The organism is Deminuibacter soli (assembly GCF_003412455.1).
GTDB classification, from domain to species: Bacteria; Bacteroidota; Bacteroidia; order Chitinophagales; family Chitinophagaceae; genus Deminuibacter; species Deminuibacter soli.
In genome coordinates, this window is record NZ_QTJU01000009.1 from 1 (window position 1) to 57,671 (window position 57,671).

The 57,671-nt window shown below is 47.9% G+C and carries 45 protein-coding genes (1 of these 45 running past the window's edge); 19 read left to right on the forward strand and 26 right to left on the reverse strand.

What is annotated here, in order from left to right; translation table 11 throughout:
* Positions 1 to 481: 481 nt before the first annotated feature.
* The gene (locus DXN05_RS19385) at positions 482 to 1,855 is read right to left on the reverse strand and encodes a sigma-54-dependent transcriptional regulator (protein ID WP_116848951.1); all 1,374 of its coding nucleotides are present in this window, start codon (positions 1,853 to 1,855) and stop codon (positions 482 to 484) included.
* 235 nt (positions 1,856 to 2,090) lie between these two features.
* On the reverse strand, positions 2,091 to 3,524 hold the full coding sequence (locus DXN05_RS19390) for an arylsulfatase (RefSeq protein ID WP_211330103.1): 1,434 nt from the start codon (positions 3,522 to 3,524) through the stop codon (positions 2,091 to 2,093).
* Between the two features lie 293 nt (positions 3,525 to 3,817).
* Here DXN05_RS19390 and DXN05_RS19395 point away from each other — a divergent pair, with 293 nt between their 5' ends.
* Positions 3,818 to 4,741 (forward strand): peptidoglycan-binding domain-containing protein, encoded by a 924-nt coding sequence (locus DXN05_RS19395; protein ID WP_116848953.1) that lies wholly within the window; start codon positions 3,818 to 3,820, stop codon positions 4,739 to 4,741.
* Between the two features lie 341 nt (positions 4,742 to 5,082).
* Here the strand turns inward: DXN05_RS19395 and DXN05_RS19400 are convergent, their stop codons facing one another.
* The 3 genes from DXN05_RS19400 to DXN05_RS19410 form a co-directional block, all read right to left on the reverse strand.
* Positions 5,083 to 6,084 carry an alpha/beta fold hydrolase gene (locus tag DXN05_RS19400; protein WP_116849094.1) on the reverse strand — a complete coding sequence of 334 codons (1,002 nt, stop codon included), beginning with the start codon at positions 6,082 to 6,084 and terminating at the stop codon, positions 5,083 to 5,085.
* A gap of 109 nt (positions 6,085 to 6,193) precedes the next feature.
* On the reverse strand, positions 6,194 to 6,613 hold the full coding sequence (locus DXN05_RS19405; RefSeq protein ID WP_116848954.1) for an organic hydroperoxide resistance protein: 420 nt from the start codon (positions 6,611 to 6,613) through the stop codon (positions 6,194 to 6,196).
* A gap of 471 nt (positions 6,614 to 7,084) precedes the next feature.
* On the reverse strand, positions 7,085 to 7,447 hold the full coding sequence (locus DXN05_RS19410) for a winged helix-turn-helix transcriptional regulator (RefSeq protein ID WP_116848955.1): 363 nt from the start codon (positions 7,445 to 7,447) through the stop codon (positions 7,085 to 7,087).
* 106 nt (positions 7,448 to 7,553) lie between these two features.
* On the opposite strand from DXN05_RS19410, the gene DXN05_RS19415 reads away from it, so the two are divergent.
* The 3 genes from DXN05_RS19415 to DXN05_RS19425 all read left to right on the forward strand — a co-directional run bounded on the left by DXN05_RS19415 (position 7,554) and on the right by DXN05_RS19425 (position 13,426).
* Positions 7,554 to 8,306 carry an SDR family NAD(P)-dependent oxidoreductase gene (locus tag DXN05_RS19415; protein ID WP_116848956.1) on the forward strand — a complete coding sequence of 251 codons (753 nt, stop codon included), beginning with the start codon at positions 7,554 to 7,556 and terminating at the stop codon, positions 8,304 to 8,306.
* 399 nt (positions 8,307 to 8,705) lie between these two features.
* Positions 8,706 to 11,678 (forward strand): SusC/RagA family TonB-linked outer membrane protein, encoded by a 2,973-nt coding sequence (locus tag DXN05_RS19420; protein WP_116848957.1) that lies wholly within the window; start codon positions 8,706 to 8,708, stop codon positions 11,676 to 11,678.
* A gap of 17 nt (positions 11,679 to 11,695) precedes the next feature.
* On the forward strand, positions 11,696 to 13,426 hold the full coding sequence (locus DXN05_RS19425) for a RagB/SusD family nutrient uptake outer membrane protein (RefSeq protein WP_116848958.1): 1,731 nt from the start codon (positions 11,696 to 11,698) through the stop codon (positions 13,424 to 13,426).
* A 54-nt stretch (positions 13,427 to 13,480) separates the two neighbouring features.
* Here DXN05_RS19425 and DXN05_RS19430 read toward each other — a convergent pair whose 3' ends face one another.
* Positions 13,481 to 14,800, reverse strand: a complete 1,320-nt coding sequence (locus DXN05_RS19430; protein WP_116848959.1) for a glycoside hydrolase — start codon at positions 14,798 to 14,800, stop codon at positions 13,481 to 13,483.
* Positions 14,801 to 14,867: 67 nt separating this feature from the next.
* On the opposite strand from DXN05_RS19430, the gene DXN05_RS19435 reads away from it, so the two are divergent.
* Both DXN05_RS19435 and DXN05_RS19440 read left to right on the forward strand, forming a co-directional pair.
* Entirely contained in the window at positions 14,868 to 15,221 is a 354-nt protein-coding gene (locus DXN05_RS19435; RefSeq protein WP_116848960.1) for a c-type cytochrome, read from the forward strand.
* Between the two features lie 137 nt (positions 15,222 to 15,358).
* On the forward strand, positions 15,359 to 16,375 hold the full coding sequence (locus DXN05_RS19440) for an LLM class flavin-dependent oxidoreductase (protein WP_116848961.1): 1,017 nt from the start codon (positions 15,359 to 15,361) through the stop codon (positions 16,373 to 16,375).
* 241 nt (positions 16,376 to 16,616) lie between these two features.
* On the opposite strand, the gene DXN05_RS19445 is transcribed toward DXN05_RS19440, so the two are convergent.
* The 12 genes from DXN05_RS19445 to DXN05_RS19500 form a co-directional block, all read right to left on the reverse strand.
* Positions 16,617 to 17,990 carry a glycoside hydrolase family 140 protein gene (locus tag DXN05_RS19445; RefSeq protein WP_116848962.1) on the reverse strand — a complete coding sequence of 458 codons (1,374 nt, stop codon included), beginning with the start codon at positions 17,988 to 17,990 and terminating at the stop codon, positions 16,617 to 16,619.
* Between the two features lie 35 nt (positions 17,991 to 18,025).
* Entirely contained in the window at positions 18,026 to 19,990 is a 1,965-nt protein-coding gene (locus DXN05_RS19450) for a glycoside hydrolase family 97 protein (protein ID WP_116848963.1), read from the reverse strand.
* 130 nt (positions 19,991 to 20,120) lie between these two features.
* Positions 20,121 to 22,091 carry a sialate O-acetylesterase gene (locus tag DXN05_RS19455; RefSeq protein WP_116848964.1) on the reverse strand — a complete coding sequence of 657 codons (1,971 nt, stop codon included), beginning with the start codon at positions 22,089 to 22,091 and terminating at the stop codon, positions 20,121 to 20,123.
* 16 nt (positions 22,092 to 22,107) lie between these two features.
* Positions 22,108 to 24,663, reverse strand: coding sequence for a T9SS type A sorting domain-containing protein (locus DXN05_RS19460; RefSeq protein WP_116848965.1), 2,556 nt, complete (start codon positions 24,661 to 24,663; stop codon positions 22,108 to 22,110).
* A gap of 133 nt (positions 24,664 to 24,796) precedes the next feature.
* Positions 24,797 to 25,381 carry an RNA polymerase sigma-70 factor gene (locus tag DXN05_RS19465; protein ID WP_116848966.1) on the reverse strand — a complete coding sequence of 195 codons (585 nt, stop codon included), beginning with the start codon at positions 25,379 to 25,381 and terminating at the stop codon, positions 24,797 to 24,799.
* Between the two features lie 148 nt (positions 25,382 to 25,529).
* A complete protein-coding gene (locus tag DXN05_RS19470; protein ID WP_245975250.1) occupies positions 25,530 to 29,036 on the reverse strand; it encodes a VCBS repeat-containing protein in 3,507 nt (1,168 codons plus the stop codon).
* Positions 29,037 to 29,119: 83 nt separating this feature from the next.
* Positions 29,120 to 30,226: an endo-1,4-beta-xylanase gene (locus tag DXN05_RS19475; protein WP_158559349.1), complete on the reverse strand. Its 1,107-nt coding sequence runs from the start codon at positions 30,224 to 30,226 to the stop codon at positions 29,120 to 29,122.
* Positions 30,227 to 30,295: 69 nt separating this feature from the next.
* Complete coding sequence (locus DXN05_RS19480; RefSeq protein WP_116848969.1) at positions 30,296 to 31,807, reverse strand: RagB/SusD family nutrient uptake outer membrane protein; 1,512 nt, start codon at positions 31,805 to 31,807, stop codon at positions 30,296 to 30,298.
* 39 nt (positions 31,808 to 31,846) lie between these two features.
* The gene (locus DXN05_RS19485; protein ID WP_158559351.1) at positions 31,847 to 35,407 is read right to left on the reverse strand and encodes a TonB-dependent receptor; all 3,561 of its coding nucleotides are present in this window, start codon (positions 35,405 to 35,407) and stop codon (positions 31,847 to 31,849) included.
* A 201-nt stretch (positions 35,408 to 35,608) separates the two neighbouring features.
* Positions 35,609 to 36,673 (reverse strand): FecR family protein, encoded by a 1,065-nt coding sequence (locus tag DXN05_RS19490; RefSeq protein WP_116848971.1) that lies wholly within the window; start codon positions 36,671 to 36,673, stop codon positions 35,609 to 35,611.
* Between the two features lie 131 nt (positions 36,674 to 36,804).
* Entirely contained in the window at positions 36,805 to 37,776 is a 972-nt protein-coding gene (locus DXN05_RS19495) for a quinone oxidoreductase family protein (protein ID WP_116848972.1), read from the reverse strand.
* Between the two features lie 60 nt (positions 37,777 to 37,836).
* Complete coding sequence (locus tag DXN05_RS19500) at positions 37,837 to 38,427, reverse strand: Crp/Fnr family transcriptional regulator (RefSeq protein WP_116848973.1); 591 nt, start codon at positions 38,425 to 38,427, stop codon at positions 37,837 to 37,839.
* Positions 38,428 to 38,708: 281 nt separating this feature from the next.
* Here DXN05_RS19500 and DXN05_RS19505 point away from each other — a divergent pair, with 281 nt between their 5' ends.
* The gene (locus tag DXN05_RS19505; protein ID WP_116848974.1) at positions 38,709 to 39,161 is read left to right on the forward strand and encodes an SRPBCC family protein; all 453 of its coding nucleotides are present in this window, start codon (positions 38,709 to 38,711) and stop codon (positions 39,159 to 39,161) included.
* Complete coding sequence (locus DXN05_RS19510) at positions 39,142 to 39,471, forward strand: ArsR/SmtB family transcription factor (protein ID WP_116848975.1); 330 nt, start codon at positions 39,142 to 39,144, stop codon at positions 39,469 to 39,471. Before DXN05_RS19505 ends, DXN05_RS19510 begins: the two co-directional genes overlap by 20 nt.
* Positions 39,472 to 39,591: 120 nt before the next feature.
* On the opposite strand, the gene DXN05_RS19515 is transcribed toward DXN05_RS19510, so the two are convergent.
* The 6 genes from DXN05_RS19515 to DXN05_RS19540 all read right to left on the reverse strand — a co-directional run bounded on the left by DXN05_RS19515 (position 39,592) and on the right by DXN05_RS19540 (position 46,150).
* Complete coding sequence (locus DXN05_RS19515; RefSeq protein WP_116848976.1) at positions 39,592 to 40,143, reverse strand: hypothetical protein; 552 nt, start codon at positions 40,141 to 40,143, stop codon at positions 39,592 to 39,594.
* Between the two features lie 10 nt (positions 40,144 to 40,153).
* The gene (locus DXN05_RS19520; protein ID WP_147313999.1) at positions 40,154 to 41,344 is read right to left on the reverse strand and encodes a DUF6443 domain-containing protein; all 1,191 of its coding nucleotides are present in this window, start codon (positions 41,342 to 41,344) and stop codon (positions 40,154 to 40,156) included.
* An 11-nt stretch (positions 41,345 to 41,355) separates the two neighbouring features.
* Positions 41,356 to 41,778 carry a PepSY-like domain-containing protein gene (locus DXN05_RS19525; protein ID WP_116848978.1) on the reverse strand — a complete coding sequence of 141 codons (423 nt, stop codon included), beginning with the start codon at positions 41,776 to 41,778 and terminating at the stop codon, positions 41,356 to 41,358.
* 142 nt (positions 41,779 to 41,920) lie between these two features.
* Positions 41,921 to 42,742, reverse strand: coding sequence for an alpha/beta fold hydrolase (locus DXN05_RS19530; RefSeq protein ID WP_116848979.1), 822 nt, complete (start codon positions 42,740 to 42,742; stop codon positions 41,921 to 41,923).
* Positions 42,743 to 43,051: 309 nt separating this feature from the next.
* Positions 43,052 to 43,531: a hypothetical protein gene (locus tag DXN05_RS19535; RefSeq protein WP_116848980.1), complete on the reverse strand. Its 480-nt coding sequence runs from the start codon at positions 43,529 to 43,531 to the stop codon at positions 43,052 to 43,054.
* Positions 43,532 to 43,768: 237 nt separating this feature from the next.
* Positions 43,769 to 46,150, reverse strand: coding sequence for a hypothetical protein (locus DXN05_RS19540; RefSeq protein ID WP_116848981.1), 2,382 nt, complete (start codon positions 46,148 to 46,150; stop codon positions 43,769 to 43,771).
* A 413-nt stretch (positions 46,151 to 46,563) separates the two neighbouring features.
* Here DXN05_RS19540 and DXN05_RS19545 point away from each other — a divergent pair, with 413 nt between their 5' ends.
* The 9 genes from DXN05_RS19545 to DXN05_RS19585 all read left to right on the forward strand — a co-directional run bounded on the left by DXN05_RS19545 (position 46,564) and on the right by DXN05_RS19585 (position 53,335).
* Positions 46,564 to 47,379, forward strand: coding sequence for a hypothetical protein (locus tag DXN05_RS19545; RefSeq protein WP_116848982.1), 816 nt, complete (start codon positions 46,564 to 46,566; stop codon positions 47,377 to 47,379).
* A 151-nt stretch (positions 47,380 to 47,530) separates the two neighbouring features.
* A complete protein-coding gene (locus DXN05_RS19550; protein ID WP_116848983.1) occupies positions 47,531 to 48,358 on the forward strand; it encodes a hypothetical protein in 828 nt (275 codons plus the stop codon).
* 8 nt (positions 48,359 to 48,366) lie between these two features.
* The gene (locus tag DXN05_RS19555; protein WP_158559353.1) at positions 48,367 to 49,899 is read left to right on the forward strand and encodes a serine hydrolase domain-containing protein; all 1,533 of its coding nucleotides are present in this window, start codon (positions 48,367 to 48,369) and stop codon (positions 49,897 to 49,899) included.
* A gap of 2 nt (positions 49,900 to 49,901) precedes the next feature.
* Positions 49,902 to 50,429 (forward strand): hypothetical protein, encoded by a 528-nt coding sequence (locus DXN05_RS19560; protein WP_116848985.1) that lies wholly within the window; start codon positions 49,902 to 49,904, stop codon positions 50,427 to 50,429.
* Between the two features lie 3 nt (positions 50,430 to 50,432).
* Positions 50,433 to 51,335 (forward strand): HTTM domain-containing protein, encoded by a 903-nt coding sequence (locus DXN05_RS19565; RefSeq protein WP_116848986.1) that lies wholly within the window; start codon positions 50,433 to 50,435, stop codon positions 51,333 to 51,335.
* Positions 51,336 to 51,562: 227 nt separating this feature from the next.
* Positions 51,563 to 51,880, forward strand: a complete 318-nt coding sequence (locus tag DXN05_RS19570) for an ArsR/SmtB family transcription factor (RefSeq protein ID WP_116848987.1) — start codon at positions 51,563 to 51,565, stop codon at positions 51,878 to 51,880.
* A gap of 1 nt (position 51,881) precedes the next feature.
* The gene (locus DXN05_RS19575; RefSeq protein ID WP_116848988.1) at positions 51,882 to 52,346 is read left to right on the forward strand and encodes an SRPBCC domain-containing protein; all 465 of its coding nucleotides are present in this window, start codon (positions 51,882 to 51,884) and stop codon (positions 52,344 to 52,346) included.
* Positions 52,347 to 52,352: 6 nt separating this feature from the next.
* A complete protein-coding gene (locus DXN05_RS19580; RefSeq protein WP_116848989.1) occupies positions 52,353 to 52,745 on the forward strand; it encodes a DoxX family protein in 393 nt (130 codons plus the stop codon).
* Between the two features lie 11 nt (positions 52,746 to 52,756).
* Entirely contained in the window at positions 52,757 to 53,335 is a 579-nt protein-coding gene (locus tag DXN05_RS19585) for a YdeI/OmpD-associated family protein (RefSeq protein WP_116848990.1), read from the forward strand.
* Between the two features lie 90 nt (positions 53,336 to 53,425).
* Here DXN05_RS19585 and DXN05_RS19590 read toward each other — a convergent pair whose 3' ends face one another.
* Entirely contained in the window at positions 53,426 to 53,896 is a 471-nt protein-coding gene (locus tag DXN05_RS19590) for an HAD domain-containing protein (RefSeq protein ID WP_116848991.1), read from the reverse strand.
* A gap of 18 nt (positions 53,897 to 53,914) precedes the next feature.
* Positions 53,915 to 54,292, reverse strand: coding sequence for a hypothetical protein (locus DXN05_RS19595; RefSeq protein WP_147314001.1), 378 nt, complete (start codon positions 54,290 to 54,292; stop codon positions 53,915 to 53,917).
* Positions 54,293 to 54,506: 214 nt separating this feature from the next.
* Between DXN05_RS19595 and DXN05_RS19600 the strand changes: the two genes are divergently transcribed.
* Positions 54,507 to 56,957 (forward strand): TonB-dependent receptor, encoded by a 2,451-nt coding sequence (locus DXN05_RS19600; RefSeq protein WP_116848993.1) that lies wholly within the window; start codon positions 54,507 to 54,509, stop codon positions 56,955 to 56,957.
* A 3-nt stretch (positions 56,958 to 56,960) separates the two neighbouring features.
* On the forward strand, positions 56,961 to 57,671 hold the 5' portion of the coding sequence (locus DXN05_RS19605; RefSeq protein WP_211330104.1) for a PepSY-associated TM helix domain-containing protein. It continues 537 nt past the right edge of the window; the window shows 711 of its 1,248 coding nt (coding positions 1-711); its start codon is at positions 56,961 to 56,963; the stop codon falls past the right edge of the window.

A 57,671-nucleotide genomic window follows, 5' to 3' on the forward strand; every position in this document is an offset into this window, starting at 1 on the left:
GGGCTTATCCGGTTACATCTGGCTACCTATATAGATTTACTTCACTTCTTAATCAACCCGGACAAGGCATTGTTAAACTATAAAAATCCGCACCCCCAAATACAGCTTAGTTTTTTCCCTTCACAATAAAGGGGGCTTGCCTTTTTATACGACCACTCACACGCCTGATTTTGTTGCATTACAGCAAAAAAAAGCACTGCTTTCCGTTTTTACCGGACAACAGTGAATAGGCAATAGTGAATAAAATACAAACGCCGTTGCCTGTGGGGACACCGGCAACGGCATGTGACTGAGCGCAGCCGAAACCCCGTCGCTTGCGACGTTCAGCGTATTAAACTTCGCTACGATCTCCGCAAAAAAAATTCCGTGTATTTCGCGTATTCCGCGAGAAACCTCCTTCGCTAAAATCATCTCGACTGTCGACTGTCGATTCTCGAAATTGGTACTCGCTAAGATCGCTCATCACTGTCGATTCCCGGTCTCACACATACCCTTGCTTTATGCCCAGCCGTTTCATTTTTGAATAGAGCGTAGTGGCAGGCACATCGAGCAATTCGGCTGCGCCGCCGGGGCCGTATACCCTTCCCTGGCAGGCTTTCAGGGCGCTGAGAATATGGGCGCGTTCCACTTCAACCAATGTTTGAATGCCCGCCGGTTTTGCTTCGGGATCGGTTACAGGTGAAGCAGCGGATTGCGGCAGTTCAACCTTTGTTATTTCAATGCCCGTGGCAGTGAGCACGCTGCGTTCTATTAAATGTTCCAGTTCCCTGATATTGCCGGGCCAGTCGTAGGCTGCCAGTTGTGCCAGTACGGCGGGTGTTATGCCGGTAATCATTTTTTTACAGGCAACTGAATACTTCCTGGTGAAATGCATGGCCAGCGCTGGAATATCCTCCTTCCTGTTGCGCAATGGCGGCAGTACCAGCGGGAATACATTCAAACGGTAATACAGATCGAGCCGGAAACTGCCGTCTGCCACTTCCCTTTCAAGGTTACGGTTGGTAGCAGCGATAATGCGAACATTTACTTTAATGGTTTGACTGCTGCCAAGCCGTTCGATTTCTTTCTCCTGCAATACACGCAGCAGCTTTACCTGTGCATCCTGCGGCAGCTCTCCTATTTCATCGAGAAAAATGGTACCGCCATTCGCTTGTTCAAATTTGCCAATGCGCCGGTTGTTGGCACCGGTGAAAGCACCACGTTCATGACCGAATAATTCAGATTCAATTAAATTGACAGGAAGCGCTGCGCAGTTAACTACCACGAAAGGCATTTTGCTGCGGTCAGAAAATTCGTGAATGGCATGCGCAATACGTTCCTTACCTGTGCCGCTTTCACCGAGTATCAGCACGGAAGTTTCTGCAGGTGCAACTACAGCAATACGCTGCATAACGGCAGCCAGTCCGCCGGCTGTACCAATCACCCCTTCAATATGCGGCGTGCTTGCGGGCCTGGTGTGTGCATTGGCATTTGCCAGTCCCTGTTCTACATTGCGCCTGTATTTCGCGATTTCCAGCATTACCAGCAAATCCGTATCCCTGAAGGGTTTCACCATAAAACCGTAGGGTTGTGTGGCTTTCACAGCTTCCAGTGTGCGTTGGTTGGTATTGGCTGATATGTATAGAAACGGCAGCTGCTGGCCGATGAGTTCCCACGCGAGGTCAATGCCTGTTAAACTGCCCCGGAGTATAATATCGAGCAGTATCCAATCCGGTTGCTGCGCCAAAATCAAGGCCCGCGCCTTTTCTACAGACGATGCAATACCTACCACCTGGTAACCCGCATCGGTAAGCATTATACGCAGGTCGTTGGCAACAATAAACTCATCTTCTACTATCAGTATCTTGTCTTTCATTGATCGTATATCCTGTTTATAAAAGTAATGATTACCATTAAACCGCTAACAACAGGTTAAACATTGTTTCAGACAAGGCATCATACAACAGGCTTCCGGCTATTACAGCCAAGCACGATGCCAGCATGCTAATGCACTACAAACCAATACCTAAGCAGCACAATCACAGCAACGCCATTTGCGTTATTTCGTTAATTTACGCCGCATTTACGAGGGGTGGACAGAAGCTCATTTCTTATTGACTATTCCCCGATTTTGGTGGTGTATAGGGATCAGGAGTGCCCATGGGAATAAGCGGGTAGCGTTTGGTGCTGGCTTCAAATGCGCCGATCATCTTCATCATCGGGCCGATTAGCCAGGATGAGAAGAGGAGCTTTGTTTCGTCTTCCCGCGGGTTGGTATACAGGTCAAACAAATGTGGTAATGCCCATTTCTCCGGCTCTGATATCATGGTTTCCTGGTGGTAAAAATGTGCTTTGAAGTGTTTCCATTTCACGGCTTGTAAACGGTCGCCAACCCAAATGGGAAAACCATCGCGCCCGGATTTTGTGGTCTGTCCCAAAAAGAAAGCTTTCATATTTATACCGTCTATGGGCCTGTCATTGGGAACAACAGCCCCGGTAATGCCAGCCAGCGTTGGAAACAGGTCAACATTGTGTACAATTTCATCGGTTACTTTATTGGAAGGAATATTTCCGGGCCAGCGTATCATAAACGGCACGCGAATGCCACCCTCCCATGCTGTAAAATACTGGCCTTTCCATGGACCGGCCCAGCCATCCCAGGGTTGCACATATTCCGGCCCGTTATCGCTTAGAAAAATTACAATCGTTTCTTTCCTGATATTAAGCCGGTCAATCGCGTCTAACATACGACCTACATTATAGTCCATTTCCGTTAACATATCAGCCCAATCGCCGTTACCGGTTTTACCTGCAAAAGCCGGATTGGGTAAAGCAGGTATATGGCATTGGGTAAGTGCTGCAAACACGAAAAAAGGGTGATTGGCTTTTACGTTTTTTTCCATTGCGGCAATGGACCGGTTTGTGATCTCCGCATCAATTATTCTGCGCTGATCAAGATCGTATGTTTGCAACGCCTTGCTCTGCTCGCCTTTGCGGCCCTCCATTATCTTTTCAACAGGCATGTAGCTGGTGGAAAAATTGGGATCTGAGGGCCACATGGCTTCATCGGTGGTACGCGGAATACCATACCATTCATCAAAGCCCTGGTCGTTCGGCAAACGGCCATTGTTACTACCCAGATGCCACTTGCCGAAATAAGCAGTTTTATACCCGCTTGCAGACAAAGATTCTGCAATAGTAACTTCCCATTGGGTAAGCCCATCGGCCACGCCGCCAAAGGGCACTGCATAGGTGCCGGACCGTATGGCGAAGCGCCCCGTCATAATAGCAGAGCGACTGGGTGTACATTGCGGTTCGGAGTTCATGTTGGTAAAGCGCATTCCTTCGCTGGCTAACTGATCAATTCTTGGCGTAGCTGCACCGCGTGTAATGCCGCCACCGTAGCAACCCAGTTCGCCGTAACCCAAATTATCAACGAGCACAAACAGGATATTCGGCTTCGCTTGCGCTGCCACCGAAAGAGGTATGTTGGCCGCAATGCCTATTAAAACAACCAGCATCAGTAAACTGGTATAGAATTTCATATCAACTGTTTTCATGACTTTTCGAATCAACCCAAGGTAGCGAAAACAAAACCCGGGAGAAAGGTGTAACGGTTACGAAGTGGAGGGAACAATCCACCACTCCCATTGCATTTCAACAAACAATTGCCTATTTTGAAGCAGCAAAGCATTGTGCTATTGTTCATCTTTCCGGCAGCTTCAGCTACATACAGCATATACCATTCAATACCGTTTAGTTTAACAGGCTCTTTTAATCCTTTGCCTTTGGTGAAACATTTGAACGTTTGAACATGTAAACAATTGAACCTACAGTTATGTCTACCTTTACTATTCAACAAAGTACCCTGCAACAACTGTTGCGCATTAACCAGTTCCAGTTAAGCAACCCGCCGCAGCTGGTGTTTGTGGGTATCAGGGGTTGTATTATGACCAACCCGAACGACCAGGATTTTCACGCCACCCAAACACTCACGCTGATGGATGTGAACTACATTAACCCGCGCTGCACCATACTGCAATGGCGGGCAACAGACGGGCAGCTGGCGGCGTTTCCGGCGAGTACGGTGCCGAATATCAGCCTGATTAAATCTGCCAAGGCGCAGGGCGGTGTGGGCACTAATTGTTTGATTACGGGTTACTACAAAGATTACCGCAAGGGCTTTCACAAGAGCGGCGCACCCACAGGTCACGAGGCCTTCAGGCAAACAGAAATTCAACCGATCCGGCGCAGCGGTGATGATCTTGACTTTGACCTCGATGACCGTATAGAATATGATAACCCGCAGGACAATATTCACTGCGGCTGGTTCGATGGTATTAATGCAGACAGTTTTTCCAGTGCAGGCTGCCAGGTGGTGATGGGCTTTCCCAAATGCGAGCGGCCGGGCAGAGACCGGAATGTTGGCCCCTGGCGTGTGTTTCACGACAACGCGTATGGCATTACACAGTCTTCTTTCCCCTATATCCTGTTAACCGGTACCGAGCTGTTCAATATTGTTACCGGCACACCAGCCACCAGGGCCAAACTGCGCTATGGCTCATCCGGACCATTGGTAGAAAAGTTGCAGACGGTTCTTAAAAGCAAGCAATTCTACGAAGGTGAAATTGATGGTGATTTTGGTCCGCGTACAATGAAAGCGGTGATCACTTTCCAGAAGAATGCATTTGGCAACCCGGGAGCAGATGGCGTTGTGGGGGCCGTTACTGCGGAGCAGCTGCAGCTGGATTTGACGATGTGAACGAAGTGAGTAGTAAGTAGTGAGTGATTCCGTGTTGTGTTGGGGATCACTGGTGAACAGTGTCCATAGGACGCCTTTGTCCAAGGGACTTCTTCGGAGGAGAATAGGCAATAGTGAATGACCGAAACGAGATTTTACCGGAGCGAAGGTGTCGCGGTAGGGACACCGGCGACGGCATATGTGCATAACGTTAAACTTTAAACCATGAAACCTTTAAACAATTAAACCATCTACAACAAGAAAGCCCCCGTAAAAACGGGAGCCTCTTCGTTCTGATTAACCTGTAAATTGTATGACTGTTATTTTTTGCCCCCGGGCAATACATCGCTATTGCATTATCTTCAAAAGCCATCCACTTCAATAATCGCATCAGCAAAGGCTTTGGGAGCTTCCTGCGGCACGTTGTGACCGATACCGGGGAATATTTTGTGTGCGTATTTGCCGGTGAATTTTTTGGCATAAGCCGCACCGTCGGCAGCAGGTCCGTCGAAGTCACTGGAGATGGTAATAGTGGGTACCGTAATTACAGGTGCAGTGGCCAGCTGTTGTTCGTATTTGTCGTATTTCGCTTCTCCGGCAGCCAGGCTTAAGCGCCAGCGGTAATTGTGTATTACAATGGCTACGTGATCGGGGTTGTTGAAAGAGGCTGCTGTTTGTTCGTAAGTAGCATCATCAAAATTCCATTTGGGTGAAGCGGTTTGCCAGATCAGTTTGTTGAAATCGTGCGTGTTTTGCGTGTAACCGATTTTGCCGCGTTCTGTAGAAAAATAGTACTGGTACCACCAGCCTGATTCTGCTTTGGGAGGCAGCGGGCGCAGGTTGGCAGGCAGGTTGGTAATCAGGTAACCGCTTACAGACACGAGCGCTTTGCAACGTTCGGGCCACAGTGCAGCCATAATATCGGCGGTACGTGCACCCCAGTCAAACCCTGCAATAATGGCCTTGGGTATATGCAGAGCATCCATCAGCGCGATAATGTCTAATGCAATGGCAGATTGCTGTGCATTGCGAACGGTTTCGGCAGAACGGAAGCGCGTAGTACCATAACCACGCAGGTAAGGAACGATAACATGGTAACCTTTTGCTGTTAGCAGCGGCACCACGTCTACATAACTGTGAATATCGTAAGGCCAGCCATGCAGCAGTATTACTGCCGGGCCGTTTGCAGGGCCATCTTCCACATAACCGATATTGAGCACGCCGGCATCAATTTGTTTTACATGATTGAAAGCATTGTCTTTACTGCCTTGAGCAAATACGGCGCTGAACGCACCTGAAACAGCTATCACAACGCACAGCAGTGCAATACGCAACGAACGACGGCTAAATTGATGATAAGACATATAAAATGATTTGGGTGTTGATTCAACAGAAATTTTTAACGTGCAGCCGGAAGCGGCAATCATAAAAAGCGGCCTGTGCGGTTTGTACACACAGGCCACTCGTCCCGTGTTATAAAACGCTGATGGCCACTTCTACATTATCGCGTATTGCTTTAGAATACGGACAGGTTTGGTGTGCTGTTGCTACTACCTGTTCTGCAACCTCACGTGGTACACCCGGCAAGCTGATGTTCAAACGCGCCTGCAGTGAATAACCGTCATCACCCAGGCAAAGATCTACAGCCGCATCGATCGCGCGATCGGCAGGCAGTTCAATCTTCATTTGTTTTGCTGCAAGACCCATGGCGCCTTCAAAACAGGCAGACCAGCCTGCAGCGAAAAGCTGTTCGGGGTTGGTGCCGGTTCCGGGTGTGCCGGGCAGGCTGTGTTTAATATCCAAACGACCATCACTGCTTTTTGAAGTACCGCCATCGCGGCCACCTGTTGTATGTACCTGTGCTGTGTATAACACTTTCTTATTCGTGCTCATAGTATTTGTTTTTTCGTTGATCAAAAGTATTCCGCATGCGGGCCCCGGCAATCTTCCATGTTCCTTAACCGGGCAAAATGCACCCCTGAACGGACATTTCGCGACCCGAAGTTTTCCTGCGCCTGCTGCTGTTTGAAGTTTAACGTTGGAGGTTTAACGTTGGAGGCTCCAAAACATGCGGGCATATTCTCAATATGTGGAGGAATTGTTTCACGCAATGTGCGCAAAGGAGCAATGCCGCAATGAAGAATCAGTTGCGCTGATCAGAGACTTGCTGAGATAGTCTCGACTGTCGATTCCCGGTGTTTTCCCACTCACCACTCACAGAACAGCCGATGTCCCTGTGATGAGCAACTGCATGAGCGATCGAAACGAAGGTTGTTGCCGGTGAGGATACGGGCAACGGCATCAGGTGATTAGTCGCTACGATCATCTCGACTGTCGATTCTGGATTCCCGACGGCTTTTATACTCACAACTCACGGTGACTGCTGCGTTGTTTGCTGCCCCATTGGCTTAGCTGGTTTAAAATAGGCCATAGTTCCATCGCAGTGTTGGTTAGTTCATATTCTACCCTGGGCGGCACTTCAGCATATACAGTTCGTTTTACCAGGCCGTCCTGTTCCAGTGCGCGCAACTGCAAAGTAAGCATGCGTTCAGACATAAACGCAAACTCCTTTTTCAGCGCTGTGAAGCGGAGCGTTCTGTTTTCGAGCATACTCAGTATCTGCAGTTTCCACCTGCCGCCGATTTTATTGATTGCATAAGACAAGTCGCATTCAAAGAGACTTTGCTCATTGCGCGTATACGTGGAGTTTACCTTTCTCGTTGCCATTACTTACAAATTTGTATGTATCCCACAATTAACTGTACACACTATAAAATTAGCGGCAGCCTGCAACTTTGCAAAGAAATTCTCAATACACAATCAAGCAAGTATTATGGAACTGTATTTAAAAGGAAAAACAGCAGTAGTCAGCGGCGCCAGCCAGGGGCTGGGCAGGGCAATCACCAAAGAACTGGCAATGGAAGGTGTAACCGTACTGGCCACCGCAAGAAACGAAGCACTATTACATGCACTCAGGGATGAAATTATTGCAGCAGGCGGCACGGCACCTGTGTTGCTTGTACAGGATTTTGTGGCCCCTGAAGCACCGCAACGCATCGCTGCAGCTGCATTAACCAACCTGGGCCATGTTGACATTCTCATAAACAATGCAGGCCGCAGCCGACCGCTGGATGTTGTGGCACCTGAAGACGAATGGGCCGCTTCCATGACACTGGATTTTGACCGGCACCGGCAGCTTACACAGGAGCTGCTGCCACACATGATAGAGCGCAGGCAAGGCAGTATCCTGAATATCACCAGCACCTACGAACTACGCAGCATCAATGCCTCGGCAGTGGCAAAGGCAAGCGTAGTGGTATGGGCCAAGCAGCTCGCCGGTCAGCTGGGTAAATACGGTATTACTGTAAACAGCCTGCAACCCGGCTTAATAGACACAGCCAATATCCGCCGCTTTTTTAATGCAGCAGAACGCAGGCAGTTTGCCTCGCAGGAAATAGCACTCGGCGATTTTGGCGACCCGCAGGATGTTGCCAATATGGCCACGTTCCTGGTATCACCCCGCGCAAAATACATCACCGGCACAGTAGCCGTAGTAGACGGCGGCATGCGGCAGTATCCGTTTTAGTGAGAGATTACTGGTGAGTGATCAAAGCGAATCCGTTGTGTTGTGGATCACTGTCCAAGGGACTTCTTCGGAGGTGAATAGTGAATAGTCAATAGTGAATGCAGCGAAGCTAGTTGCCGGTGAGGACACCGGCAACGGCATCTGGATGTGAACGATTATTCGCTACGATCATCTCGACTGTCGTTTCTCGATTCTCGAAGGCTTTTTATACTCACGACTGACAACTCAAGATGCTTTAAGTGTTTAGCAAACAATTAGCAGTCCCCATAAAGCATACATGCATTAGTGAAGATTTGTTTTGCCGATTTTTTTTTCGTGGCATACAGGATATTGATTATTTTTTCGGCTGCTAACAATTTGGCAAGCAAACATTTATTTCTTCACTAAAACAGTTGCTTTATGAAAAAGACCACGCGCAGCTTTGCGTTTGCCTGTGTATTTCTTTTCTGCTTCTTTACGCTACAGGCACAACAAACAATTATTTCCGGCAAAGTATCCAGCACTACCAACCAGGCGCTTGAGGGCGTTTCGGTACGCGTGAAAAACACCAGGACTACCACCAGTACAAAAACAGACGGCAGTTTCCAGATTAAGGCACAGCCTGCAGATTCACTGGTATTCTCCAGCATCGGTTACCAGACTTACGTAGCCATTGCAGGCAGTGGCAATTTAACCATCCAGCTAACGCCGGCAGTAACCAACCTCGATGAGGTTACCGTGATTAGCGTGGGTTATGGTACACTCAACAAAAAAGAAGTGACCAGCGCCATCACCCACTTGTCATCGAAAGAACTGCTGAGCGTTGGCGGCAATGGCGCATTGATGTCGCTACAGGGCAAAGTGGCCGGGCTATCGGTCACCAATACTGCAACAGCCGATCCCAATTCCACACCCAGTATCCAGCTGCGCGGCGTATCGTCACGCGATGCAGGTCTGGGGCCATTGTATGTGATCAATGGTGTGCCCGGTGGTAATATTGACAACCTGAACCAGAACGACATCGAATCCATCGATGTATTGAAAGGCGGCGCTGCATCTGCCATCTACGGTACCCGAGGCAGCAATGGCGTAATTGTGATCACCACCAAAAAGGGAAGCTCTGAATCGCGCGCCTTCTATGATGGGTATGCCGGTTTTGACTATGCCACCAACAAACTGACTGTATTAAACAAAGATGAGTTTCTTGCACACAAACGGGGTGTAGACTTTGGCGGTAATACCGATTGGCTGAAAACAGTAAGCCGCAACCCCGCCTTCTCGCAGAAACATACGCTGCAGTTCTCCGGTGGCAATGGTAAAACCAATTACATGGCATCCCTTGACTACCGTAAAGCCGAGGGTATTGACCTGCGTTCTTCCAAAGAAGAGTATGGCGCACGCGTCAGTATTAACCACACCGCAGCCAATAACCTGTATGCCGTGTCGTTAAACATCGCGCCACGCTATGCCCACACCAATCTTGCCGACTACAGTGGGTTTAACTATGCGCTTACGCTGAACCCTACGCTTTCGCCCTACGACAGCAATGGCAGGTACGCGTACATCAACACCGGCTTCTTCTCCAACAACCCGGTTGAGAATGCCAAAGTAAACCTGAGCCAGCAAGACATCAAGTACCTTGACATCAATGGTTCTTTTAAATTAAACATTGCACCCAACCTCAACACCATTGTAACACTCGGTGAAGTTACCTCATCGTTCAGGGGGTATGGTTTCTCTCCTTCCACGTATACCTATATACAGCCTGCGCACGGCGGTACCGGGCGTAGTACTGCGTCGCAGAAACTGGATGAGAATGACCAGAAGAGTTTTGAATGGACCGGCAACTACTCTCTCAACCTGCGCAGGCATGGATTTAAATTGCTGGGTGGTTATTCGTACCAGTATTTTACCTCCTCCGGCTTCAACGCATCCAACGAAGACTTCCCTTCCGATGTGTTAACATATAACAACCTTGGCACCGGCCTGTGGAACCTGGAAGAAGGACAGAATGGTGTAGGATCGTACAAAAACAGTTCAAAGCTGATCGCCTTTTTCGGCAGGCTCAATTACGACTTTGACCAGAAGTATTACCTCTCCGCCAGTTTGCGTCATGAAGGATCATCCAAGTTCGGGGCAAGCAACAAGTGGGGTAACTTCCCGGCTGCATCGGTAGCCTGGCGTATATCGCAGGAGAAATTCATGCGCAACATCAGCTGGATCAACGACCTGAAGCTGCGCGCCGATTATGGCGTTACCGGCAACCAGGACTTCGGCAACTATTTATCGCTCGATACCTACAGCGGTTATGGTTACTATGTATTTAACGGTGTTACGTACCAGGTATGGGGGCCCAGCCAGAATGCCAACTACGATCTGCGCTGGGAGAAGGCCGAGAACTTTAACATCGGCGCAGACTTTGATTTGTTCAAAGGTATACTGAGCGGTAGCCTTAACTATTATATCCGCACCAACAAAGACCTGCTGGGATATTACTCTGTGCCAACGCCGCCCAACATAAAGGAACAAACCTATGCCAACGTAGGCACCATGAAAAACACGGGCCTGGAGATACAGTTAAGCGCCAACGCCATTCGGCATAAAGATTTCAGCTACACCGTATCGTTTGCAGGCGCCACCAACAGCAATAAATTTGTGTCTTTTTCCAATGAGTTATTCAAGGGGCAAAGTTATGTAGACGTTGTAGGCATGCCCGCACCCGGCAGCCCCGGCAACATACAACGCCTGCAGGAAAACAAACGCATCGGCAGCTTTTACGCATTGAAGTCAGCCGGTGTAGACAGTACCGGCGCCTTACTTGTATACAACCAGAAAGGCCAGCTCATCACCGCCAATAAAGCCAGCAACGACGATAAACAATTTGTTGGTAATGGTTTGCCCAAATTCACCGCCAGCCTGGGTAATACCTTCCGTTATAAAAACTGGGACCTTGGTATCTTCCTGCGCGGCGCATTCGGCTACCAAGTATTTAATACCACGGCATTCTACCTCGGCACACCGGCTACACAACAGGGCGCCAATGTGCTTACATCCGCTTATGACAGCAAAAGCAAGTATTCGAAGTTAACCAACCCGTCTACCTATTCCGCTTTGTCAGATTACTTCCTGGAATCAGGCAACTTTGTAAAAATCGACAACATCTCGCTTGGTTATACGTATCCGTTTAACTTTAAATACCTGCGCTCCATACGCCTGTATGCAACGGGCAGAAACCTGCACACCTTTACCAAATTCACCGGCGGCGACCCTGACCAGATACCGGTAAACGGCTTGTACCCTGGTCTTACACAAACCATCGATACACATGCCGGTACGCTGAACTACTACCCTTCCACCATCCAGTTACTGCTGGGCCTGCAACTTAATTTCTAACACACAATCGCCAACTAATGACACACCATACATCATTTAAATACAACAGCATTGTACTTTGTATAACAGCCCTATTGTTCTTCAACAGCTGCACCAAGCTGGATGAACAATTGTACGACCGCATTACCTCCGCCAACTTCCTGCAAACAAAGGCAGATGTAACAAGAGATTTCCTGAGACCATTTGAACACTCGTACTGGAGCATACAGGGCGGCTCTACCTTTATGCTGCAGGAAAACAGTACCGATGAACTCATGACACCCAGCAGGCAGGGCGACTGGTACGATGGCGCACAATACCAACGCGTGCATTACCATACCTGGACACCCAATGACGGTTATACCAACGATGCGTGGAATGCTTTTTACCAGGGCATAGACCTTGCCACCAACTCACTGCAAGACCTGCAGGGCATTACCGACCCGGGCAAATTCAGTATGACGCAGGCAGAGCTGGACGACCTGATTGCAGAACTCAGAACACTGCGCGCCTGGTTACTGCTGCGTGCTTTTGATTTCTACCGCAACGTGGTGATTGTAGAAAAAGTAAAGGGCGAATCACAGGGCATCGCACAATCAACCCCGCAGCAAACCTTTGACTATATTGAAAAGGAACTGAAGGAATCCATACCCAAACTGCCCACCCGCCAGGATCTCGGCGTAAACGTACCCGGCCGCTGGACACAAGGTGGTGCAGCCGCATTGCTGGTTCGCCTGTACCTGAATGCGAAAGTGTACATTGGCACAGATAAGTTTACCGATTGTGCTACCGTATGCCAGGATATCATCGGCGGCAAGTACGGCGGCTATGCACTGGAAACCCGCTGGGATGCGCCGTTTGATTACAACAACGGCCTATCGGGCGAAACCATCTTCGGCTTCCCCGGCAGCTTTGGTTTAACACACTGGCAATACTCCAGCGACATGTATTTCTGGATGCTGCCCTACCAGGCGCCGCGCTATTTCGGCTTCTCCGACTTTGGCGATGCCAACCCCAAGTATGCCTTACAGCCCGGCCGTGATGTAGACAGCGTGGAATACCCCTTCGCTATGGGCAAACCCTTTATCAAGTTTCAACATTACCCGGATGATTACCGCTTAAAGAAATACCGCAACCTGGGTGATAACAGCACCAGGGAAGGCATGTTCCTATTCGGTTACCTGCCTTACATTAATTCAGACGGCAAGCCGGATACGGTGCGAGGCAACAAAGGCCCCTATCCCTTGTACATACGCGATGCAGTAGGTATGTTTCTCGACGCCAAACCCGGCACCAAAATCGCAGACAAGGAATCTGACATGAACCATGCAGATCACAACTCAGGCATCTTCCCGGTAAAGTATCCTTACTATACCAGTGACGACCCCAATAAAATTGCATCTGCTTATGCAGAAATAAGACTGGCAGAAATCTATTACTCACTCGCTGAATGTAAGTACCGTGCAGGCGACAAAGCTACTGCCGCCACCCTGCTGAATGCAGTACGTGTGCGCAACTACCCTGCCGGTTCGCCCAGTTTATATGCAGCTGATGGCAGCCAGCTCACCGACCAGGAGATGCTGGATGAGTGGGGCCGCGAGTTTTTAGTAGAAGGACGCCGCCGCACCGATCTCATCCGCTGGGGCGTATTCAACACCGGCAGCTGGTGGGATAAACAACCCGATGCCGATAACCACACCGAAATATTCCCCATCGGCCAGAATGTACTCAACACCTCCAAAGAGCTGAAGCAGAATCCAGGATATTAAAGCCAGTGAATAGTCAATAAAATAGTCCCGGCCTGGCCGGGACTATTTTATTGACTATTCACTATTCACCGGTATTCCACTCCCCAGCCCGCCCCTGCGCAGCAGCCACACCAACAAATACCCCTCCAGCACTGCATACGCAAACTGTGTGCGTGATACACCTACACCAAACGGGAACCAGATACCCTGCACACCAAGAGAAGACAATTCATCAGCAAACAAACCGATACTCACCAGCAGCATGGCAGGCAGTATCAGCCACCTGTCACGATGTTTGTGCCGCAAAGCGTTAATGGCAATCAACAGCAGGCAGGCAATCAACAACAGGCGCAGGTAAGATGAAACAATAGTTGCAACCTTATTTATTGCCGGTGGCACCAGGTGAACGTATTGCAGGTGCAATAACTGGGCGCATAACAGCAACACCGTTAACACGGCAATCAATACAGGCGGTTTAGCGGGTTGGGCTGAACGCAAACCATGATACCAGGTGATCGTCCATGCACCCAGTACAAGCGGCACCAGTAAAAAATTCCGTGCAAGATCATAAACCTGTATGCTTTCAAATTGCCACCAGGAGTAGGTGGCCTGGTTCACGCGCACCAGTGCGGTTAATACAAGCGCGCACATCAGCCAGCGGTAAAAACGGGACTGCCTGCTGGCCCTTGCGTGGCGATACGCCATAAAGGCCAGCACGATAAAAATAAGCGGCTCTATCACATCAACAATATAACCGAGAATGGTTTGCCGCCATTGCATGCGGTAATGTGGCAGCAGCGTTTTTGCAGTGCCTGTTACAGGCGCAATATGTATACCGCCCACATCATTGCCCCCTGATAAACTACCCGCATCCATCCACACCCTGAAAGCCAGCACCAACGTGCGGTTGCCTTCCGGTGTTACTGCAGCTGAAGCCAGCGGCAACCGGAACACCCGTGGGCGGATGCTGTATACAACAGGCCGCGTTCCGTTAAACCGGGCGTTGCCGCCAAAAGACTGTCCGTTTACAAAAAGCTGGTAGGCATCATCTACACTTGCAGGTGCTGCGAGCAATAAGGTATCTCCTATGCCGGCTGCCACATTTACTTTCAGGCGGTACCAGGCATAACCGTGATATCCGGCATGGCCCCGGGCACACCAGCCGGGTACATATCCCGAAAGACCCACATCTCCGTCATGAGCGCCGGGCGGCGGGGTGAGATCTACCTGTTCCCAGCCCGCATCATCAAAACCAGGATCAGCCCGGCGCAGGTCATCACCCGTGGCAAATTTCCAGGGACCATTAAGCGGAGCAGCAGCCGTGTCCACAACCACCTGCCTGGCCATTGCCAGCAGCGGGACGATGCAACACCATACAAACAGGAAGTATTTCATATGTTTTAAATTACGGCTTTTGAGGGATATAGTGAGTGACAGAAAGCCGGTGAATAGTCAATAGTGAATGGATCGACGCGTAAGTTGGTTGCCGGTGAGGACACCGGCAACGGCATCAAGGAGGGATGGCTCCGCCCAGGTAAAAAACCTTCGCTTCCTTCAAAGTAGTCCTTCGGAACGCACAGCCGGTGCGCTGTACGCACAATTGTGTGCCGGATGTCATGGTGCAGACTTAAAAGGAAAGGACAATATTCCCAGCCTGGCAGACCGGCAATGGATTTACGGCGGCACCTCCGCAGCCATACAAAAATCTATTTCACAGGGTGTTATCTCAAAAGGCATGCCTGCCTGGGAAGGCGTATTAAGTTCAAAAGAAACCGCGCAGCTGGCTGCCTATATTTTACAGCACCAGCATAAATAAAGCCTGCTAGTGCGGTCTTATACAGCAACTGTTAAAAAAACATTGCGCATCTGCCGCATTGTTCGGGCGCTCGTTTTTAGGGTTATTTTTGCAGTCCGGAAGGATTAGCAACGAAACACAACCAATAAGACCACCAGATGAGCAATCAGCACACACTCAGCGCAGTAAAATATTCCGTATTGGACCTCGCCACTATTAAGGCGGGACTTACCCCGGCAGACAGCTTTCATGAAAGCCTGCGCCAGGCACAACAGGCAGAAAAACTGGGTTACACCCGGTATTGGTTTGCCGAACACCACAACATGCCCAATGTGGCCAGCAGCGCCACCTCTTTACTGATAGGTTATGTAGCAGACAATACCAGCACCATTCGTGTAGGCAGCGGCGGCATTATGCTGCCCAACCACGCACCATTGGTAGTGGCAGAACAGTTTGGCACACTCGCCTCCCTGTACCCCGGCCGTATCGATCTTGGTTTGGGCAGGGCACCCGGCAGCGATCAGCTTACCTCGCGCGCCATCCGCGGACTGAACATTAACGCAGCACATAATTTTTACCAGGATATACGCCAGTTGCAAACCTTGTTCTCCCCGGAGAATGAAAAGTCCGCACTGCGTGCATTTCCCGGCGAAGGGTTAAACATCCCCATCTGGGTACTGGGCTCCAGCACAGACAGCGCACACCTGGCAGCAGCCATGGGTTTACCCTATGCATTTGCCAGCCATTTTGCACCGCAGGCATTTAAACAGGCCATACAGATTTACCGGGAAGAATTTCAGCCCTCCGCACAACTCGACAAGCCTTATGTGCTTGCCTGTGTAAACGTGGTAGCCGCAGACAGCACACCCGAAGCAGCTAAACTGCTCACCTCCCTGCAGCAGTTGTTCCTGGGCATTGTTACCGGCAAAAGAGAACCATTGCAACCACCTGTTGATACAATGGCCGGTGTTTGGGATGATGCACAGCAATACATGACCAACGAAATGCTGCGCTACACTTTTGCAGGCGATAAAGAAACCATCAGCCGCCGGCTGGAGCAGTTCGTTGCCGAAACAGGTGTAAACGAGATCATGGCCACCTCCCACATTTTTGACGAAGAAGCAAAACTGAAATCATACCGTTTGTTTGCAGAAGTGTTTGGAGATAAGGAATAGCAGGAAGTTGCTGTGAAGGGTAAATGAGATCTCTTATAGTAAATGGTGAGCCAATGTCGTTTAATCAGCAGCCCCTTTGCGCCCTTTGTGGGTTTTCTCTTTGTGTCCTTTGCGGTAAAAAATATCTATCACGCTTAACTAAACGACCAGAACAATACATACACTTAGCCTATCCAAGCTAACAGCTATGAGCCAACAGCTGCAAACCCGTAGCTCGATGCTCGTAGCTTGCAGCTGTTCTCTATCTGCTTTGCTTAATCACCAGCACCCAATCATATCCCACACCGGTAACGGGTGGCTCAATAGTAACAGTGCCCGTGTTGGGCATAGTGCCGGCAGCCTGTGTTTGTGCAGTGCGCGGGTTAAACCAGGCACAGCTTAGTTGAGCTGATTTTATTGATTGCGTATTGACGGCAATCTTTCGCCCTATGGGCAGATACACCATGGCATAGGTACCCGCTTCATCCCTGCACGCCTCCATATGTTCACCACCGCGACCATTGGGTGTCAGCAGCAAACTGCTGTCTGGTATACGGTTCAGCTGTGTATGCGATTCCATAAGCCTGCGCAGGTACCCTGCCTGCACTGCACCGGGACGATCCATCGCATTCATCCATCCCCTGTCAGGATAGTTCACTGCTTCTTCCCTTGCACTCATAAACTGCCATACTGCATGATGCCCGTAAGTAACACCACAGGCACCTGCAAACACGGAGCGGTATAATTGCTTGCGCACATCATAGTCGCGGTAATACCCATTGTCAGGGTTCCATTTAGGCCAGGGGTTCACGGGATGATCTTCATAGTTAGGTTCTGCATCAAGCGTTGGCTTGGCCGGTGTTAACTGCCTGTCGCGCGCAACCAGCTCCCAGCAGGGTACATCATGCCCGCCACCATGACCACTTTGAAACATATTGACATCAAGCCAGCTCTCCTTATGTATCCATTGTGAAGTACTGTTACTGCCACCCCAGGGGTGATAGGCTATCAAACACTGATTCGCCGTACCATCCAGTATGCCTTTGGCCATGGCACGCCAGATAGGGCGCCAGTCATTACTGTCTTTTACCGCAGGACGGTCACCACCCAGTATCCAGATGATGTTGGTATTGTTTTTATAACGGTTGCCCAGCCAGCGGCCATAAGTATAAGCATTGATGCTATCAAACACAACAGGACCATCGCCCCAGTGCGGTGTTACCTTATCGCCCCATGCAGGCAACAGCGCCAGGTACAAACCGCGCTGCTGCGACCACTTTACTGTACTGTCTATTAACGCAAAGTAAGCCGGGTTGGGTGTTGCCGGGTTTTCGTTCACCAACGGCAACTGGTTATAACGGTTGGGTTTGCGCAGGCCGTTGAATTCTGCCAGCGCCACGGCCTGTATCACATTGAAACCCTTGGCTGCACGGTTGTCGAGGTATTGTTTTATCTCAGCAGCATCCAGGCGGTGAAACAACTCCCACCCCGTATCACCTAACCAGAAAAAAGCCTGCCCGTTGGTGTGTTGCAGGTAGTGCCCGTTGGTGCTTACTTTCAAACGATCCGTCAATGGTTGAGCGCCTATTTTAAAAGCAGTCAATACAAAGCATAACAGCAAACCCATTTTTCGCATAGCAACATATTTTCGTTGAAGTTAACCTGTTTCAATTATAAGTGCGCAACAGTAGCAACCATCACACAGCCGCCATAAGCATGTAGCCGTATGGTTGGGGGCCATTGCTGCACATCCGTTACCCTGAAGCTGCCCGGTGTATCTCCATCTTCCATATACTGCAGGGTCAATGGCTTGCCGGGTGCCAGCAGCTGCCAGTTAATTGTAAGCTCCTTTTCAGCAGCACCGGCATTTACAGCAGCCACATACCAGGTATTGCCTTTGCGCCTTGCCAGCACCAGTTCTTTGCCAGGCTCACCGGCAAGGTATTTCACCTCATCCCAGGCAGCAGGCACATTCATCAGCAACCGGTGCAATGCACCAGGCAGGGTATCGTACGCAGCAGGTGTATCCGCATAATGCACAATGCCGCTTTCAAATAAAATGCTCAATGCAATCTCATGCATATAAGTTGTTTTATGCACAATCTTCCTGTTGGTAAAACCGGTAACCGTATAATCCATACTACCCACTGCATTGCGCGTAAACGGAAGTATCGTATTCTGTACCGGCGCTACGGTATCGTAACCATCTTTAAACATATAACACTCCAGTCCGCTCACCGCTTCCATACTCAGCAGGTTGGGCCAGGTTCTGTTCCAGCCGTTGGGCAGTGTGCAGCCATGAAAATTTACCAGTAGTTCGTTGTCAGCTGCATCTTTCAGTATACCGGTATACTGCTGCATCATCATTTGTTTGTCTGACTGAAAGAAATCTACCTTAATACCCTTAACACCAATGCTATGCAGCCAGGCCATGGTTTGCCTGCGAATGGCAGTATCAAACAATTTATCACGCGGCTCTTCACTTACTGTATTGTTCGGGCCGCCTGAGTTGTACCAAACCCAGATACCCACGTTTTTTGTGCTGGCATATTTTACCACATCTTCCAGGCTGCCGTTGCGCATCCTGTTCCAGTTGGCATCAATGAGCGAATAGGGCCAGTGCATGCGTGCGGCAAGATCAATGTATGGCAGTATCCGCTTATAGTCCTGCGGACTGTCATTATCACTCCACCAGCTCCATGATGCGGCACCAGGCTTAATCCAGCTTGTTTTTTTCACTGCAGCAGGTGCACTCAGGTGTGTTACCATATCAGCTGCAACTATATCCTGCAGGCCCGTACCTGCGGTAATGCATCGCCAGGGCGTTACTACCAGTTTATTAAAATGCGCGGTATTGTCGCCATAGTTATTGCCATCCGTTGCTTCAGGAAAGCGTACGGTATATTGCTGCTGCTTTTGCGCGTAGTACAGGTGCGATGCTACGTAGCCGCCATGCAAACCAGCTTCCGTAAGCAACAACCACTGATCACCTGTTTGCGCCAGTACAGGAAAACAATATCCTTCTGTTGTTTGGGGTAAGGTATCAGATGCTACACCGTTTGTATAATAGTTTTCATGCGATGGCGTCCACTTGGTGGGCTTATCATAAGGCTGTGCAAAAATGCGGGAGCTGTGCGGCAGCTTAAACGCAGACAATTCACCGCTAACTGTTGCCGCACCTTTCGCATGTACCCGGTAACAAAACGCCATACCTTCATTAAATACGCGGAACACGATATCCAATGTATGTTCCGGGTACTGCAGGCTAATCACCCGCTCATTACAGGTATAGGATTGTTGTACTTTTTTGCCGCTTAACAAGGTATATTTTCCTGTTACCAATTGTACCGGCTGCACATCCAGCTTAAGCGGAATGCCCGTTAACCGCGTATCACCATTTACTTCCACACCAAGCGCAGCAGTATCCAGCAGCAACACACTGCCATTGGCAGTTTGCCGGTAAAATGTGTAAGCACTTACACTTTTTCCACCTGGCTGCAGTACATTGAATACATGCACTGCCAGTTTTTTATCCGGCGAGTAAATGATATAGTTGCCAGTGCCGCCGGCCAGCAGTTTTACGGAAAAGAAGAGAAAGAGCGAAACAGTTGCAAATGCTTTCTTAAATCGGTTCATCTGTTGTATTAATTATGATTTTTATCTGCGGAAAACCTGGTTATAAAGGGACGGAAAACCGTCCCTTCCTGTAAAAAACCCGTAGATCATCCCTTGTCTGCCCAACGCTGCGGCAGACTGTTAAACATGCCTATTCAAACAAGTTTTTTTCGGTAATACCCGGCCAGTCATCTGTTCTGAAAGGTGAAGCCGGGAACCCGTCTGCATTGTACAGGTTGGCGTCTACCGGTGCATTGCTCCAGCCATACCGCACTGCTAAGGGCTGCCGCACCTGTTCGCTGCACACAATCACTTTACCACCGGCAATAATTGCCCGGGCATAATAAAAATGATGATCGGCGCCTGCTATTTCAAAACCGCGCAGGTAACCGTATTTGTCTTTTGCCTGCAGTCCGGCCTGTGCATATGAGAAACTGACAACAGCCTTATCCCCATCAAAACTTACCGCATTGTACAGCGGGCCGCTGTAAGGAACTGTCCAATGATATACTTTATTGAATGCAGCGGCAGCCAGTCGCCTGCCTACATCCTGCTTGTTGCGCGGGTGGATATTGGCCGAATCACCAATATCGATGGTTACTGCCATGGCAGTGCCCGGGAGCGCCAGGGTTTGCAGTTGCGCTTCGCGCAGTTCTGCCCAGTCACTGCCTGCATTGGCACTTTGATTGGTACCGAATGAAGACAACTGCACAAACAGGAAAGGAAAGCTATCCTTCCACTCCTGCCGCCAGCTATTGATCAGCAAAGGGAAAACACGGCGATACTGGTAAGCGCGCGCCGTATTCGATTCTCCCTGGTACCATATTATCCCGCGCAATCCATAAGGCACCAGCGGATGTATCATGGCATTGTACAGTGCAGTACCTGCGTTGTTATTGAGTTTGGCAAAAAAAGCGGCGCTATCAAAAACAGGCATCATGTGCCACTGGTCATCTGCAAGCGACAGGGTTTGCGAACTCAACGAGATAAACACCTGCGCTTTTTCGCCATGAATACCCATGCCCATCCAGGCGGGATTTACCTGCGCGCCCTGTTGCAGCAGGAGGGTATTTGTACCTGCTTTAAATGTATGCGCAGGCAGCTGTATACGCACCAGTGAATCCTGCCCTGCCGCTACTTTCACCTGGTTGATGTATAATACATACCTGCTGTCGTTTGTGCCAAGACTTAACAATGCAGGTTTATCACAATCTGCTGCGGTTACTTCCAGGTCTCTTCGCATATACCCCTGACCGCGGTAGGCAGGCATGCCTTTCCAATCCCAGCTGCCGGGTACATACATCGCCGGCCATTTGCGGTAGTCGTAACCCGGCTGCAGCAGGCTGCTTAGCGTGGGCGGCTGCACATAACCTGCATCCGTTTTACGCAGTTCCTGTACAATCCCCTTGTGCAGGCGCGCAGCAATACTATCCCAGGTGCCGGGAAGATTGGCTGCATAGCCCCGTAATTCACTGCTTTGCAGCATGGCGTTTTTGCTAATCCAGCCTTCTATCTGCGAGCCACCCCAGTTATCGTTGATTAAGCCAATGGGTACATGCAACTGATTGTACAGCTGCTTCGCGAAAAAATACCCTGCAGCCGTAAAGTCCGCAACAGTGGCAGTGGTTGCAGGCGTCCATTGCAGCGCTCCGATATCATCGAGCGGGGTTAAGGATAAAGTATCCGGTATTTTTACCTGCCTGATAAAATCATTGCCCGCAGCAGCCAATTCGGTACCGGCATTGGTTACATCAGCCAGTTTCCATTCCATATTACTCTGGCCGCCGCACAGCCACACTTCTCCAATCAGCACATCATTCACCTGTAACGTGGTGCCTTTACCTGTAACAGATAAGGTATACGGCCCGCCTGCTGCAAGAGGCGGCAGCTGCACACGCCATTTGCCCAGTCGGTCAGCTTTTGTAACGGCAATGCGGTTATTCAAACGCACTGTAATACGTTCGCCTGCACCTGCCCAGCCCCATACCGGAACAGGCTTCTCCCGCTGCAACACTACATGATCACTAAAAATACCTGCCAGTCTTAACTGTGCAAACCCTGTCTGCGCCAGTAAGCCGCAACACAGTAACACCAATACCCATTGCTTATGTAAATAATGCATAGTTAGCCACCATTCTTTATTGTTTAATAAACCTTGTCATAAATCTTCGCCCGTCTGCCGTAGCTGCTACCAGCATGTACACACCTGCAGGCAGGTACGGCAGTCCCACACGATTCACTTTTTGCAGCAGCGCTGCCTGCATGTGCTGCAGGTGGCCACCGTTATCAACAACAGAAAAATACCCTTTGGCAGCTGTGCTTAACGGTAATGTTACCGTGATGCTGTTGCCTGTTACGGGGTTGGGGTATAACTGCATTGCCGCAGCTTTATTTTGCTGTGCCATCACTGCTGTTTTCGCAGCAAATGAATTGCCGGTGGTAAAACGCACCTGGTCAATATAAAATGCAGGCTGCGCACCGCCCGATCCATCGTGTATCCATATTTCATTAACCGCCGATGGGCTGCCAACATCTGCGAGGTTAACCGTATAGCTGTTCCAGCTGCCACCCGTAATGTTCACTGATTTCCTGCCGGTTTCGGTACCATTGTTTTTAAATACAATCTGCAAACTATTGCCACCGGAAGCACCATAGGCACTGAACACAAAACTGCTGAACCCGTTAAGCGCCTTCGGGGAAGACCTGTTGTAACGCATGGCACCCCATGCAGCCGTTATCTGTATGGATGTGGATTTAGTACCGGCAGCAACAGGGCTGGTGTTGGCAGCGTTGTAATTGGCACTCCAGCTGTCGTTGCTCCAGCCATCCTGCACGGCATCATCGTACAGCACATAGTCTGTGTTGTTTGTTGCAAACCGTATATCATCTACATAAAAAGTGTTTTGTGCAGCACCGTTTGCATCCTGTATCCATATTTCATTTACAGCAGCAGGACTGCCCACCTCACTTAAATTAATGGTATACGCATTCCAGCTGCCGCCGGTGATAAACACAGTTTTTCTGCCAGATTCGGTGCCGTTGTTTTTAAACACCACCTGTATGTTGTTGCCACCACTGCCGCCATATGCCCAGAAGGTAAAGCCACTGTAACCGGAAACATTTTGTGAAGCCGTGTTATTGAAACGGATGGCACCCCATGCACCGGTTACCTGTACGGCAATGGATTTGGTGCCTGCTTCAACAGGATTGGCATTGCTGATATTGTAACCGGCATTCCAGCCATCGTATGTCCAGCCGTTTTGCAGTGCATCATCATACACGGTTGGGCCAGCACTGCCGCCGGTACTGCCGGCATATTCGCGTGCACCTTTATCTGCGGTACCATTGTGCGGGATGGAGTAGATGCAATATTTCAGGCCGCCCTTGCTGGTGATATAATCGTAGTCGGGCGCCAGTGTCCACCAGCTTTTCTTTTGCCCGCTGGTTTGCGATGTAATAATTGCCGGATCGTAATACAGTGCATCTGCCGGTGTATTGGCATCACTGATGCCCGTGTTAATAACCGGTGAGCCGGATTGCAGCGATACATCACCTGCTCCCGCATTTACAAAGGAAGGATCCACATAACCCGACATACCCTGTATATCGTTGTTCTGCACCGTACTGCCTGTTAAACTGTTGCCATCGGTATTAAAGGCCGTGCCGGTGCTTTGTACCACGATATTGTTTTCCAGCACCAGGTCGTTGCGCCCGGCTACATCGTAGGTGCCAATGCCGCAGCGCACATTGCCATAGGTAGTGCCGTAATCAGGATCCTGGCTGTTCTGGTACACGCTGTTGTTCGCAAGCCTTCCGCCTGAACTGTTGGTCATAATAATACCTGCACCGCCATTCAGCAATGCCACGTTGTTCCAGAACTTCACGTGTGAATGATAATAAGAAAGATCAACAATAAACCCATTCCCATCTGTATGATACGAGGATACATCTACCCCGTGAAAAGCAATGCAGCGCTGCACCAGCACATTATCACCCCACACCTTGAACATATTAAAATTACTTGACCATGAGCCCCAGTTGGGATCCCAGCCATTTCTGCAGGCCATGCAATCTTCTACCAGCACATCCGAGCAACCGGCAAACGTAAAGCCTTTCTGCCCGCACTGGTCTACCAGGCAGTGCCGTACGGTTATGTGCGTGATCTGTATGTTTGACTGGCCATAATCATCTGCCTGGTTCACTGATACATTGCCATCCAGTCCTATACCTCCCCGGTTGTAATTGCGCATAATAATACCATCGAATGTTAAGTAAGCCAGTGATTTCGTATTGTCTGCATAACCATAGAACAGGTAATTATCGGGCGCACCTGTTCCATCAAAAATGGGCACTTCGCCATCCACGGCCCTGAATACAATTTCGTTGCCTGCACTGCCTTTCAGCCCTGTTCCCGGGTTAGAGAGATAACAGGTTTGGTTGTAGTAAATACCACCTTTGATATTGCACACATCGCCGGGCTGTGCAATGGCTGCAAAATGATTGAGGGTGAGAAAAGCAGTGCCCACAGTCAGCCCGTCCAAACCATCATTCCCATCGGGTTTTACATAATATTGTGTTCCGGCAAACACCGCCTGCATGCCTGTAACCAGTACAAGCAGCAGTACACATTTTTTCAGGCAGCGGCGCAGTAGTATGCGCTGCTGCATACAGCAACAGGTAAAGTTTTGTTTCATATGGCATATTTATCGTTAAGCAAAGCAATGCAACAGCATAGCGGCAAATGCGCAAGGCTAACTGATTCAGCCAACGCTGCAATCGTAATTATAGTACGCTGTATACAAGGGGTAGCCCCTATTGATGCACCGGTTATTTTTTCAGAAAAAGGAAAAGGAAGAGCAGGCTGATGAGCAGGTCTTTTGATTTAAAATAAAACCGGATAAACTGCAATGCTGCCGTCATCTGGTTTTCTACGGTTTTAACGGAGATATTAAGCCGGCTGGCAATTTCCATATTGGACATGCCTTCATGACGGCTGAGCAGGTATATTTCTTTTCGTTTTTGCGGAAGCCGGTTAATTGCCTGCTTGTATATGGAATGTATTTCCCTTTCTTCCAGCTGCTCGGCATTGGAATTATCGGGCGCGAGGTATTCATTTTCTATGCCTTCGGTAAGGCCGGTATATACTGCTTTATTGCGGCGCAGCTGCTCTATAATGGCATGATAACAGAGCGTGATTAAAAAACCGTTGAGCGATTTGTTTTCGTTGAGCAGTGCGCGTTTCTCCCACAATCTTTTAAACACATCCTGTGTAAGATCTTCTGCCTGGCTTTTATTTTTTACAAACTTGTAGGCATAAGCATATACTTTCCTGGCATGGCAGTCAAACACTTTTTTAAAAGCAAGGTGATCCCCTGATTTCAGCAATATGGTAAGATCCCTTTCACTGTTCATATGGCGACACTTATGGAAAGCAATGTTGCAAATTATCGATTTTACCCATAGCGCAACCAGAATATTGCACACGACGCAGATATTTCTACCCGCATCCGCCGCAACCCGGCAGGCCCGGTGCTTCCATAGTTAGCCAGCCCATCTTCTTTTAGGGCGCAGTAATCTTACGCACACTGCCCAACTGGTCAGTTACCTGTATTTCCCGGTCATTTTCGTTCCATTGTACAAAGCGTGCATGCTGCGAATAAAACGATTGCCCGAGCGCAGGTTCTTCCATGCGCCTGCGGCCGTTTTTCAACAGATGCAATGCCCTGGTTTCGCCCGGCAGCAGCGGCAGCATATGCGCAGTTTGTTTCAGCGCAAATAATTTCAATCCATCATTGTGCTGCGATGCGGCAACACTGTAGGTATTGTTTGCCATGCGCAGTTTCACCAGCGCCTTCCCATCGCCCGGTATGCAAATGCCGCTCTGCAGCATGCTGAGCGCGGTAAAATGCCCGCTGCCATCCCCTTTCAGCAACAGCCCGTTCAGCGCATCGCTTCTGCCGCCTGCCACTTCCATACCGTAATCATTGCCGGTAAGCAGCAGGTCAAGGTTGCCATCCTGGTCAAAATCATCGGTCAGCATTGCGTATACGCTTGAAAGCTGGGCCTGCCAGGGCAAGGGTATACAGGTGAATGTGCCATTGCCGTTGTTGTGAAACAAACAGGTTTTGCTGTTCACTGCGTGTAGCACCAGTGCATCGTGCAATGCAGTATCAGGCAATAGCTGCTGCATGGCGGTACCGGCATATACTGCATGCCTGAAATATTTTTTACGAAGATTGTTCAGCTGCTCCAGCATATCGTCTCTCGTATGCACCGGATACAACACCTTTGTATCACCGGTTGTATGATGTTCATCAGGATACAGGTACACCGCGGGAATTACATCATAAAACCCGTCCTGGTTAAAATCTTTCGCGTACAAAGTGAATGGATATTGTTCACTGGCATGAAAAAAGTTATTGTCACCCATATTGCCGGCTATATAGTCCATGCGGCCATCGTTGTCAAAATCGCCTGCTACCAGGCTGTTCCAGCAACCGGTTTGCTGTGCAACGCCTGTTTGCAGGGTAACATCGGCGAATTTGCCGTGATTGTTTTGCAACAGGGTCAGCGGCATAAACTCACCGGCAAGCAGCAGATCATCCCAGCCATCGCCATTGGTGTCTGTCCACAGTGCATCACAGATCATCCCGATGTTGCGCAATGCAGGTGCTGCCGCTCCGGTGATTTCTGTAAAATGAACATTTCCTTTTTTAGAATCGTTGCGCAGCAGGTGACCTGATACTGCCTGCGGGTAAAAACCAGGCCTGGAGCGCTCTCCCACAAACAAATCCAGGTCACCGTCTTTATCAAAATCAGCCGCTTTCACGCAGGATATGCTGCCATTGATCCCTGGTAATGCATGCTGCTGCAGCGTGAAATTTCCCTTGCCGTCATTCAGGTACAGCCGGTCTGCATAAGCTGGCGAGCCGGGCGGCATTTCCACGCTGCCGGAACTGATGTACAGGTCGGGTATGCCGTCGTTATCTGCATCAAAAAGCAGTATACCTGCATCTTCCTGTATTTTATCTTTTGCAGTGCTGCCCGGGATCAAATCTTTTTCAGTAAACGTGCCATCCGTTTTTTGCAGTAAAACGGTTTCCTTGTGCTGGTAAGGCGCTCCTATCACCAGGTCGTCCAGCCCGTCGCCATTGATATCGCCGGCAGCTAATGCAGGGCCGTATTGCGACAGTTTGTGCGGCAGCAGCCGCTGGCGGTTGAAATCGATATAGTCGTAATCGGTATCCCGGTAGTTGATATGACTGGCAGCCGTAATATCCGAAAAAAGATTGCCTGCTGCAACAGCAGGCTGCTGCTGCAAGACTGCTGTTGTATTGGCACACACGTTTACCTGCAAAGTCTGGTCAATACCTGGTTGCACGATCAGCTTTTTGCGGCCATTGTAAAAAACCACCAGCGAATCAGGCTTTACGCCATCAGGCAAACCAAAGGAGGCAATATTTTCAACTGTTGACAGGTAGCCTTTATAGGGTGAATTTTCATACAGCTGCACCTGCCCTTTTGCATACAGCCATAAGGTTGCGCCAATGGCATTGAGGTTATCTTTATCACCATGGCATCTGATGCGCAGGTAATGCGCGGACTGCTCCGCGTTGTTCATACGGCGGTTTTCAAATACAAAGGCTTCATCATTGATATTGTTTACCACGTAATCCAGGTCGCCATCGTTATCGAGGTCTGCATAAGCTGCGCCGTTTGAAAACGAGGCGGTGTTTATACCCCAGTCTTCTGTAGTATTATCAAAACCCACACGTGTGTTGTTACGGAAAGCATAGTTCCTGAGTTTGATGGCCGGTATCTGGCTCAGCAGCTGTTTTTTGTTCATGATGCCGGCAGCTGCATCGCGGTAGGCGATAAAATCATGATCGGTAAGGTCTTTCGGAAACCCGTTGGTTACTACCAGGTCTTTCCAGCCATCGCAGTCAAAATCTGCTACCAGCGGTGTCCAGCTCCAGTCTGTCGCTTCAATGCCTGCGAAATAAGCCACTTCACTGAACAGCGGATCACCGATACTGTCACCATTGCCGATGCGCGGCCCCTGGTTCAGCTGCAGTGTGTTACGGGTGTACTGGTACTGGTAATGGTACTGATCGAAGTTTTGGTAAATCAGGTAATTATTCGCACCCAGCATCATTTTGCGGCGGTAGTTATCTTCCGGGTTCATGTCAAGTTCTATCACATCGGGCCTGCCATCGTTGTTGATATCGCTTACGCTGTTGCCCATGGCCGCAAAGCTGGTATGTTTGAAATAGGTTTTTGCCTTGTCAGTAAAAGTCTTGTCGCGGTTGTTGATATAGGCCACATCTCCTGAAATGAAATCGTTGCTCACGAATACATCTTTCCAGCCATCGCCGTTTAAATCACAGATATTGATGCCCAGCCCGTATCCTGTTTCCCGGATACCGGCCTGTGCCGATACGTTTTTGTAAAACGGGTGCCCCAATGAATCTGACCCTGTGTTTTCGTACAGCATATCTGCATTGGGGTTGCTGGCTCCGTCGCTGATGATTTGCCTTGAAAAAGTATTCTGGTAAAAAGGCCCGGGCTTATTGTTGAGCAGGTATACATCGAGGTCGCCGTCGTTGTCGTAGTCAAAGAATGCGGCCTGTGTGGTATAACCTGTATCGGCAAGACCGTATGCTGCTGCACACTCCTTGAACACCGGGTGGCGTGCAGCGTTAAGCCCCATATTTACATACAGCAGGTGCGTGCGTTTGGATATGTCGGCCACATTGGTACAGCAAACGTATATATCCTGCCAGCCGTCGTTATTAATGTCTACCACGGCCACACCGCTGCACCACCTGCCTTCACCGGTAACCCGGGCTTCGCTGGTAATATCGCTGAATGTAAGACTTCCATTGTTCAGGTACAGTTTGTTGGAAACCATGTTCCCGGTAAAATACAGGTCTGGCAGGCCATCATTGTTAAAATCACCGATACCCACACCGCCGCCGTTGTAGATGTACTGGTTGTTCAGCACATTAACTGAATCGGTTTCTGTAATGCGGTTGTTAAAGTGCACACCCGATGCCGCAGCATCCACCTGTTTGAAAAGTGTTTTCCTTTTCGAACATGCGGTGCAGACAAACATTGTTATCAGCAGCAATAAGCAGTAGTGCCTTATCATTATTTATTCCCGTTTTTTAATGCTGCAGCAAAAGCATCATAAGCTGGTTTTCTTTTATAGGCCGAATCAAACAGCAGCGGCCAGTCATGCCGCAGCAAGGGCGCCTGGTTCCACCAGCTGTCGCCATCGCCTACATTCCACATGGTGATGCCATATTGTTGTTCTTTGGGCACTAATTGCAGGTACTGCTGTACTACGAAAGCATATTTATCAGCCTGCTTTTTTTGCAGGTCAGCTGTGTAGGTTGCTGTTTTATCCCAGGTAAGATTTACACAAATATCCAGTTCTGAGATATGTATTTTTAAGCCGGTGGCAGCACATGCTTTTAATGCTGCTGCAATGCTGTCGTTGCTGGTGCTGATGTCGATATGCATTTGTAAGCCCAGCCCCCCGATAGGAATATTTCTTGCTTTAAAATCGGCCACCATATCCAGTATGGCTTTGAGTTTATTGGTGAATTTTTCCTGGTTGTAGTCATTGTAAAAAAGTATGGCCGCAGGGTCAGCAGCATGCGCATATTGAAACGCATGCGCCACATAGTCCTTACCGATATGGCGATACCAGATACAACCATCGTCATTATTCGCTTCTGTTTGCAGGTTACGGTAGTCTCCTGAATTATTATCCTGGAATGCTTCATTCACCACATCCCATGAAGCAGCCTGGCCTTTAAAATGCGATACCACTGTGGTAATATGTGTTTTCAGCAAACTGTCCCACGCAGCTGCATCTCCCTGGAACTTGTTAACCCAATCCGGGTTACCGGTATACCAGCACAGGTTGTGCCCATGCAGCCGTTTCTGGTAGGATTGCGCAAAGGCCGCAATTTTATCTGCATCGGCAAATTCAAAATCATCCTGTTTCGGCTGCAGGCTTCCCCATTTCATTACATTCTCGGCAGTGATGCTGCTCATCTCCTGCGCAACTATTTTTTTATACCCGAATGTACCGGTTAAATCGCCGGGGTTTACAGAGGCGCCGATGGGTATGGCTGCAATGCTTTGCAGTGTTTCACCACCTGCTGCGGGTTTCAGCAGGTCGTTCTGCACTGCGTCTTTTTTACAGGCAAGTGCAGTAAAAAGTATATAAATGAAGACTTGTTTCATATGGCAATTGTATGAAAAGTGAAGCATACCGTTGACTGAAGCCGGTTCCAGCCTCAGTCAACGGAGGTTTTAGTAGCCGCTGTTCTGTTTAACATTCGGATTGCTGTTGATTTCACCGGATGGTATCGGCAGCAATACATACTGTTTCTGGAAATTGACTTTCTGTGTGCTGCTGGTGCTGAAATCGAAGCTGGTAAGATCAACACCCATACTACCATTCAGGTACCAGCGGCGTATATCAAACCAGCGTATCAGTTCTTCACCTGCAAATTCAACAAAACGCTCATGCATCAGCCAGCTTAATGCCATGCTGCGGTCTGTTTGCTGTATATCCCTGTCTGCCGGGGCTACTGCACCGGGTTGCTGGTTTCTTGCACGCTGGCGCACCTGGTTTATTAACGCAACAGCATCTGCTATGGCACCTCCCGATTGCAGGATGGCTTCAGCTTTCAGCAGCAACACATCTGCATAACGCAGTATGCGCGGGTTGTTGTAAGATCCCGCACCGCTGTTGGTTACCTGGTCAAGTCCGTTACCCACATATTTCTGGATATAACGTGTAGCTGTATCCATGGTCAGCGTTAAACGCGGGTCGCCTGTTTCAAATTCTTTCTTCAGCTTATTGGTGGCAATGTAAACAGGTGCGCCGTATAACGACCAATGGTTATTGTAAAAGCCCCAGTAAGCGGAGAACGTTTTATCAGGCCCATTGAAATCGTTGGTGAGCCACACATTGTCTGTAGCAGAAACACCTGCCTGGTATTCGAACAACGATTCACTGTTGTTTTCTGCAGCATAACTGAAATTGTCAGTGAATTTATTGACCAGTGACACACCCTGTATTTTATTAAAGGCCGCAATGGCGTCTGCATAGTCCTGCTGATTTTTGGCAACCGTGGCCCTGAATACAAGGGCTTTGCCAAGATAGCCGTTTGCCGAATTGCTTGTAGCGCGGCCAAGATCAGTTGCAGACCAGGATTGCGGCAGCAGCGCTGCTGCCTGCTTCAGATCGGAGATGGCCGTATCCAGCAGCGCAGTGCCTGCTGAAGATGGGCTGTTTACGTGATCCAGGTCAAGGATGCGCTGCGTAATAACAGGCGAAGTGCCAAAGAGATTCCAGAGATTAAAGAAAGTCATCCCTCTTAAAAACAGCACTTCGCCCTTGTTATAGTCTTTCAAATGCGGGGTAATATAAACGCCCTTTTCCGTGTTTAATTTCTCCAGTATGGTGTTGGCCCTGTTAATGAGCTGGTAGCTATAGGTATAATAATTGGTCAGCACACCATCTGTGGGTGTAAAGGTGAACGATTCGTAGGCGCTGAAATTGCCGTCTGTGGTAATATCATCACCCATCAGCAAACGTACGGGCGACAGGTAGTTGTTGATATTGTAGGCGTAAAAATCAGAAAGCTTGGCGTATACACCGTTCACGCCTTTTACAAAATCCTGTTCAGAAGCAAAATAGTTGTCTTCTGTTGGCGTATAGGGAGAAAGATCCAGCTTCTTTTTATTGCACGACAACACCAGTACAGTGGTGGCTGATAACAAAAGAAAAAGGTATAATGCGATTTTATTTTTCATACAAGCATATTTGTTTTACAGGTCACTCGCCGGTTCATATTAAAAAGAAGCATTCAGGCCGAAAGTAAATGTGCGCACGGGTGGCGTAAATACGGCACCTTGCAGAATGGCATCTTCAGGATCGAGACCTGTGTATTTGGTAATGGTAAAAATATTGGTACCGCTTACATACAACCGGATGGTATTAAAAAACGGTGTGGCAGACTTCAGTATTTTGCCCTGCAGCGTATAACCCAGCTGCACATTTTTTAAACGCAAAAAGGCGCCATTCTCCACATAAAAATTGGAATAACGCGCATTGGAACCGCCTTCATCACCACGTGTAGCCCTGGTAATACCGGTGTTGGTGTGATCAGGTGTCCAGCGGTCAAGTACGGTAGTAATGGAATTAGAGCCATTGCCGGTCAGGTTCAGCAGGTACTGTTTTTCGTAATTATACAACTGCACATCACCCTGCCCCTGGAAAAACACAGATACATCAAACCCCTTGTAATCGGCATTAAAACCAAAACCGTAATAATACCCAGGGTTGGGTTTGCCCAGGTACACCAGGTCGCTGTCTGCGCTAATTTTACCATCGTGGTTAATATCGTTGAAAAAGTAGTCACCCGGCTGGTAATTTTGTGAAGTAAAGCCGTCATCACTCAGCACATTGGTTTTATAGTTGGCTACATCTTTTTTGCTTTGTAACATGCCACCTACCTGGTAACCGAGAAAGTAATTTACCGGCTTGCCCACCGAAATATTGCTTCCGCCCAAACCCTTGCGTACCGGCAGGTCGCTGTAAGTTTTGGTCACCGTGTTTTTGTTGGTAGTGATATTGCCGAATACGTTGTAATGCACTTTATTGATATAACTGTTGTAGGCAGCTTCAATTTCGATACCCGCATTTCTTACATTACACACATTCGTCAGTGCCGGGTTAAGATTACCCACGCTCAATGGCAGCGGTGTGGTTTGCAGGATACCTTTGGTGAGTTTGTTGTAATAGTCAAACGATAATGTAAGCTTATTGAACAGCAGCATATTTACGCCGATGTCTTTTGTTTCATCTTTTTCCCAGGTAAGCCTGCGGTTAGGAAAATCGTTCAGCGATACGGAATTGACTACAGAGCCATTACCATTGCCATTGCCTGAACCAAAAGAGTAAAAAGGATAAGGCGAGATAGTTGACAGGAAAGCATAGTCATTGCTGATCTCCTGGTTACCTACTGTACCCCAGCTGCCCCGGATGCTCAGGTCATTGATAAAACTGCTATTTTCCATGAATGATTCACGGGATATTTTCCACATGGCCGATACGCCCGGGAAAGTACCCCACCTGTTCTCCGGCGCAAAACGGGATGAACCGTCACGGCGCAGGGTTCCGTCAATGTAATATTTGCCGTTGTAGTTATAACTGATCCTGCCGAGATAACCGATGATGGCATTGTCTTTCTGGTAGGTTTCAACAGACAATGCACGCGGATCGATGTTCTGCAGGATGAACCGTGTTTTGGGGTCGTCTGAATTGGCTTGTTTGCTGCTGGTATAGTTATACGAGAAGCTGGTTTTCTGGTAAGACGCATCAAACAGCAGGTCGATGTTGTGTTTGCCAAACGTTTTGTTGTAAGTGGCCGACAGGTCCTGCACAATATTGAAATTGGTGGAATTCACGATACCAATCTGCCCGCGGGTATTGGGCCCGCCGAGGTAAGGGTTTTGCGGCGCCTGTGAAAACAGGTAGCTGTCGAACCCTGTCCAGTTTTTGCGTACGTTGTTATACCAGTCAATACCCAGTGAGGCTTTTATTTTCAGGTTGGTAATGGGTTCTACCTGGAAATAGGCATTGCCGAAATTACGCACCATTGAATAGTTAGAGGCATTGATCTGCTGCTCGGCAAATGTGTTGCTGTGTGTTTGTGTACCATACAACAATTGCTGGCGGTCGAACATATAGGGAGCGCTTAAACTGGCTCCTGTAGATGAATAGTCCGGGTTGGGTACAAACGTTGCATCCACCGTGGGAGCATAGCCATATTTATTGGACGCGTCGTAGATAGGCTGCCAGGGCGATGCAGACGCCGAATAAAACAGGTCGTTGTAATAACTGTCGTTTGTTTTCTGGTACACACCACGGTAGTTAACACCGGTGGCAATGTACTTGCCCAGTTTTTTATTGAGGTTGCCTGCAAAGCTGTAGCGCTCCAGGTCGTTGAGATGATATGCACCTTCTGTTTTATTGTATCCGCCGGAAAGGTAATAATCCGTTCCGTCAAAAGCGCCTGATACACGCAGGTTATAATCCTGTGTAAGTGCATTCTTGTTCAGCAGAGGTGTTTGCCAGTCGTACGTTGGCTTGTTGCCCACGTAAGATGCATGTGTTGCATCAAACAGGGTATCTGTATCCAGCTTAATGCCGCTGTTGGCAATGGCTTCCTGTGCCAGTGCCGTGTATTGCTGTGTATTCAGCAGTTTGTATTTTTTGATGGCATTTGAAATACCTGTAACAGTGGATATTTCAATTTTCGCCTTACCGCTTTTGCCCTTTTTGGTGGTGATGAGGATAACCCCATTACCTGCCCTTGCACCGTACACGGCAGCGGCGGCAGCATCTTTCAGCACGGAGATGGATTCAATATCGCCGGGGTTAAACATAGACAGTACGTTTACGCGGCCACGCACGTCAGATTCGCGGCTGCCATACTGTGCATCCGAGCCGCTGTAGCCTTCGCTCAGGGGCACGCCGTCTACCACGTACAACGGATCTGCAATACCCGAACCAAAGGTGCTCACACCCCTGATGCGTACCACGGGCCTGTTGTACGGACTACCACCCGGTGAAGACACCTGAACACCCGTCATTCTGCCCTGCATGGCCTGTTCAAAGCTGGGGGCAACGCTTTTACTGATTTCTTTAGCTCCTACGGTAGATACTGCAGAAGTTACATCACCTTTCTTTTTTTCGCCAAAACCAATCACCACGATATCGGTAAGTTGTTTTGACACCGCCTGCAGTTTAACAGACAGCTCTTCCCTGCCGTTTACCGGTACCTCTTCTTCCTTGTACCCGGTATATTTAAAAACCAGCACGGTATTGTTTTTATCGTTGACTGTTATTTCAAACCGGCCCTTCACATCGGTTACCACCCCGGTGCTGGTGCCCATAATCATTACGCTCACACCTGATATGGGCTGATCCTTGTCATCCACCACCGTTCCGATGATTTTCGTTCGCACGGGCGTAAACACAAACCCGCTTTCGGGCAGGTTGGCAGGTTGTGGTGCTGCCGACGAATCGTTGTCGCTTTTATACAGCACAATTTTGTTATTCAACACCTTGTAGCCGATCTGCAGTGGCTGCAGTATTTTATAAAGTACATCCGCCAGCCGCTCTTTGCTGAGCTGTACGGTTACCTTTCTCCGGGCGTTAATGGTATTGGAGCTGTAGTAAAACTGCACATCTGTTTGTGCCTGTATGGAAGCAATCACCTTATCAAGCGACGTTTCTGTAAAGGAGACAGATATTTTTTTCTGCAATACTTCCTGCGCCGAAGTATGTGCAAAAGCAGTAAAGGTAAACAGCAAGGCAATCATTATTTGCTGGAACGTTATTCTCATTGCAAGCAGTATTGAAGCAATAAATTGCTTAATTTTCATAAATTCACATGGTTTTATTCGTTTAATAATCGCAAAGCGGGTAAAATCTTGTCGCAAGACAGCAATGGCCGGGATGTTGCAGCATTCCGGCTAATTTTTTTTACGACATAACATATTAGTTCATAAGCAGTGCATTTACATGATCAATGGCGGTGTAACTCATTAGTAGCAACCTTTTCCCCTGATAAGAATTTTTGTTCCCTTTATTTCAAAGCTGGCGCCAAGGGATTTGCAGATAATATCCAGCACCTCGTACAGGTTTTCTTCTTTCAGGTCGCCGGTAAACAGGCAATTGTTGAAATTGTCGTTTTCCAGCATTATTTCAATACCGTATATATGCTGAAGGCGTGCTGCAACATCTGGCAGTAACGCATCTGAGAAGGTGAGTGATAATTGTGACTGTACAACCGCAGTGTCTTTCTGTACCGGCATGGGTTTGTCGGCTACCGCGGTTTCAAATTTCCTGCTGCCGGTATAGTACGTTACTTTCTGGTTAGGTGTAAGCAGCACGCCATTGTTTTGCCTGCCGGCATCTTTACCTCTTTTTTCATACACTTCCACCTTGCCGGTTTGCACGTTTACTTCCACTGCATCGTCGCCGGCATTGGCTTTAATAAAAAAGCTGGTACCCAGTACATGGGTCACCAGGTTTTTATAGTAAACATAAAACGGGCGGTTGGCATCTTTGGCAATATTGAAAAAAGCTTCGCCGGTAAGGTAGGCTTCTCTTTTATCGGCCTTAAAACTGGCGGGAATATACAAACTGGCAGCCGGTTTCAGCGTTACAGCCGAACCATCTGCCAGCGTATACTGCTTGTCTGCAGCTGTTTCATTCTTCAGTTGTGTGTACCCGTTATTTTCAATGGAAGCTATATCTATATTGTTTTGCCGGTAACTGTTATAGATAAAATAGCTGCCCACCAGCAATACCAGCGAGGCAGCAGCCCATATTACCCGCCTGCGCAGCACAAACAACGGGGAATGCACGGTTTGCACGGGTATGCCGGGTTGCAGTTCTTCTGCCAGGCTTTCCTGCAGGTTCATCCAAACCTTGTCCAGCTCCGGCTCTTCCATGTCTTCATCGTCGCTGAAAAAATACCAGTGTTCCTCCATCCACAATTTCACTGCAGTGTTGTTGGAGGGTTCAAGCATCCATTCAATGATTTCCTGTCTTTCCGCTTTTGTGCATTGATTATCAAAAAAGCGTGTCAATAGTGCATTGTCCATTGTTGTCCGGTGTATATTATACAAATACGCCGGTTTGCAATTTTACCCCTATTGTTCAACAGGATATTTTTTTAGATAATGCTTCCGCTTACCTGGCATTAAAACAATGATTCATATAAAACCGGCCAGTATTATACCTGCACAACCAGTCTGCCGCCATCGGGCACCTGCACATCCCACAGGTTTTCAATATCAGCCAGGGCTACATTGGTGGTTTTAATCTGCAGTTTTCCTGCAGCTGCCAACCCGAACATTTCGGGAAGAATGTTTGAAAAGAACTGGCCAACCTGGCTTTTAGTCCAGCTGCCAAGCCCTGAACCGGAGAGTTGCAGATCAACACTGCGCAGGTTGGCAGCAGAAAGCTGCAGCAGGTCGCCGCCCATAGCCCCCACCGACACAAACCGGGTGCGCTGCGTAAATGCACCATTTCCCTGCAGCACCCCCAATATCAGTTCTGCCGTATGGCCCCATAAATAATCGATGATTATATGAACCGGTGTAACACGGTGCAGCTGCCGCAATTGTGCACTAACAGCTTCATCGCTTTGCTGCAGGCTGATGATTTCATCTGCGCCCAGGTTCAGTAATTCCTGTAAAGACTGCTCATTTCTGCCTGTGGCGATGATTTTACCGGCGCCATACTGCCGGGCCACCTGCACGGCTACCCTGCCTGTAAAACCGGTGGCACCATTTACCAGTACTGTATCACCAGGCTCAATGCCTGCCCTGAAACGCAGTGCCATGGCAGATCCTATCACCGCATTGGGCAATGCAGCCGCCATACTATCATCCAGTGCGGCAGGTACCGGCACTATCCTGTCACGTTCCACGATGGCCTTTTCTGCCATCATCCCGCCGTTGCCAAGGGCGTATACACGCGTGCCATCTGCCAGCAGGCAAACGCCATCGCCGCCGATAATCCTGGCATGCTGTACATCAGCTGAAGAAGAATAATGGGTGCCTTTGACCCTGCTTTTATCAAAATGTTTGAGTGCGACTGCTTTTACCGGCACCAGCACCTCACCTGCATGCTGCGGCACCGGCTCGGCAACATCTGCATATTGCGGTGCTGTTGCCCCGCTGTATAATACGGCTGCTTTCATGTTTGTTTCTTTTCACCAAAGGTAGAACCTGCATGCAGGGACGCACGATAACATTTGTTATCAAATGCGGCCGGATTTCTTTTTCTGTGCCAGCTTGTTTTTAATACGGCTTAGGTGTACGGAAGTAATGCCAAGGTAAGAAGCAATGTAATGCTGTGCCACACGCTGCACAATATGCGGCCGATCGTTGAGCAGGTTGCTGTAACGCTGCTCCGGTGTGTCCCGGATACGGGACAGGAATTCATTCATATAATGCTGCTGCCGTTCAAACGAAAAATCGATCAGCGCCTGCAGGAAATAAGGGTGGCCTTCCGGGTTATTGATCAACTCGTTGAAGACCTTCTTGGGCAACACCTGTACGGTAGTGGGTTCAACGGTTTCAATGGTGAATATACTGGGTATGTTCTTCCTGAAACTTTCGATAGACGCCACCCCTTCGTTTTCAAAGAAGAACTGCACGGTGGTATCTTTCCCGTTATTATTGAACCATACACGAAGGCAGCCCTGTTCAACAAAATAGTAATGCTGCGCCACCTTACCCTCGTGCAACAGGATAGTTTTGGCAGGATACTCCAGCCGCTGCTGTTGCGCCGCATACTTTTCCAGCAACGGGGCAAGATGCGGAAAGCGTTTTGTTAATGTAACAATCAAAGTGATGGTATTAATTGCTTACAACCCATTGGCGGCATTAAACTGCTCCACGGCTTCGCTTAACACTGCATTTTTTAACAACAACAGGTACACTATATTTTATGCGCATTCCGGAATAGTTATGATATGAACGGCCAATTTGAAGGGCAAAGATAAATAATGCCATTTACCCTGCGCAACCTGTATTTCGCCGGGAGCCTTGCTCCCTAACCCTTTTTTCCGGGAAACGCTTGCGTAACTTAATAGTTACTCATATATTTGAATCACCTAAAAGCCACACAATGACTAAAAGTATTGAGCAGAAGCTGTTCTTCAACCACAAGCCGGAGGCGGTGTGGGAGTATTTGACCAATGCCGAACTGATGGCGCAGTGGCTGATGCCGAATGACTTTCAGCCTGTATTGTGGCATGATTTCCAGTTTACCACCAAGGCGTATCCTGATCTTGATTTTGACGGACATGTTTATTGCAAGGTGCTGGAAATAGTACCTTACAAAAAGCTGGTCTATTCATGGAAATCAGGGCCGGGTGAAGGCAGGATATCGGTTGATTCGATTGTTACCTGGACCCTGGTTGAGAAAGACAACGGAACAGAACTGCAACTGGTACACAGCGGCTTTAAGGAAATTGCCAACCTGAAATTGTACGCAGCCATGACAGACGGCTGGATGAAAAACATACAAAAGATCGCTGTACTTTTAAACGATGCAACACATGGCGCCGCAAACGTTTGACGCTTTCCAGGCCATTTCAGATCCCAGCAGAAGGCAAATATTAAAGCTCTTATCCAAAGAGCGGCTTACCATTAATGCACTTGCTGAAAACTTTGATATGAGCCGCCCGGCGGTTTCGAAACACATAAAAATACTTGAATACGCCGGCTTTATTTCCATTGAAGACATTGGGCGGGAACGCTATTGCACACTGAAGCAGGACGGGTTTAACAACCTGCAGGAATGGATTGATTTCTTTGACGGCTTCTGGAAATCGAAGATGAATAAGCTGGAGATGTTGCTAAATAGTAAGAGTGGTGGGAAGAAGTAGCGTATCATTTCCGATACCTCACATTTGCATTCCCCTTCGTGAATTACCAATAATAGCAACTTCAGTATAATGCTTACTTGATAGCTCAAGCCATAGCCACTTTTTTCATCATTTATATTGTTATTTCCAAACATAAATGGAATTTGACAAAGGCCTTTTATTGTTTGACCAATCTTTCGAAAGCTCTTCCATTGGTTTCAATCTATTTGTTTGCCACCAATTCATATAAATTTTCTTGATCGCTACCATATCCTCAATAGTCAATGAATCCATAATAGGTTTTTCCCTAAGCACTCTCAGAATAACACAATAATTAAACAACCTATCTTTTTCAGTGTTTGCAAGAATATGTTCAATAATATAAGCTGCTCTTATACCAACATAATTATTAATGATAAAAGGATATATTCTCGAAGACAACGGATCTTGGTAACCTAAAAGGCCAGTTTGCTTTTTATCAATCACCTCGATAAGATATGGGATGATGCTTTTCCCCAGACGGGAAAAAGCATCATAAAAATCGGCAGTTGTATCAATTCTTTCTTTTTGAACGACAGAATAAGCCAGTTTTTGCAGGCTATCGGATTGTGCATAGCAACCAACACTGCTTATCAGCATCAGTGCTAAGAGCAGGGCAGTTAGACTTATGTAATATTTACTATTTTTTTTCATTTTTTTTGGTTTAAAAGTCCAACCCTTGGACGGTCACGTGTATATACATCCTTGCCCCATAATCATATAATTCCAGCCCTCCCCCGTCACTAAACTCGTTATTTTGTAACTCTTTGCCATTGTACTTAAACCTATTCGATAATTTAGTTGCAGCTTTGCTACTTATTCCCGCCATTGCCAAGCCAAATGGATAATAATGCGTTTCTTCAAGCAATGGACCTGGTGTATGAGTAATGCTCAAATTATCAAATGCTACTCCTGTATTACTCACATTGCTTTCGTAAATGTAAATATACCCATTTACCGGCATGGTAAGATTACCAGACTGAAGCACTTTATAGTTTTCGTTGGCGCCTATCACCGGAATTTGTATATAACTACTGATACTTTGTTTGGTCAGTAGTTCCTCATCCAACATAATCCAGTTCAAGTATGCCTTTGGCCGACTGTCATCCGTAGTTTCTGAGTTTACAAATTCCTGTATCGGTGCGTTTAACAGGCTACCTGTACCACTTCCGAGATTGCTTGTATTAAAATGTCCACCAGCACCGGCCACCTCTCCCGTAAAAAGATTAACTACCTGTGATGCAAGATTATTAACAAGTTCGTTATTGGCTGGTTGGTGATCCTGGTTGCGATACCAGGCCTGCGCAGATATAACTATCTGATCACCTGCCATTACCTTCAACAAAATACCCGGACCAATTTTCGGAGAACCATCTGACCCGTCGTTTTTCAACCAAGTAATGGCAGTATTATTAGGATCGTTGTCAAACCCCGGAATTTCGCTTTTACTTCTGGTAGTTTGTATTAATTGATTACTAAATAATTTCTGCTCGGTAGTACGATACTGCGGTTCTACGGTAGCCAAATAACGCTGGCTGTTTTTCTCATCGATAAATACAGTACGCACATTACCTAAGTGATCTTTTAGAAAATAATCATAGGCATATCCTGTAGCATTACCTGTACCATCCCACAATACGCGAACACGCCCCTCTTCCTGATCTGTAAATGCACTTCCTTTAAAAGTCCCATCATTAGAACCTTGATCTGCATAAGGTAACATTTTGTATTGCTCACATCCGTACTCATCATAGGCAACCGGAATAATCCCATCATGCTTGCCCGGTAAATTTTGCCATGCAACAGTTTGCATAAGCCTCCCAAGCTCATCATAATACTGTGTAGTTTTAGACAAGCAGTATTCACTTAATCCTTTACAGCCTTAATAAAATTACCCTCCTTATCAAAAATCAAATCTGTTTTATTTACTTCGGCTTCGTAGTTTACTTCCCCTCCTGCCCTGGTTATTTTCGCAGCTTCTTTAATGGAAGCACCCTTGTAATGCTGTTTGATGTAGGCGGCAACAGGTGCGGGCAGTTCAGCAGTTCTTATGTCCTCTTCCGTTTCTTTCAATGTTCCCGAAGCATCGTACACGGCTGACAGCTCCTTGCCGCCGGCGGTAAAATTCACCTCATAGTCCGCATCTTCCCTACCCCATTTCACTTTGGTAGCACCGGGGTAAGCTTTCTGAAATGCAGCCTGGGCAGCAACAGGTGTTGCTTCTTTTTTTTGTGCAGACAGGGTTGTTATAAACAGTCCCGAAACTAACACGAGCATCAACGGTTTCATTACTTACAGGTTTAAATTGTTATCAATACCATCAAACCTATTACCCGATTCTGGATATTTTCTGTAGTGCAGTAAACATCATTAAAATCAAAAGCCATGAAAGCGAACTTTCATGGCTTTGAACTATCTGCTAAGGCTGCGTTTAAGACTGAATAAAGGCCAGTAAATCTTTATTGATGGTTGCAGCTTCTGTAGTGGGCATGCCGTGCGGGAAACCCGGGTACGAAATCAGTTGCCCGTTTTTCAACAGTTTTACTGCTTTAGGAGCCGAAACATGATAAGGCACAATCTGGTCGTCTTCGCCATGCATTACCAGCACAGGAACGTCAACGCTTTTCAGGTCTTCGGTAAAGTCTGTTTCAGAAAAGGCTTTGATACAATCATAATGAGCTTTGATGCCACCCATCATGCCCTGGCGCCACCAATTGTCTCTTACGCCTTGTGATACTTTTGCACCTTCGCGGTTGTAGCCGTAAAAAGGCAGCGTGATATCCTGGTAAAACTGCGAACGCTGCGTTGCAGTGTTTAAACGGATATCATCAAACACAGAAATGGGAACGCCATCAGGATTGGCGGGCCCCTGCGCCATCAGTGGTGTAACCGCGCTGATCAGCACGGCTTTGGCTACGCGGCCCTTGCCGTGTTTGGCTACATAACGGATTACTTCGCCACCACCTGTTGAGTGACCGATGTGGATGGCATCTTTTAAATCCAGCGCTGTGGTGATTTCCGCAACGTCTGCAGCGTAAGTATCCATTTCATTGCCAACAGCTGTCTGGCTCGATCTGCCATGTCCCCTGCGGTCAATGGCGATAACGCGGTAGCCTTTTTCCAGGAAAAAGATCATTTGCGCATCCCAGTCGTCAGCTGACAAAGGCCAGCCATGATGAAAAACAAGTGGCTGACCTGTTCCCCAGTCTTTGTAATAAATTTCGGTGCCGTCTTTTACTGTAAATGTGCTCATAGTGTTGAGTTTTATAATGTACTAACCGATACTTTGACAAGATTTGTTCAAGGGTTGCATAACCCGTACCGGGCTGCCCGGGTGAATGTTTAACCAAGGTATAATTTAATACAGAAACGCATGTAACACTGTGCTCAATTGAGTATTAAATATGCTGATCCGGACAACAAATGCAACCTGCATAAACAGCACTGTTAACGGAACAACCCGGAATAAGTTGACGGCTGCATTAAATAAATAAGCCTGTAACGGTCGCGTTACAGGCTTATGCGAAACAGGCAAAAAATGCCCGTTAATTTCGTATGAACATTATTGCACTTTTACATAAGTCTCCACAATCTCCCGCTCAATATGCAGGCTGTCGAGTTTTTCCACGCCCTTTTGAATAAGGCTGTCCGCATGGCGTGTAAGTGTAAAATTGAAGTCATGGTTCTCCCATTCCCGGCCCCCGCAATACACCAGGTGTTCAGTGTATTGATCACCTGTTAAAGTGTAGGTGCCGCCACCTGAATCGTAGATGGCGTTGGCACCTTTACCCTGCGAGAGATCGTGCCTGAAAAAAGCAAAATGGCTGCCGTTAAATATCTTGATCATCTCCTGGTTTTGCAGCGGCAGCGGTTGGGCTGTATCGCCTTTTACCTGGATGGTGCTGGACACCAGTTTATACGTGCCTGTCAGGGCTTCCTTTTGTGCAGTAGAACCGGTTGCAGCCGTGTTGGTGGTTGAAGTGTTGTTGTTGCACGAGCAAAGCGTTAGTAAGGTAGCAGCAACCAGGAAAGTGGATCTCATTATATTGTTTTTGTGATGTGATAAAACTAAAGATAAGTAAATTCTTCAAAGCAAACATGCCGGGCACACCGACAGTACAGGACAGTGCTCCAACACCCGGTGTATACATTTATCTTTGCTTAATACTCTGAAATGAAAGCCGGGTTTGTAAACAAGCGGTAATAAAGCACAACAGCTATTTATACAAAAGCCTTCCGGGTGCGGAAGGCTTTTGTATTATACTGTGCCTTGTGTGGATTATTCATATTTCAGCCAGGCAGTAACCGTACAATCCTTGTTGGCCACACCCCTTATCCAGTGCGCGCTGTAGCCATCGGGAAATGTGTATGTAACCGTTTTGCCTGCCTGCACCTGTATTTGCCTGTACACATGCCAGCTGCTTAAATCAGCATTTATTTCCAGCGTAACCAGCACATCACGGTCGGCTTTCAGCGTTATTTGTTTTTTATCATACCCTGTCATCAGGTAAGGCAATGATGGTTCATTTGCTTTCACTGTTGTGTTCATCCAAAAACCGCCTTCGCCGGTGGGTTTACCCATTTTCCATAAATCATCTGCAACACCAAACCATAAACCGCCGGAGCTATCCCCGTAGAAATGCCCGTCGTGCTTTGCATTATTACGGGTACCGCTCAATACCAGCAAGCCACGCCAGGTACAAAAATCAGTGATGCGTTTATTGTGTGTACATATGGGGCGCACAGCTGCAAAGCCTGATTCACGGCCTATTTCAAAAAATGTTCCGCCTGCGTTCAGCATGTAGCGTTCCGATTCAATTTCGCGCGCTCCCCTGCTGTTTACCTCGTTGTCGAGGCTGGCAGTGCCTTTGGGTAAACGGAAGGTGCCGGTATGATCATGTACTACAAGGGAAGCACTGTCTGTTTCAAAGCTCTTTTTAAAAGCAAGCAGTCTTTCCACCTGTGCAATACTGTCTGCCAGCGGTGTACTGAACTGCAGGCGCTCATCCACCTCCCGGTAAGTCTTCCCCTTGTTGCCGATGGTTAACACCTGCAGGTTTTTATTATGCGCAGCTGGCCGGATCAGCGTCACCTCATCCTGCTGCCTTGCGTCATCTGCATTTGGCAATGATGCAAACAGTTCCTTATGCTGTATACTGCTCTTACCGGTGTAATGAAAAAACACAGTGGCTTTACAGGTTTGGCTTGCAGCCACACGAATCCAGGCAGCGGAAAAATCAGCCGGGAAAATAAAATACCGGTAGCCATGTGCAGGCACAGTAACTGTTTTATAAAACTGCCACTGACCATTGCCCTTAACATCCGCTTCCAGGGTAAACACTACTTCCCTGTTGGCATCATGGCTCAGGTGCAATACTTTCCGGGCATCGCCGGTAATAAGATAAGGTTGTGAAAATTCATTGGCGGCAACCGCATCATCCAGCCAGGGACCACCCCAGCCTGAGGTTGGGCCCCAGCTTTTCAGCTCATCCCAACTGCCAAACCACAGGTTTGACTGCGAGCGCCCGGCCATGGGATTCCCGAGCATGGTGGTTTCATCAGCAGCCAGCACCAGCTGCCCGTTCCAGTTGCAAAAATCAGGCACATAACGCAGGTGACTGCTCAGCGGCACAATACCAGCACTGTTTTGCTGCGAAAAGGTTTTAGGGAATGTGTAAAACATCCCGTGCATGTCCATCAGCATGTTGCCATTGCCCACTTCCCTGATACGCGGCCATTCGGTATACCAGCCGCCCCAGTGGTCGTAAGTACGCGCAGCCTTGGGCAAGCGGTAGCTGAACCATTTGCCGCCATCCAGCAGCTGTAAAATCACAGACCGTTTATCCCAGCCAATACTCCATACCGGTGATGTATCGGCAGGTGCACCATAAATGCCGCCCGGCCCTGTTACATCGGTGAACTGCCTGCGTTGGATAACCGTCCACGCTGTTCCGTTCCAGGAAGCCAGCACACCTTTGTCTTCGCTGTTCTGCGGAAGATCACCCGCCAGCAGGTCCTGCTTAGAAATTTTATATACCGCATCTTCACCATTGTTGGCAATAAGCAAACGCCCCTGGCCGGTGTATGCGCCTTTGCCGTGCCAGCCGGGAACAGGTTTATCAAACAGCTTTTTTACATCGAGTGAGCGTACATCTGCTTCATAAATCTTTCCCTCCATATCATAAAAATATACTTTGTCAGCCGGCGCTGTAAGATGCCGCGCTATGGCAGTGAGCCTGCCGGGCATTACAGATGGCGGTATAACCCGTATGCCGCCTGCGGAATCAATAAAATACGGCCCTATGATAAGCTGGTTGGTTTCGCGGTGAATCATGCGGCCGGCAGGTGTACCGCCAACACTTTGGGAATACGCGGCCAGCCGCAGGTTGCTGTCAATGCTGTACAATTTATCAGAACTGCCATTGGGGCAATGCGGCGAGTAAGTAATGAACCACAGCTTTCCTGCCCAGGGCACAACAGCACCGATACCGCCTTCAATGCCGTCGGTTTCGCACCGGCCCGCATCGTGTTCATTAAATACGGCCAGGGAAGGATAAACCCCGCTTACCTGCAGCAACGCAGCTGAATCCTGCTGTGCACCAGCACTACCTGCCAGCATGCAGCCAAGCAGTATCAATGAAACGCATACGCGTGTTTTCATGCAATTATTTTAACCGTTAATAAAGCAATTTTATTTATATAACTGTAACCTTTAGCAAAAACCCGGCCGCCGGTTTGCACCGGCAGTAACTTTTGAATAAAATGAATATGTGCCGGCAGCCATGTGGTTCACTGCCGAGAAATACCATAACCATCCCTGCCAACACCTGCTGCGCTTTGAATAAAATGAATACGCGTTAACAACGCGCTCATCTGTGTCAGCAAAAATTCATCTGCTGCAGAAGTTTTATTACTTTAAACCGCTAGCTATAAATATATTATATCGATAACGCTTATTGCATTGCCATCGCTTTTATTACCCGTTACATACAACTGCCGCTACACATGCGCAAATGCCCGCAACTACAATTTTATAAAAGCCATATTATATTCGGGAAACATTAAATATTACTTATGGGTAATCAAAAAAAAGGTGGGATAACAGCCCTGCTGGGTGTTACACCTAAGGATCAGCTAACCTTTAACAGAGTAGATGACTACATTGATTCGGCACCGCAAATTGACCTGGCACATGGCTGCCTGACCGTTGTTGCCGATCTTGCTGCAGATGTTGTTGCCGACGCGGTTACTGACGCCGTTGTTGACGGCGCAACAGATGTTGCTGCTGATGTGGCAACCGATTCAGCTGCCGATACCGCTGCAGACACGGCCGCTGATGCCGCAGCAGATGCGGGCGCAGATGCAGGTGCATCAGGCGGCATATCCACTGCCTGTTCCAGCCGCCTGAAATACCTGGCGGTATTCCTCGGTGGTACTATTATGGGCTCTATTACAACTGCAGTAACCAGCGCTATCATGAATGCAGAAAAGTCGTCAAACAACGGCCCTACCACCAGTGCAGACTACTGGACTGCACTGTACAATTCGATGGTGGCGAGTTACCCCTGCAATGCCAACAACGCCAATACCTGTCCGGGTAACGAACGCGATGAACAGGAAGCCATGGTACTTTCTTTGCAGCAGCAACTGTCTCAAACCAGCTCTTATGCAGATGCTGCGCAGACATTTGAAGATAGCTGGCCTTCCAGCAGCCAGGACGAGCTGAAAGATGACCTGTCTACCGTTACCAATACAGGCGGCATTCCTTCTATGTGCCAATACATGGAAACCTACACCAACTCCGGCGCAACAGGCGCTGCACTGGTTATTGCAACGATCAATATTTTTGATACCGTTGCAGGTTTCGAGTTTTCTGACTTAACGAATTAAGCTTCGCCTTACATTTTATTGAAACCGGGATCGTTATGCTATGAATAACCATCCCGGTTTCTACATGAATAAAATGAATATACACGGGCTACAACGCACGGATACATTTCATCAAAGCAATATTATATTCGGTAAACTTTAAATATTGTTTATGGATAATCAAAAAAAAGGCGGACTGCCTGGCACACCGAAAGACCGGCTTACGTTCAATAAAACTGACCAATACATTGATGCAGCAGCCCCTATTGACCTTTCGCACGGCTGTGTAGCCATTCTGGTTGATGTTGCGGCCGACGTGGTGACAGACGCAGCTACAGATGCAGTTACCGATGCAGTTGTAGACGGCGTGGCTGACAGCGCCGCAGATGCTGCTGCAGACACCGCAGCTGACGCAGCAGCCGATACTGCCGCCGATACAGCAGCCGATGCCGCTGCAGATGCAGGCGCAGATTCCGGCGCACAGGGCGGCATTTCAACCGCCTGCTCCAAACGCTTAAAAACACTGGCCATTATGCTTGGCGGCGCCATTATGAGTACTGTTACAACAGCCGTTGCCAATGCTATTTACAATGCCATCAAATCAGCTGGCAGCACCCCAACCACCAGTGCAGATTACTGGACTGCCTTATACAACTCCATGATTACAGTTTATCCGTGCAATGCCAATAATGCCAGCACCTGCCCCGGCAACCAGCGCGATGAGCAGGAAGCCATGGTGCTTTCCCTGCAGCAACAGCTTGCTCAAACCGCCTCTTACGCGCAAAGCGCACAAACTTTTGAAGAGAGCTGGAGCGCCGCCAGTCAAACACAACTGAAAGACAGCCTGATTACTGTTACCGATACCGGCGGCATTCCTTCCATGTGCCAGTACATGGAAAATTATACCAACACAGGTGCATCCGGTGCTGCACTGGTTATTGCCACCATTAATGTGTTTGATACAGTTGCTGCTTATGAATATCCTGATTTAACCAACTAATCTTCATTTTGCAAATACAACACCTTTCCCCGCCGGTTCAGCGCTTTTTACTGAAGTCGCAGCAGCACTTCGCTTTTCCGCAGCTGGAGGCAGGGATATTGCGTTCTCACAGCTTTGCTGTTTTTAATTCAACCGGTGAAGATAAAGCAGCTGTTTTCAAGGCAGGCTCACTCACCAAACTGGTAACCGGCCTGGCAGTATTGTTATGCCAGGAAAAAGGCCTGCTTAACATACACCAGCCGGCAGCCAAATGCTTACCCTGGCTACCGGGTAAGGCCACTGTGCTTGATTTGCTGCTGCATACCGGCGGTATACCAAGGGGAAAGCTCTGGAAATGCAACCCGGGATTACAAGAGATTCAATCAGCGCTCAGCCGGTTGCCTGGTGAGGACATCCGCACAGGGCAGTACCGCTACTCTAACCTGGGGTTTATTTTACTTGGGTTTATTATACAACAAGTCACAGGCACCTGTTACGAACAATACATTACCGGGCAGGTTTTAGTACCGCTGCACATGCATGCATCCGGTTTTGGCAACAAGGAATCAGGCAGCATTACCACACCGCATACACTATTGCATTTTTATGCCGCAGCCAACCATCCTTACCCATTAAAGGCGGTACAGCTGGAAGCCGCGCCGCACGCCGCGTTTGACCTGCATACAACGATACCCGATTTTTCCCGTTTGTTATATTGCCTGCTGCACCAGGGCACATACGGCGGTAAACAGGTATTTCAACCGGCTACCGTTGATTTATTGCTGCAGCTGCACCAGCCTGCTGGCAAACGGGTAAGCACAGGCATCGGCCATTTGCGCACACAGGCACACAACGGGGTATTGCTGTTTCAAAGCGGCGAGCATTTCGGGCACAGTGCCTCCCTGTTATGGCATGTGGAAAAACAACAGGTATACCTGGCAATGACCAACCGCGGCGGCGCCTCTTCAGAGCTGGCATATGTGCTGCAGTGCTTAAACCGTTATTACCTGCAAAATGGCAACACAACTGCGTTGAACTTTAATTACCCCGGTACCGGCAATTTTACAGGCACTTATCAATACAACGCAACCGTGTTTTCCATAAGCAAAGCGGGTAACAACCTGCAGCTTACCAGCGGCAGGCACCGGTCAGATCTGATTTATAAAGGCCAGGGTATTTTCCAGCAAACACTGCCGCACTGGGGCCGGTATTTTATTCGGGCAGATATGAACGGGCAAACGGCAAAGGGCTTGTTCGTTGGCCCTTGTTATTTTCATAAAACCGGCCACAATGAAACTTTGCCCGGGCATAAGGAACCACCACACACTACAGCAGGCATATACCAGCATCCTGCTGTTGGCCGGGTAGCCGTATTTATGAGAAACAAACAATTGATACTCGCCTATGCCCCGCTGAAAGAAAGCCGCCTGCATCCCATTGCAGACAATCACTATGTACAAACCGACGGACCATTCTGCGGTGAAGCAGTCATTTTTGACACGCACCATCACCAAATGCTGCTCGGCGGATTTGATTTCCGGAAAACACCCTATCATTATTAACCATGCAACCTTTTTTACATTCAGTCATTACCATTTTAACCAACCTCTTTATTGTGCTGATGCTTTTCTGGATGATCTTTTGGGACAGGGAGCTCAGTCACCCTGTTCGTAAATGGTGGATCCCTAAAGTGCTGCCCTATTTTTTCTGGTTAGGCCTTTGCCATGAATGGAAGATGTTTTCGCCTGATCCCTATAAACAGAACTGGTGGCCTAAAATAAAACTTACACTGGCCGACGGTAATTTTTTTATATGGGAGCCAACCCCTTCGGAACAACTCAATGCCTGGGAAAAACTGCGCTATAAAAAGTACCACAAACTATACCTGGAAATATCCAGGTACAAAGGCGCAGTGAATATAAAACTGGATTTTATACTGTACCTGTTACGCCGCTACAACCTGGAAGGAACCTGTGTTAAAGCAGAGATCTACCAGGTGCACCAGCCCATCCCGCCTATGGACAACAGTGAACAAACGCCGGTTAAAACCTACCAGTCCCTGGTATACACCTATCAGCCCGTGAAATCTTAATCTATGTTCAGCTTACAACAATTATCCGATGCATGGAATACGTTTTTCTTTACGCCAGAGCCGGTTTATACCATCGCATTGTTCCGTATTGTATTTGGCCTGATATTATTGTACGACAGCTTTTTTATCTGGGCCAATGCTCTGGAATACCTGGGCCCGCAGGGACTGCTGGGGTATGAACGTTACCAGCAGCGTTATCATAAAAAATCGCTCTCGCTTTTTTTGTACCTGCCCCCAACACCATTAGCGGTACATGCAGTACTGGCCTTTCATGTGTTTTTTTTGGTCATGATGATACTGGGTATTTTCACCACCATCAGCGTAATGGCAGTGTTTATTACACTCAACTCCATTATCAACCGCAATGTATCGTTGTGTAATGGTGGCGACAACCTATCCAGGATTATGTGCTTTTTGCTGATATTTACGCCCTGCGGACAGGCATGGTCGGCAGACCAGTGGTGGCAGCATCATCAATTCATTACACCGGGTTACATTACCATGCAGGCGCCATGGGCATTGCGATTGATGCAAATACAGGTATCTATCATTTATCTCTACACCGTTTACTGGAAACTGAAAGGCGCAACTTACAGAAAAGGTATCGCCATGTATTACATTACCGCCAATGATGTGTACCGGCGCTACAGGGTGCCGCGCTTCCTTCTACAAAAGCCATTTGTACAAATACTAACCTGGGGAGCGCTAATAATTGAATTTGCGCTGGGCATCGGGTTATGGATTAAAGAAGTGCAGTATATTTTTCTTGTAATCGGTTACCTGTTTCATCTGGCTATTGAATACATGCTCAATATCCACCTGTTTGGCTGGCATATGCTGGCCGTGTTGTTGTTGTTCGCCAACCCGGTGGACGTGTATCATGTGATTGGCAGCTGGCTTGCCTGAAAACCAGCACCGCCCGGTTGTTGGCCGGGCGGTAATACGGGCGTAGCAATGCGCAATCGTTAACATCCACCACATCGTGAATGTGCAAGTAAGAAAGGCCCCGGCACAGTAGAGCGAAACCTATCTTCCATCGGCTCATAGCCAATACCCACGATGCCGGAATTTTTTTCCAAAAAAGTTGCGTAGCCAAATAACTACACATATATTTGTAGTCAAATAACTACACAATGAACCTGAGACGGGATGTATTTCAAGCCATAGCCGACCCCACGAGACGGGCCATATTGCTGCTGGTAGCTTCGCAGGCCTTAACAGCAGGCGCCATAGCTGCCAACTTCGATACAGCACGCCCCACTGTTTCAAAACACCTGCAGATACTTACTGAATGCGAATTGCTGAAACAGGAGCAAAACGGCCGGGAGATATACTATCAATTAAATCCGCAAAAAATGAAAGAAATAGCCGACTTCCTTGAACCATTCCGCCAGCTGTGGGATGCGCGGTTTAACAAACTGGAATCCATCATGAAAAAATATAAAAAATAACATGGAACAAAAAACAAAAATCCATGCCGAAGACGGCAAACAGGAATTAACAATAACCCGCGTATTTGATTTGCCACTGGACCTGCTTTTTAAAGCCTATGAAGATGCGGAAATTGTGGAACAATGGATGGGCACCAAAGTATTGAAACTCGAAAACAAATCACATGGCAGTTACCGGTTTGAAACAACCGATCACAAAGGCAACAAATACGGCTTCAACGGCACGATTCACGAGTTTGTGCCCAACCGGAAAATTATCCGCACGTTTGAAATGGAGAACACACCTTATAGCGTGCAGCTCGAATTCCTGGAGTTTGAAGCGCTCACTGAGGAAACCAGTCAACTTACCATGCACGTGGTATACAGAACAGCTGCACACCGGGACCAGGTACTGAAACTACCTTTTGCGCAGGGCATTAATATGGCACACAACCGCCTGCAGGATATTGTACACAAACTAAAATAACCCTTCATGACAAAAAGAAACAAAATCATTTACTGGATTGCCACACTGTGGCTGGCATTAGGTATGGTATCTACAGGCGCAGTACAATTGTTCAAAGCCAAAAACGGCACGGGTGGTGCAGACAGCGTTGCACACCTGGGTTACCCGCTCTACATTTTAACGTTGCTGGGCGTATGGAAATTATTGGGCGTTATGGCCGTACTTATGCCTAAATTCCCGTTGCTGAAAGAATGGGCCTATGCAGGTTTTTTCTTTGTAATGTCTGGCGCGGTATTTTCGCATATAGCCATGGGCGATTCCTTGGGTGAAATAGCCCCTGCTTTACTGCTGATTGTACTCACCGTTGTATCGTGGTATTTCAGACCGGCAGACAGGAAACTCATTTCAGTTAATGCATAAAATTGAACACCATGAATCCCAAAGCTGATTTTTATTTTGATCAAAACGAAAAGTGGCAGAAGGAACTGGAGCATCTCAGAACACTTATTCTCGATTGCGGACTTACCGAAGAAGTAAAGTGGGGCTGCCCCTGTTACACCTTCCAGGACGCCAATATTGTGTTGATACACGTATTTAAAGAATACTGTGCCATGCTGTTTTTCAAAGGGGCATTGCTGAACGACCCCAATGGCATACTGATACAGCAAACGGAAAACGTACAGGCCGCGCGCCAGGTACGTTTTACCCATGTAAAAGAAATAGTAAAGCTGGAACGCGTACTGAAGACATACGTATACGAGGCTATTGAAGTAGAGAAGGCCGGTTTGAAAGTGCCTTTGAAAAAGACAAAGGAATTTGCGATGCCGGAAGAATTTCAAAGCAGGCTCGCTAAAAAACCAGCGCTGAAGAAAGCATTTGAAGCCTTAACACCAGGCAGGCAAAGAGCCTACCTGCTCTACTTCGCCGCACCCAAACAAACCAAAACAAGGGAATCAAGAATCGAAAAATCCATCCCGCAGATACTGGAGGGAAAGGGGTTGAATGATTAGGCCTGATGCAACCGGGGCTAATCATTCAAAACAAACCTTATTTCTTTTATATGGAAACTTAACAGAAGAAATCAAAGCTGCCTGTCTTTATTAACACGGGAGTTTTTTATTACTCGCCACAATCCTTTTTACATCGTTTAAATGCTCTTCTGTTAATCCAACGTAAGAGCTGGTTAATATCAAATGCGCTTTCAGATCTTTTGGCAGCCCATTCAAAGATTTATCATCATCTATGATGACAAAATCTTCTTCAGTATTATTAAGGCTAAACCAATTCAATATTTCTTCTTTACGGGAAAGATGATCCTTGTTAGGGTAAATTGATTTAACCTTTTTGGAATGGATGCCTCTGTTTTTAAAGATCTTTTCCCATTCTTCAATACTATAATTTGACTTATGTGATGTTGTAAGAACCACTGTTGCGTCATATTCAGTGATAAGACGGTCAAGGGCACGCGCAGACTTATTGCTAAAAGCAACAAACCCGTCCGCCAAAACTTCGGGCCTTCTATGTCCTATGGCAGGAACCATAACACCATCTATGTCAAGGAATACTAACATATATGGCAAATTTACACCTTATTTGAGCAATCCCATGATTATTTCAAGCGATATACCACTTTCAGCAGCATCCTGTACATTAAATTCGTGAATCTGATCAGGCTCCTCCCACTCTTCTTCTTCAAACACAACTGATTCCCAGCCAATTACTACATTTTTTGACACCACGCCGGGCACTTTTCCTATTTCGTATTCAGCCAGTAATGAAGCTATATAACGGTGATGTCCATTACTAATAACATCACCATCAACTGTAATACTGGCGAATTTTATACCATTTGCCATCTTGATATAGAGCCTATTAATAATGGGGATACAAAGCTTTGCTTGTGATGGGGTTAATGCAACCCCTGCATCTAACAATTTTGTTATATGCATTGAAGTGATTTTTTCCAAACAGTTAGCATTTAAAGATTGGTAAGATATGAATTCCAGGTTATTTAGTAAGAATACGAACACCCGTTATTTTCCCTATTTTATAAATCCGTTTTCCGCATACCGTAAGACTTGCTTAATGTACACCAATACTTTTGCGACCTGAAATGATTTGTTAAACAGACGTTCGTTTTAGTGTTTGGACAGTTTTATTAACCACTAGCATTATTACCTTATGCGCTTTTTCAACACATTGCGCAGAAGACTACTCCCTTCTGCACTGACCTTTTTTTGCCTTGTATTATCCGTAAACCTGTTTGCACAGCTGAATACAGACAAAGGCATTATCTCCGGACAAATTATTACCGCCGATAACCAGCCTGCAGAAGGCGTTATTGTTCGTTTGATTGGTACTGACAAAGCCACCCTCACTACAGAGAACGGCTTTTATATGTTCAAAAACCTGCCTGCAGGTACGTACCAGGTAGATGTTTCCCTGATGGGTTACAAACCGCTGGATAAAAAAGTAGTGCTGGCTGAGAACGGCAAACAAAACAATATCTCTTTCCAGCTGGAAGTATCTGATGCGCAGCTGAACGAAGTGGTAGTACGCAGCGGCGGCAACCGTTATAAAGTAGACCGTGTATCCCCTTCCCTGCGCCTGCAAAGCTCCATTCTTGAAACACCGCAGAATATACAGGTGATCAGCAAACAAACCCTGGCCGATCAGCAGGTGTTTGACGTAGTAGACGGAATTACCCGCAACGTGAGCGGCGCCACACGTGTAGGTCACTGGGATAACCAGTATGCCAATATACGCATGCGTGGTTCTAAAATTCCCGCTTTCCGCAATGGTATGAACATTGAAGCCAGCTGGGGACCCACCGCTGAAGATGCTGCCATGATTGAGAACATTGAGTTTGTAAAAGGCCCGGCAGGTTTTATGCTGGCCGCAGGTGAACCAGGTGGCTTTTACAATGTGGTAACCAAAAAACCTTCCGGTGTTAACCGCCAGTCGCTTACCATGAGCATGGGCAGCTTCAGCACATACCGCGCTGCGCTTGACCTGGATGGCAAGCTGAGCAAAGACGGCCGCTTACTGTACCGCTTAAACGTAGCCGGTCAGCAGAAAGATTATTTTACCAAGTACAACTATAACAACCGCGTACTGGTATCGCCTGTAATCAAATACCTGATTGATGATAAAACATCCGTAACCTTTGAATACAGCTTCCAGGGTATTAAGTACCTGGCAAATGGCAACTATTCTTTCTCTAAAAGAAAACTGGCCGATGAAAATGTAGCCAATGATTTTTTCTATGGTGATCCTTCATTGACACCCGGTAAAATCAAAGACCATAGCGTATACCTGTATTTCGATCATAAACTCAGCGAACGCTGGAAAGCACACGCACAAGTTGCTTACTTTAACTTCAGCATGGTGGCCAACAGCATATGGCCTTCTACCCTTGATTCTGCAGGTAACATGACCCGTGCCTACAGCATCGGTGATGAAGCAGGTGAAAACCGTTTTGGCCAGTTCTCCCTGAGTGGTGAAGAAAGAACCGGCAACATTCGCCACCGCATACTGGCAGGCGCTGATTTCGGCAACAAAAAATTCTGGGGCGATTTCCGCCAGTTCTCTCCCAACCTGCGTTTGGCAGGCGGCAAGGTGTTTAATATTTATAACCCTAGTTATGGCATCCCTGCAGATTCTATTCCTAAAATTGACCGCTCTGTAGATGTGCGCACCCGTGCCGGTTCTACTGCCTATGCCACTGTTACAGATTATGCATCTGTATATGCACAGGATGAACTGGGCTTTTTAAATGATCAGCTGCGGTTGTCGCTGGGCCTGCGTTATACGTCCGCAGAAACTGTTGGCAAGACCAAAACTGCTGATATTAAAGACCATGTTTTTTCTCCTCGTGTGGGCTTAAGCTACTCTATCGACAAGCAAACTTCTGTGTATGCATTGTACGACCAGTCGTTTGTACCGCAATCAGGTACCGACTATTTCGGCAATGCCTTCAAACCTGTTAAAGGCAACGACCTGGAAGCAGGTGTTAAAAGAGAATGGTTCAATGGCCGCTGGACAAGTGGTGTGAGTGTATACCGCATTAACCGCCAGAATGCGCTTACGCCTGATACAGACCCCACGCACGTAAACGGCACCACTACCTTCCAGGTACAGCTGGGTGAAACACAAACCAAGGGCGTGGAAGTAGACATCAATGGTGAGCTGGCAAAGGGCCTGAACCTGGTAGCCAATTACGCCTACACCAGTTCAAAAATCACCAGGGAATCACCCAACCAACCAATCAAAACTGTTGGTAATGTAACACCCAACACTGTTGGTCATATTACCAATGCATGGCTGCAATACCGCTTCAGCAAAGGCACGCTGAATGGTTTTGGTTTATCCGGCGGCATCCAGTGGCTGGCTGACCGTTATACCGGCACTACCCAAACACCTAACTGGCCTAACTACTTCCGGGCAGACGCCGGCGTTTCGTACCAGAAAAACAAGTTTGGTATTTCCCTGCTGGTAAACAACCTGCTCGATGATCAGCGTTTGCTTACAACCGCATCGCTGGATACCAACCCGAAAGCAAACACCAGCTTTTACAGCTATGTAGTGGAAGCACGCCGCAACGTGAGAATGTCTATCACCTATAAATTCTAAGGCATGGAACTAAGCAAGCCAATGGCCACAGCGCCGCCCAAAACGGCCGTAAAAAAGAAACGCGGCAAATCATTGTTCCGCACCATTAACGACTGGCTGCATTTGTGGCTGGGACTGGTGAGTGGCATTATTGTATTTATCGTGAGCATTACGGGTTGCATCTATGCTTTTCAAAAAGAAATAAGCAGCGTAACACAACCTTACCAGTTTGTACAGGTTGAGGCCAAACCATACTTAAGTCCATCTGCTCTTAAAAAAATCGCTGAACAACACCAGTTCGGCGATAAGGCCGGCAAACCCGGATCAGTAATCAATGCCGTACAATATCCGGGTACAGGCAAAGCAGCCATCGCCACCTACCGCGATAAGCAAACGGGTTACATGATGGTTTACCTGAATCCCTATTCGGGACAGGTATTAAAGGCAAAGGCGCTGGAGAAAGACTTTTTCCGCATTGTGCTGATCGGGCATTTTAACCTGTGGCTGCCGCGAGAAGTTGGTCAGCCGATTGTATGCTGGGCTACGCTGATTTTTATCGTACTGCTGATTACCGGTCTGGTAATGTGGTGGCCGAAAAACCTGCGCAAGGCTAATGTAGACAAGAGCTTCAAAATAAAATGGAAGGCTACTTTCAAGCGTGTGAACTACGACCTGCACAATGTGCTGGGCTTTTACACCCTGATAGGCGCCTTTATTATTGCCGTTACCGGTATT

Excerpts from the sequence above, each read along its gene's own strand:
- DXN05_RS19385 (WP_116848951.1), bottom strand. The coding sequence starts at position 1,855 with ATGAAAGACAAGATACTGATAGTAGAAGATGAGTTTATTGTTGCCAAC.
- DXN05_RS19390 (WP_211330103.1), bottom strand. The coding sequence starts at position 3,524 with ATGAAATTCTATACCAGTTTACTGATGCTGGTTGTTTTAATAGGCATT.
- DXN05_RS19395 (WP_116848953.1), top strand. The coding sequence starts at position 3,818 with ATGTCTACCTTTACTATTCAACAAAGTACCCTGCAACAACTGTTGCGC.
- DXN05_RS19400 (WP_116849094.1), bottom strand. The coding sequence starts at position 6,084 with ATGTCTTATCATCAATTTAGCCGTCGTTCGTTGCGTATTGCACTGCTG.
- DXN05_RS19405 (WP_116848954.1), bottom strand. The coding sequence starts at position 6,613 with ATGAGCACGAATAAGAAAGTGTTATACACAGCACAGGTACATACAACA.
- DXN05_RS19410 (WP_116848955.1), bottom strand. The coding sequence starts at position 7,447 with ATGGCAACGAGAAAGGTAAACTCCACGTATACGCGCAATGAGCAAAGT.
- DXN05_RS19415 (WP_116848956.1), top strand. The coding sequence starts at position 7,554 with ATGGAACTGTATTTAAAAGGAAAAACAGCAGTAGTCAGCGGCGCCAGC.
- DXN05_RS19420 (WP_116848957.1), top strand. The coding sequence starts at position 8,706 with ATGAAAAAGACCACGCGCAGCTTTGCGTTTGCCTGTGTATTTCTTTTC.
- DXN05_RS19425 (WP_116848958.1), top strand. The coding sequence starts at position 11,696 with ATGACACACCATACATCATTTAAATACAACAGCATTGTACTTTGTATA.
- DXN05_RS19430 (WP_116848959.1), bottom strand. The coding sequence starts at position 14,800 with ATGAAATACTTCCTGTTTGTATGGTGTTGCATCGTCCCGCTGCTGGCA.
- DXN05_RS19435 (WP_116848960.1), top strand. The coding sequence starts at position 14,868 with ATGGATCGACGCGTAAGTTGGTTGCCGGTGAGGACACCGGCAACGGCA.
- DXN05_RS19440 (WP_116848961.1), top strand. The coding sequence starts at position 15,359 with ATGAGCAATCAGCACACACTCAGCGCAGTAAAATATTCCGTATTGGAC.
- DXN05_RS19445 (WP_116848962.1), bottom strand. The coding sequence starts at position 17,990 with ATGCGAAAAATGGGTTTGCTGTTATGCTTTGTATTGACTGCTTTTAAA.
- DXN05_RS19450 (WP_116848963.1), bottom strand. The coding sequence starts at position 19,990 with ATGAACCGATTTAAGAAAGCATTTGCAACTGTTTCGCTCTTTCTCTTC.
- DXN05_RS19455 (WP_116848964.1), bottom strand. The coding sequence starts at position 22,091 with ATGCATTATTTACATAAGCAATGGGTATTGGTGTTACTGTGTTGCGGC.
- DXN05_RS19460 (WP_116848965.1), bottom strand. The coding sequence starts at position 24,663 with ATGAAACAAAACTTTACCTGTTGCTGTATGCAGCAGCGCATACTACTG.
- DXN05_RS19465 (WP_116848966.1), bottom strand. The coding sequence starts at position 25,381 with ATGAACAGTGAAAGGGATCTTACCATATTGCTGAAATCAGGGGATCAC.
- DXN05_RS19475 (WP_158559349.1), bottom strand. The coding sequence starts at position 30,226 with ATGAAACAAGTCTTCATTTATATACTTTTTACTGCACTTGCCTGTAAA.
- DXN05_RS19480 (WP_116848969.1), bottom strand. The coding sequence starts at position 31,807 with ATGAAAAATAAAATCGCATTATACCTTTTTCTTTTGTTATCAGCCACC.
- DXN05_RS19485 (WP_158559351.1), bottom strand. The coding sequence starts at position 35,407 with ATGAGAATAACGTTCCAGCAAATAATGATTGCCTTGCTGTTTACCTTT.
- DXN05_RS19490 (WP_116848971.1), bottom strand. The coding sequence starts at position 36,673 with ATGGACAATGCACTATTGACACGCTTTTTTGATAATCAATGCACAAAA.
- DXN05_RS19495 (WP_116848972.1), bottom strand. The coding sequence starts at position 37,776 with ATGAAAGCAGCCGTATTATACAGCGGGGCAACAGCACCGCAATATGCA.
- DXN05_RS19505 (WP_116848974.1), top strand. The coding sequence starts at position 38,709 with ATGACTAAAAGTATTGAGCAGAAGCTGTTCTTCAACCACAAGCCGGAG.
- DXN05_RS19510 (WP_116848975.1), top strand. The coding sequence starts at position 39,142 with ATGGCGCCGCAAACGTTTGACGCTTTCCAGGCCATTTCAGATCCCAGC.
- DXN05_RS19515 (WP_116848976.1), bottom strand. The coding sequence starts at position 40,143 with ATGAAAAAAAATAGTAAATATTACATAAGTCTAACTGCCCTGCTCTTA.
- DXN05_RS19525 (WP_116848978.1), bottom strand. The coding sequence starts at position 41,778 with ATGAAACCGTTGATGCTCGTGTTAGTTTCGGGACTGTTTATAACAACC.
- DXN05_RS19530 (WP_116848979.1), bottom strand. The coding sequence starts at position 42,742 with ATGAGCACATTTACAGTAAAAGACGGCACCGAAATTTATTACAAAGAC.
- DXN05_RS19535 (WP_116848980.1), bottom strand. The coding sequence starts at position 43,531 with ATGAGATCCACTTTCCTGGTTGCTGCTACCTTACTAACGCTTTGCTCG.
- DXN05_RS19540 (WP_116848981.1), bottom strand. The coding sequence starts at position 46,150 with ATGAAAACACGCGTATGCGTTTCATTGATACTGCTTGGCTGCATGCTG.
- DXN05_RS19545 (WP_116848982.1), top strand. The coding sequence starts at position 46,564 with ATGGGTAATCAAAAAAAAGGTGGGATAACAGCCCTGCTGGGTGTTACA.
- DXN05_RS19550 (WP_116848983.1), top strand. The coding sequence starts at position 47,531 with ATGGATAATCAAAAAAAAGGCGGACTGCCTGGCACACCGAAAGACCGG.
- DXN05_RS19560 (WP_116848985.1), top strand. The coding sequence starts at position 49,902 with ATGCAACCTTTTTTACATTCAGTCATTACCATTTTAACCAACCTCTTT.
- DXN05_RS19565 (WP_116848986.1), top strand. The coding sequence starts at position 50,433 with ATGTTCAGCTTACAACAATTATCCGATGCATGGAATACGTTTTTCTTT.
- DXN05_RS19570 (WP_116848987.1), top strand. The coding sequence starts at position 51,563 with ATGAACCTGAGACGGGATGTATTTCAAGCCATAGCCGACCCCACGAGA.
- DXN05_RS19575 (WP_116848988.1), top strand. The coding sequence starts at position 51,882 with ATGGAACAAAAAACAAAAATCCATGCCGAAGACGGCAAACAGGAATTA.
- DXN05_RS19580 (WP_116848989.1), top strand. The coding sequence starts at position 52,353 with ATGACAAAAAGAAACAAAATCATTTACTGGATTGCCACACTGTGGCTG.
- DXN05_RS19585 (WP_116848990.1), top strand. The coding sequence starts at position 52,757 with ATGAATCCCAAAGCTGATTTTTATTTTGATCAAAACGAAAAGTGGCAG.
- DXN05_RS19590 (WP_116848991.1), bottom strand. The coding sequence starts at position 53,896 with ATGTTAGTATTCCTTGACATAGATGGTGTTATGGTTCCTGCCATAGGA.
- DXN05_RS19600 (WP_116848993.1), top strand. The coding sequence starts at position 54,507 with ATGCGCTTTTTCAACACATTGCGCAGAAGACTACTCCCTTCTGCACTG.